The following is a 55,504-nucleotide window of genomic DNA, read 5'->3' as shown; positions in this document are numbered from 1 at the left end:
CTGCACAACATCACCGAGGGCATCGGCATCGCAGCACCTATCCTCAAGGTGAAGCCGCCGTTGTGGGTCTTCCCGGCGCTGGCGCTTCTGGCCGGCGGGCCGGCGGTGATCGGCATGTGGGTGGGCAGCCTTGCCTACGCGCCGCAGTGGTCGGCGCTGGCGCTGGCCATCGGCGCGGGAGCCATCCTGCAGGTGATCGTGGAAGTCAGTGCGCTGTTGATGCGCACGGGCAATCGCGGCACGGCGGCGCTGTTCTCGCCCGCAGTGCTGGCGGGGCTCGGCGTCGGCATCGCCTTCATGTACGGCACCGCGATGCTGGTGAAGCTTTAAGGGCGCGGCTCATCCTTGCCACGCCCGGCAAATGCCGTCTGGCCATTGTCAAAGAACTGACCTCTATTGAGAGGTCGGGAGGACGGGCGGCCGTTCGGTCGCTCGTTTAGTTTAGTAGTGCGGCCTTGCGGCCGCCCGTCCGGTGGCTTCCCTCAACCGATACACCGGCCATGCCGCAGCCCCAGCCTTGAAGGCCGACAACTGCGGGCAACACTGCGCCCGGTTCGAGGGCCGAACTTAGGGGTTCATCACCCAGCCGCCCACCGTGGACGACCAGCCCGGCACCGTCGCCCTCTCCTGATACCCGGTGCGCACCAGGTCTTCCGCAAGGGCGATGGGGGGCAGTATCGACCGGCGCAATGAGAGGTGGATGAAAAAGGCCCGAAATAACCGGCAAGCGGTTGAGATGGCGCATGTTTTGGCTGGATAGCGGCGAGAATCTATCCACGCATAACGAGGTTCCAATCGCGCCCGCGCCATGTCTCGCGAAAAACTGATTAAAAAATGCAACCGGATTGTCGGTTCCGTGGATTCCCGCGCGTCCTTCGAGGGCAAACCATGCGGCCGGGCCAGTCAACTCCCGTCCGACAGGATCGTTCCCGGGAGATAGCCATGAACCATTCATACCGTTGGGTGATCGTCGCAGCAGGGGGATTGCTGGGATGCGTTGCGATCGGCGCCATGTTTTCGCTGCCGGTATTCCTGCTGCCGATGTCGCGCGACACCGGCTGGTCGGTGACCGGCATTTCCAGCGCCATGACCATCGGCTTTCTTGCTTTGGCGGCGGCGAGCATGGTGTGGGGCAATCTGTCCGACCGGTTCGGCGCGCGCCCGGTGGTGCTGGCCGGATCGGTCATCCTCGCGGCGAGCCTGGCGATGGCCAGCCTCTCGGAATCGCTGATCGGGTTTCAACTGGTGTTCGGACTGTTGGTCGGCGGCGCGACGGCCGCCGTCTTCGCGCCGATGATGGCCTGCGTGACCGGCTGGTTCGACACGCAACGCAGCCTCGCCGTCTCGCTGGTTTCCGCCGGCATGGGTATGGCGCCGATGACCATGTCGCCGCTCGCCGCATGGCTGGTCACCGTCTACGACTGGCGCACATCGATGCTGATCATCGCCGGGATCGCCGCTGCCATCATGATCCCGACGGCCTTGCTGGTGCGCACGCCACCGCCGGTGGCCGAGGACGAGGCCGAAATTTCAGGCGAAACCGGGTCGCAATCGGCAATGACGATCGGCGAGGCGGTGCGGTCGCGCCCGTTCGTCGTCCTCTTGGTGGCGAACTTCTTCTGCTGCGCAACGCATTCCGGCCCGATCTTCCACACGGTGAGCTACGCCATAACCTGCGGCATTCCGATGATCGCGGCGGTGACCATCTACAGCGTGGAAGGGCTTGCCGGCATGGGCGGGCGCATCGCCTTCGGCGTCCTCGGCGACCGTTTCGGCGCCAAGCGGGTGCTGGTGAGCGGCCTGTTTCTGCAAGCCTTCGGCGTGCTTGCCTATGTCTTCGTCAGCCAGCTTGGTGGTTTCTACGCCGTGGCCGCCCTTGTCGGCTTCATTTATGCCGGCGTGATGCCGCTTTATGCCGTCATCGCGCGCGAAAATTTCCCGATGCGGATGATGGGCACCATCATCGGCGGCACGGCGATGGCGGGAAGCCTCGGCATGTCGACCGGTCCGCTGGTCGGCGGCCTGATCTACGACCGGTTCGACGGCTATGCCTGGCTCTATATCGGCTCGTGGGGCATAGGCATCGCGGCTTTCCTCATCGCCATGACGTTCCGCCCGTTCCCTAGGACGGAGAGGCGGGAAGCGTTGGCGTAGCACGTTCGCCGCCATGGGCGCGTCTTCTCCCGCAAGGGAGAAGGTTGGCCTGAGGACGATGTTCAGGCTGGATTGCAGGTCATGCCGTTGCGGCGGGCATTGTCGATGCAGTCCTGCCTGTTGGAATAGCCCTGGGTGGACGAACCGACGATCTTGCCGTTGGCGGCGGTGCGCCGCCAGCGCCAGCCGTCGGATGAGTAGATTTCCCACGTATCGCCATTGGTGCTCTTGCAACTTGCCATTGTAGTTCTCCTGTTGAGAACCAAGGCGTAGGGCGAGTCGGGCAGGGGACTCTACGAACTGGGTGCAACCGCTGGGTGGCGGATTGGGGTGGGGTGGTTGTGGGTGGCAACTAGGGAAGTTGCTTTTGCGCGGGGCGGGAATAGCATTCCGGCATGACCGGCTATGTCTATATGACCGCAAGCCAAATTCGCGGCACCATCTACATCGGAGTGACGAATGACCTCGCCAGGCGCATTCCCGAACACAAGGCGGGCGAGGGTTCACGTTTTACAGGCCGCTACGGGGTGCAGCGTCTCGTCTGGTACGAGGAGCATTTCGATATGCGCGATGCAATCCAGCGCGAGAAGTCGCTCAAGCGCTGGCAGCGGCAATGGAAGATTGAGTTGATCGAAAAGGCGAACCCTGAATGGCATGAGTTGATGCGCGGATTGGCGTGGTAGCTGCCGACGTTCCCAACGCTTCCAATGCTTCCAATGCTTCCAACGCGTCTTAGCCTTCCAGCCAATCCCGTTAACTCGTCATCCTCGGGCAAGCGAAGGCAACGCCGAGCGCGACCCGGGGATCCATGCCGTGACGAGGATCGTTCACACCAGCGTTGGCGGTTGTTGCGCGCGTTACCACCCGCGAGCCCTGCCGATAGGGTACGGCATGGATCCTAGGGTCTCCACCTCGCTGCGCTCGGCTCCGCCCTAGGATGACGAAGGAAGGGATGGCGGTTTTGGGGGCGGTCAGATTCTGCGTGAACTCGCTGCCGTCTGTGACACCACATTGCTTGCGTTCGGGGTGTCAGTTTGCAGCGGTTGGCACCTTCATTCAGCGAAAGTTCACCCGAGGGTTATTCAAGTCCCTGTTCTTCGAAAAGAACAACAATAGTTGAGATTGAAATTTCGTTGTAGTCTTTGTCGTCTCTTTATTTGAAATGGAATTCAAAACACGATTGAGCCACTGGCGATCCCTGTTAGTGGGGGAGCCGCCCTGGCGCATTCTCAGCCGCGTCAAATGTCGAAGTATTCTATCCGCATATCTCGGCGAAACGCCACAGCGAGCTTCTATTTGCTCGCGAGTTCTCGCGTTTCCAAACTTGGAAAACGGAAAAAGAAAGCAAAGCGCAAATGTTGTCGCTTGCCACTCCGCGCTGTTAGCCAGATTTGTATTTAAAATTCTGTCCGTATAGTTCCCAGACGCGCTATTGAGCCCAAGTGAAGCGGATTTGTAGTGAAGTAAAAGATGACCAACTTCGTGAAGAATTATCTCCTTGGAGAATAGAGAATTGTTTATTGCTCCTTCATATATGCTTTCAGATAGAACTAGTGCCAGTGGTTTATCAGAAATAAATGCTCTAACCGACCCCATGGCACTATCATCTTCAATATGCACGTGGAGTCCTGGAAAAATACGCGGTAAATCAAATTCGATATACCTAATTAAATCGAAGTTCTCATTACTTAGCGAGGCGTTACTCCGTGCCCATTCCGCTAGTAGATCAAGCTGCCTAGCTGAAGCTCCTCGTGTAATGAAGACGTTGTTCATTGTTGTGAACCATATCGAGGTTGAGTGACCCTAGTAAGTTTATAGGTAGAGTCCTGAGCGGCTAGCGCCATCTCGACATCAGCTTTATTTAATCCCAATAGTTCCATGACGAGAAGAACGTAGTGAGCGGGCGCAGGCTTCTCTCCCCGTTCAATTCGCGAGACATCAAGTGGGCTCGTGCCCACCAACTTTGCCATTTCAGGTAGCGTCATTGTCAAAGCACGCCGTTCCTCGGCACAAAGGCGACCAAAAGGACTTAGGCTGTAATTTTTGTTGGCATATTCCAATTGTTCTGCTCTCAGCTGCACCCGCTGGTCGCGCCACACGTATCGCACTTCTCGCAGGTGCCGTTGCGCACCATGGTGAAGTTCTGGCACTCCGAGCAGGAATTGCCGGTGTAGCCCTGTAGAAGTGACTTGGCGCGGCGGTCGGCGGCGACCTTCTTGGCGTCGGCCGCTTCCTGGGTGGCGGCGTCGGTGAACAGCGCCTCGGTTTCGACGGCTTCGCTTGCTTCCTCGCGGGCGCGCTCCTCATAGTCGCGCTTGAAGGCAACCGCTTCGTCGCTGGCGGTTTCGGCCTTCAGCGCCGTTGCCGTTGCTGTGGCGAGCGACAAGACATTGCCGGCAAAGGCGGTGGGCGCGGCGCGGGCAGGGCGGTCGCCCGTTCCGGAGCCTGAACCACCGGCAAAGCCCTTCGGCTCACTGGCTGCCGACACCAGCTTGACCGGCGAGACGCCGCGCGTCAGGCCCTTGGAGAAGGCGAATGCCTTGCCCTCGGTGATGCCCTTGCCGAGCGAGGTGTTGGAGAAGTCGGTATCGACATGGGCGAGATCGTTGCGGCCGAGATAGCTGATGGCGAGCTCGCGGAACACGTAGTCGATGATCGAGGTGGCGCTCTTGATGGCGTCGTTGCCCTGCACCATGCCGGCCGGCTCGAATTTTACAAACGTGAAGGCCTCGACATATTCCTCAAGCGGCACGCCGTATTGCAGGCCGAGCGAAATCGCGATGGCGAAGTTGTTCATCATGGCGCGGAAGGCCGCACCTTCCTTGTGCATGTCGATGAAGATTTCGCCGAGCCGCCCATCGTCGAACTCGCCGGTGCGCAGGTAGACCTTGTGGCCGCCGACGATGGCCTTCTGGGTGTAGCCCTTGCGGCGGTTCGGCAGCTTCTCGCGGTCGCGCACCACTTTTTCGATGATGCGCTCGATGATCTTCTCGGTTACCTGCACGGCCTTGGCGGCGGCAGGGGCCGCGATCAGCGCCTCGACGGCATCGTCCTCGTCCTCCTCGTCATCGGAGATGAGCGAGGCGTTGAGCGGCTGCGACAGCTTGGAGCCGTCGCGGTAAAGCGCGTTGGCCTTGAGCGCCAGCTTCCATGACAGCATGTAGGCGTTCTTGGCGTCCTCGACGGTCGCCTCGTTCGGCATGTTGATGGTCTTGGAGATGGCGCCCGAGATGAAGGGCTGCGCCGCCGCCATCATACGGATGTGGGATTCGACCGAGAGGTAGCGCTTGCCGATCTTGCCGCAGGGGTTGGCGCAGTCGAACACCGGATAATGTTCGGCCTTGAGGAAGGGTGCGCCTTCCAGCGTCATTGCACCGCAGACATGGATGTTGGCGGCCTCGATCTCCTTGCGGGTGAAGCCCAGCGCCGGCAGCATCTCGAAGGAGAAGTCGGAAAGCTGCTCGTCGGTGAAGCCGAAGGTCTCCTTCACCCAGTCGGCACCGAGCGTCCACTGGTTGAACACGAACTTGATGTCGAAGGCCGACTTCAGCGCGCCGTTGAGCGCCGCGATCTTCTCGTCGGTGAAGCCTTTTGTCTTGAGCGTTGAAGGGTTTACGCCCGGCGCTTGATTCAGGTTGCCATGGCCGACGGCATAGGCCTCGATCTCGGCGATCTGGCTTTCGGAGTAGCCCAGCGTGCGCAGCGCTTCCGGCACTGCGCGGTTGATGATCTTGAAGTAGCCGCCGCCGGCGAGCTTCTTGAACTTGACCAGCGCGAAATCGGGTTCGATGCCGGTGGTGTCGCAGTCCATGACCAGGCCGATGGTGCCGGTCGGAGCGATGACGGTGGCCTGCGCGTTGCGGTAGCCATGCTCCTCGCCAAGCTCGATGGCGCGGTCCCAGGCGGCGCGGGCGTGGGTGACGAGATCCTTCTGCCAGACGTGCTCGGCATTGATCGGCACCGGGTTGACGGAGAGCTTCTCGTAGCCGTCCTTGTCGCCATAGGCGGCGCGGCGATGGTTGCGCATGACGCGCAGCATGGAGACCGCATTGCGGTCGTAGTCAGGGAAGGCGCCGAGCTCTGAGGCCATTTCGGCCGAGGTGGCGTAGGAAACGCCGGTCATCAGCGCGGTGAGCACGCCGCATAGCTCGCGGCCTTCGTCGGAGTCGTAGGGGATGCCGGCGGTCATCAGCAGGCCGCCGATATTGGCGTAGCCGAGGCCGAGCGTGCGGTATTCGTAGGAAAGCTTGGCGATTTCCTTCGACGGGAACTGCGCCATCATGACCGAGATTTCGAGCACGATGGTCCACAGGCGCACCGTGTGCTCGTAGGCGGCGATGTCGATGGTGCCGTCCACGTTGCGGTAAGGCAGGAGGTTGATCGAGGCGAGGTTGCAGGCCGTGTCGTCGAGGAACATGTATTCCGAGCACGGGTTGGAGCCGCGGATCGGCCCGCCCGCCGGCGAGGTGTGCCAGTCGTTCATGGTGGTGTTGAAGTGCAGGCCCGGATCGGCGGAAGCCCATGCGGCGTAGCCGATCTTTTCCCACAGGTCGCGCGCCTTCATGGTCTTCATGACGCGGCCGTCCTTGCGGGCGGTCAGGCTCCAGTCGCCGTCCTGCTCGACGGCGCGCAGGAAGTCGTCCTTGAGCGAGACGGAATTGTTCGAGTTCTGGCCGGAAACGGTGAGGTAGGCTTCCGAATCCCAGTCGGTGTCGTAGGTCTTGAACTCGATCGAGGTGTAGCCCTGGCGTGCGAACTGGATGACGCGCTGGACGTAGTTCTCCGGCACGGCGTCCTTCTTGGCCGCCTTGATCTCGCGCTTCAGCGCCGTGTTGATCGACGGGTCGAAGCAATCGTCATCCTGACCTTCGCAGTTGACGCATGCCTTCATGATGGCGTCGAGGTGCTTGCGCACGATCTTGGAGCCGGTGACCAGCGCCGCCACCTTCTGCTCCTCCTTCACCTTCCAGTCGATGAAGCTCTCGATGTCGGGGTGGTCGGCGTCGACGATCACCATCTTGGCGGCGCGGCGCGTGGTGCCGCCCGACTTGATGGCGCCGGCGGCGCGGTCGCCGATCTTGAGGAAGGACATCAGGCCGGACGAGCGGCCGCCGCCGGAAAGCTTCTCGCCTTCGCCGCGCAGCATCGAGAAGTTGGAGCCGGTGCCGGAGCCGTACTTGAACAGGCGCGCCTCGCGCACCCACAGGTCCATGATGCCGCCTTCGTTGACGAGATCGTCCTGCACGCCCTGGATGAAGCAGGCATGCGGCTGCGGATGCTCATAGGCCGACTTCGACTTGGTCAGCTTGCCGGTGAAGGGATCGACGTAGAAATGGCCCTGGCCGGGGCCGTCGATGCCGTAGGCCCAGTGCAGGCCGGTGTTGAACCACTGCGGCGAGTTCGGCGCGACGCGCTGGGTGGCCAGCATATAGGCAAGCTCGTCGCGGAAGGTGCGGGCGTCTTCCTCCGACTTGAAGTAGCCGCCCTTCCAGCCCCAGTAGGTCCAGGTGCCGGCCAGACGGTCGAAGACCTGACGCGCATCGCGCTCGGAACCGAAGCGCTCGGCCTCGGGCAGCTCGGCAAGCTCGGCCTCGTCGGGCACGGAGCGCCACAGGAAGGAGGGGACGTCGTTCTCCTCGATCTTCTTCAGGCGCGCGGGAACGCCGGCCTTGCGGAAATACTTCTGCGCGAGGATATCGGCGGCAACCTGGCTGAACTGCGCGGGCACGTCTATGTCGTCGAGGCGGAACACCACCGAGCCGTCCGGATTCTTGATCTCGGAGAGCGCCTTGCGGAATTCGATCTCCGCGTAGGGAGATTGGCCCGCCTTGGTGAAGTGCCGTTCAATGCGCATCGCGTTCTGTCCCTTCGACTATATATAGCGCATTTCTCGCAGATTACCCCAATCTGCCCGAAAGCGCACGTCCGCCTGTTCCGGTCGCGCTCTGGCGCCCCCGGCTCTCCTTTTCGCGCCGTCTCCGGTTCAGGTCGCCAAATCCCTTTCAGAACTCGGTGCCTTGTTGCCCAGTGACGTCGCGGGTCCCTCAAAAACTGAAACTTGGTGCAAATCCCTCCGAGAGGGAAACTCACATTATCTAGTGTCGAACATACCTGCAAACACTAAATATAGTGTTAACAGACAATTTATGCGAGTCCGACAATTCTCCTTTTCGCCACCCCAAAACAGCCCCGAGCCCAATGCATCCGCCGGCCTCGTAAACGGGCGGCATGCGGGCAAAACGCACAAAATCCGGAAAAAAGACCGGGCTCGAAACTTTCCGGTCACGCCCGCAACAGGAGCGCATGGCCCATAAAAAGCGACTCGGTTTGCGTCGTCAAGAGTTCGTTTCTGTAACTTTTATGACCCCAACATCTTGTGTGTCACTTATGTGGATAACGGGGAGAATTTCCTCCGCCGCACCGCCGTTTGCACACCGGCAAACAAGCGGGCTGGTTTTCCGCTGCCGGTTGAATTCCAGCCAAACGCGCCCAATTGAATGAGCGATAAGGAAAATTCAGTTCACCCGTGATATCATCTGACTTATAGAGCGACCTACTGAACGGCAGCAGGCAGCCGGAGAGACTTCGATGAACAGCATTGCCCGTCAAAACGTGATTGAGCCGGTCGATCCGATCTGGCGTTCCATACGCGACGAGGCGATGGAAGCGGTCAATCGCGACCCGCTGCTGGCGGCCTTCCTCTATTCGGCCATTCTCAACCAGGAAAGCCTGGAAGACGCCGTGATCCACCGCTTGGCGGAACGGCTCGCGCACCAGGACATCGGCGCCGACCTCATCCGCCAGACATTCGATGCGATGCTGGATGACGATGCCCAGTGGTCTTCCGTCGTGCGCGTGGACATCCAGGCGTACTATGATCGCGACCCGGCCTGCGACCGCTTCCTGATGCCGGTGCTCTATTTCAAGGGTTTCCACGCCATCCAGACGCACCGCCTTGCGCACTGGCTGTGGAAGCGCGGCCGCAAGGATTTTGCGCTTTACCTGCAAAGCCGCTCGTCATCGGTATTCCAGACCGATATCAACCCGGCTGCCCGCATCGGCAAGGGCGTGTTCCTCGATCACGCGACCGGCCTCGTCGTCGGCGAAACCGCCGTCATCGAGGACGACGTGTCGATCCTGCACGGCGTGACGTTGGGCGGCACCGGCAAGGCCGGCGGCGACCGTCACCCCAAGATCCGCCGCGGCGTGCTGATCGGGGCAGGGGCCAAGATCCTCGGCAATATCGAAATCGGCCATTGCTCCAAGGTGGCTGCGGGTTCGGTCGTGTTGTCGCCCGTACCGCACAACAAGACGGTGGCCGGCGTGCCGGCCCGCATCGTCGGCGAGACCGGTTGCGACGAGCCGTCGCGCCAGATGGACCAGTTGCTGCCGTCGCAGGCCATGGACCACGTCGTAACCTTCGATATCTGAGAAATCCTGCGCGACCGGACGGTGCTCCGGTCCTGATCTTTGGCCGGATGGGCTATCGTCCATGCCGGCTTTTCCTTTACAGTGCGGCGACCGCCGTGCCAGAAGCGCGTTCCTGAAAACAGCCGTTCCCGGAGAGATACCTTGAAACCCGAAGAAATCCGCAAGCTCGACGCCTATTTCAAGCGCGTGTTCCAGAATCCGCGGCTTGAGGTGAAGGCCCGCCCGCGCAAGGACGATTCGGCGGAGGTCTATGTCGGCGACGAATTCCTCGGCATCGTTTTCAAGGACGAGGACGACGGCGACTACAATTTCTCGATGGCGATCCTCGACGTCGATCTCGCCTGAGCCGCAAAAGCTTACTGTTGCGCCGGCATTGCAGCCGGCGCTGCGGACGTCCTGACCATCGTGGCCGCTTCCGTGACCACAGCCGCGTCGAGCGCCTGCCAATCGTCCAGAAAGTCGCTGGAAAAGCGATAGGACAGGCTGAGGCTATCGCCGACGAGCACATCGCGCTCGCAAGGGGCGAGCGATTCTTCCGCCCTCGGACCACTAAGGCAGCGCGCGACGAAGGGATCGCGGCCGGGGCGCTCGGCAACGGCCAGAACTTCGCCCATGTACCCTGATTTTTCCGTGAAGTCGTAAAATGTGATGCCGGCAGGTCCAGGCTTGCCGGGGCGAACGATGAGGGCGCTGTAGATCGGCGCGAAGCGCCCGCTCATGTCGCGCGACATCATCTGGTCCTCGAAGGCCATGAACAGGATGTTGCTGCTGCCGTGGGCGTTGTTGAAGTCGTCCCTTGCCGTTTCGCCGTAACCGTCCATCTGCGGATAGCGCATGTAGAGATCGAGGCGCGAGGCCACGCCGTCGCGGCGGGCCTGTTCGAAACGGATCATGTTGGAAGGCGCGGCGATGACGTTATTGCCGATGACGACCTCGCGCATCGTCTTGTCGTCGGTATGGCCGCCCATCGCGATCTCATGGCCGAACCATTTGCCGGCCAGCGTAATGACAACGGAAAGCAGCGCCATCGCAGCGAAAGCGTAGAAGACTTTCAGCATCAGCGAGGAATCGACCACCCTGAATTCCGGCTGTGCAGCTTCTGCCTTGTTCATTGCGATCTGTCCCGTATCGGCACATGGCCTGCGGTGCGTTGCGGCACGGCTCTTGCATGATGCCTTTAAACCGCGACTGTGCGGTTTCATGGTAAATGGAGAGTAAAGATGACCGCTTTGCAGTTGGGCGCCTTTGCATTTCTCGTCGGGCTGACGCTGTGCGGCCTCGTCGGCTCGATCATGGAACTGGTGTCGGGTCGCAGGCTTGCCTTTGCGGCTCCCTATGTCACGCCTGCGCATGTCGTCCGCTCGCTGGCGATGACGGTGGCGGCCGGACCGTTCATGCTGGTCAACGATGCGCTGGACGCACATCGCGAGCAGCGCCTGTCCACCGCCGGCCTCGGTTCGTGCATGTGCACCGCCGTTATCTGGTTGATGGCGCTGGGCGTGGTGACGATCACCGTTGCATCGGTGGCGGCCTCCCTTCTAAGTTTGCCGGTGAATTTGCCGCGCTGAACATTTCTGGGAGACCAAATGCCGATTTACGCCATCGACGGAGTGGAGCCGCGCTTCGAGGACAGGGACAGCAACTGGGTGGCTCCCGATGCCAGTTTGATCGGCAACATCACCATCGGGCGCAACGTCGGCATCTGGTTCGGAACCGTCGTGCGCGGCGACAATGAAGAAATCAGCATCGGCGAAGACAGCAATGTGCAGGAACATACCATCATGCACACCGATCCCGGTTTTCCGCTGACGATCGGCAAGGGCTGCACGATAGGCCACAGGGCAATGCTGCATGGCTGCACGATTGGCGACAACAGCCTGATCGGCATGGGCGCGATCGTGCTGAACGGGGCAAGGATCGGCAGGAATTCGCTTGTCGGCGCGGGCGCGCTGGTGACCGAGGGCAAGGAATTTCCCGACAATTCGCTGATTGTCGGCTCGCCTGCCAAGGCCGTGCGGGCGCTGGATGATGCGGCAGTTGAGCGGCTGCGGAAATCGGCCGCCCACTATGTCGCCAATGGCAAGCGCTTCAGGGCCGGGTTGAAACCCGCCTGAAACGGCTCGCGCTTTTCGTATCGATAAAATAGGTGGAGCCGGCCCGGGGACTGGGCCGGCTCCGTAAACCCGGTCGTTGGGGACGGGGAGGGTGGGGACTCGACCGGGTTTTCTGGTTGCGCCGCGCTAGCGGACGCTGGCGACCGCGTCGGCGCGGCCGTCGTTGATGGTGACCCACGCACCGGAGTTCCGGTCGGACTGGCGCTTGAGATAGGTGTATTCGGTCTCGTCCCAGGTCAGCACCCTCGGCTCCAGATTGTCGAGGATGAAGTCGCCCATGCTGGTGTGGGCGGTGAGCACGGCATGTCCGTCGCCATTGGGCTGGCGCACCACGGTGACGAGGAGGTTGCCGGCGGGCACGCCTGCCTGCATCAGTTGGCGGCGCTTCTCGAGCACATAGTCTTCGCAATCGCCTTCACCATTGGCGGGGAAGGACCAGACCTCTTCGCGGCCCCACATTTCCATGTCGGTGCGCGGCGCTACGGAGGTGTTGACGGAATTATTGACGGAGACGATCTTGTCCCAGAGCGCGCGGGTGAGTTCGACGGGCGCCTGTTTCGGCGTCGCCTGCCTGCATTCCTGCGGGAAGCCCTGGCAGAATTCGTAGTGGCCGACAGGCTGCGTGGTGCGCCCGCCGGTGTGCATGAACGAAGCGCCGGCAAAAGCTGTTCCCCAACAGCCGAACTGCAGCGCTACTGCCGCAGCCAACGGCACGCCCCACTTCTTGTTCATTGTTATGTCTCCCCGTTTGAGGAGACAATGCCACTTCCGGATTTATTTGACGCAAAAGGCCGAAGTAGATATTAAGTAAAACGTACCGAGACTTAATATAAAAATCTAAGAAAAACAGAATAAAGCGTTAAGCAAGTTTCGGTCGAATTTTACCTGTCGAACCTGAAGGCTGAAGGGTGCCGCGCACCGGCGTTTGCGTGCATCCGCAAGCGAATGGAATCAGAGCGGCTCGATGAACCGCTCTTTCCAAATTTGCAGACTGTCTGGGGAAATCTCAGGAACGCGGCGAGTTGAATTCCGCGTCGAGCGTCTCGGGCCGCTGGATCACGGCGAACTCGATCGCCACGCCGTCCTCGAAATGACGCACCACCTGGCCGCGCATCGTTCCGAGCGTGACCTGGATGCCGATGGCCGGCTTGACGTCGATTTCGATTGCAGCGCCTGACAGCGACAGGTCGATGATGCGGCACTGGTACTGGCGCCCGTCCATGAGTTGCAGGACGCTCATCGGATTGCGCGGGGAGACACGCTCGTGGCGGCGGTCTTCCGGCAGGTCGAGTTCGTGCTTGTTGGCAAGCCAGGTAAGCTGGGCGGCGAGCTTGTCGCGCTTGCGTTCCGACGCAATCACCGTCATGGCGAAGCCGTCCTGCAAGGTGCGCGTGACGACGCCCTCGACGCGGCCGATGTGGTCGATATAGGCGATGATCTTTTCGCCGGGTTCGCCGATGCGTTCGGCGCGCAGCGCCACGTTGCCGGGCGACATCTCGACGACCTGGCACGGATGCTCGGACCGATCTTCCAGCATGAAGCGCCCGTAGATCTTCACACGGACACGTTGAAAGTTACGCCTTTCAACCCTGGACGGCGCGTAGTCGACCGCCGTTGACCTCATGACTGCCTACACCCCGTTGGCCGTTCCGCGTTTGGCGCGCGGATTTCATACGGAACTCTAGGCAGGGAAGGTTAACAAACGGGAAAGTGCCGGAGCGATTTTTTAAGGATCGGCCCTATTCCTCGCGCCCGCCATCCAGCACGACGAGATGGCGGATGCGGCGCGCGCGGCCATATTCGGTCAGCGTCTCGGCCGAATCCAGTTCGGTGGGCGCAAGTTCGGGGACACTGATGGCAGGGCGGTTGCCAAGGAAGAGGTTTTCCTTGTCCGGGTCGATGATGCGCACCGAATCGATCTGCACGTCGATGATGGGATCGACGCCCAGCCAGAACGGCTTCTCGGCCGGCGAGATGACGCCGAGGCAGCGCAGGTTTTCCGCGCCGCCGTCAAGCGGCAGCGCCAAGAGTTCGAACTCGACCGAGCGCCTGTTGCGGCTGAGGCCGGAATAGGTGATCAGCACCACCGATTGCTGGCGGAACACGCCGTCGATCAGCCTTGAAACGAGGCGCTGGTCCTTGCTGCGCCAGAGCGAGGGGAACGAGAAGCCTTTGAGCTCGCGGCCATAGGTTGCGCACAGCCTTGTGCCGGCGAGGCGGAACACGGCTTCGCCGCGCGTATCCTTTTCGAGGATGAAAGTGTCGGCCAGAAGCGTCTTGATGTCCGCCGGCTCCACTTCGGTGCGTCGCGGAGCGGGACGTCCATCGCGCAGCCGGTTCCAATAGTGGAACAGTCCGATCGATCCGTTCAGGTTCATTTTCGTTCCGCTCCGCGCAATCTGTCGCCTGATGTCCCATCGGTGAACAGAAGGTCGCCTTCCCGATGGACTACATGCTGCGCGCAGCACGATGCGTGCCAGTCCGGATCTGGCTTGTTCACGCCTCGGGGCCGTTAAGGTTAAAAAACGGTTTACATTGCCGGCCAAGTTCGAATGTGAAACATTGAAATCACTCCAGAAAGTCGGCTGGCCGCGAAAACGGCGACGGGCTTTCAGTCAAAAGTTCAGGGGAGCTGTGGGGGCTCGGCAAGCCGTTCAAGGGCAACCTTGGACGGCTTTTTTCTGATTCGCGGTCCGTTGATTCGGCTGGCGTGATTCGGTTTGTGTAACGGCGGGCAGTGCATTACATGGCCGATTATGGACCCGACCCGAATGAACGAGCCGGAAGGCGTGGCAAGCACCGACGAGACGAGGCCGCGGCCCGCGCCGCCGCGCGAGCCGCTGTTCAATCTGCCCGCCGCCGTTGTGGGCGTGATGGCGCTTTGCGTCGGCATCCATCTCGTAAGGACATATTTCCTTACGCCGGATCAGGACTATGACGTTCTGGTTCGCGCCGCCTTCGTTCCGATCCGCTATTCGGGCCAGTATGAGATCGACGTCTGGGCCTTCACCAGCCCGTTCACCTACGCGCTTCTGCATGGCGGGTTCGCCCACTTGATCATCAACATGGTGTGGCTGGCGGCCTTCGGCTCGCCGCTGGAAAACCGCATCGGCGCCACGCGCTTCATTGTCTTCTTCGCGGTGACGGGCCTGGCGGCTGCGGGACTGTTCTACGTCATCCACCCCGACGGGCAGTCGCCGCTGGTGGGTGCTTCCGGCTCGATCTCGGGCATGATGGGGGCTGCGGCGCGCTTTGCCTTCCGGATAGACCGCTCGGCGGGCAAAGCGGCGTTTGCCGGTAGGCCGCTGCCGATGCGCGATGTGTTGCGCTCACGCGGCACCATGACCTTCCTTGCCGTGTGGATGGTCGTCAATCTTGCAACGGGACTGATCGGGCTCGCGCCGGGCGATGAGAGCCAGATCGCCTGGGAGGCCCATATCGGCGGCTTTGCAGCCGGTTTCTTCGGGCTGAGGCTGTTCGAAAAGCGCGCGCAACAGGCCGGTTAGAACTATGTTGCGGCCCCGCGACCGAAGATAGTTCGAGATTGTCGCGGCCCTTGGCCAGGCCCGTTCGCCTGACACTTGAAATGCGAACACGCACAGCGCACCATGCTCCTGCAATCGTGACGTCGGCTGCGGCTCAGCCGGCCAAACGCAGAGGAGGACGCAATGACTGTAAAGGCAATTCTCGACAAAAAGGGCCACGACGTTTTCACGCTCGGCCCGAATGAGAAGCTTTCGGAAGCCATTCGTCTTCTGGCCGAGCATAGGGTCGGTGCACTCGTCATCACCAATGGCGACAACAAGATTGTCGGCATCCTCTCGGAGCGCGATATCGTGCGGGTATTCGCCAAGGAAGGCGCTGGCGCACTCGACCTTGCGGTGCGAACGGCGATGACGCCGAAGGTCAAGATCTGCAACGAGAACCACACGGTCAACGAGCTCATGGAAATCATGACGGCAGGCCGCTTCCGCCATCTGCCGGTGGAAAAGGACGGCCTGCTTTACGGCATCATCTCCATCGGCGACGTGGTCAAGCGCCGCATCGAGGATGTCGAACGCGAGGCGGAAGAGATCAGGGCCTACATCGCCACGGCATAGTGCCGGCTGGGTCGCTTTGGGTGCGCCGGGCGTTCGGCTAACGATGCTCGCCGCGCCCGACTCGTGCCAGCCAGATGACCGGCAACAGCGCGATCAGGATGATCATCAGCGCCGAGATCGAGGCCTCCTCGTAGGTGCCGCGCGCGGCCTCGCCATAGAGGTGAGTGGCGAGCGTTTCGACGTTGAGAGGGCGCAACAGCAAGGTCGCCGGCAGTTCCTTGATGCAATCGACGAAAACGAGCAGGCCGGATGCCGCAAGAGCGGTTTTCGACAAAGGCAGGTGAACGCGCCGCAGCGTTCCCGAGGCCGTTTCGCCAAGCATGCGTGAAACGTCGTCGAGCGATTGCGGGATACGGCTGAGGCCTGCGGCCATTGCGCCTGCCGATATGGCGAGAAACCGGGTCGAATAGGCGTAGAGCAGGGCAGCGCCCGAGCCAAGGAACAGAAGGCCGGTCGAAAAGCCGAACCACGACGAGGCCAGCTGGTCGGCGGTGCGGTCGAAGGCGCCAAGCGCGATCAGAAGGCCGATGGCGACGACGGTTCCGGGCGCGGCGTAGCCTATCGTGGCGAGCCGGTAAAACCATGCCGAGGGTGCGCCGGGATGAAGCCTTGCCGCGTAGGCGGCGGCCGATCCGAGCAAAAGCGTGATGATGGTGGCCGCTGCCGAGAAGATCACGGTGTTGGAAATGTTGGCGAGGAAGCGCACCGGCAGGCCGGCATAGCCAAGGCGCGTATAGGCTTCGACGGCCAGATGTGTTGCTGGTGCAATGAAGCCGACGAAAACGGGAAGCAGGCAAAGGGCAAGAAGCAGAAGGCCCTTGGGCACGGACACGCGCTGGCGTTCGATGCTGCCGCCGGCGCGCTGGGCGTTGGCAGCGAAGCGCTGCTTGCGCCGGGCATATTGTTCTGCCGCGACGATTGCCACCACGACGGCCAAAAGCGCCAGCGCAAGTTGCGACGCGCCGGGCAGGTCCGAGCGGGTGACCCATGTGGTGTAGATGGAAACCGTAAGGGTGCGTACGCCGAGAAATTCCGATGCGCCGATGTCATTCAGCGTTTCCATCAGGGCCAGGCTGACGCCGACGACGATTGCCGGACGGGCGAGCGGCAGGGCGACGCGCCTAAACACGCCGTTTCGCGAGACGCCGAGCGTGCGCGAGACTTCGATCAGGCTGGCCGGCTGGGTCAGGAACATCGCACGGGTGGCGATATAGACGTAGGGGTAAAGCACGAAGCCGAGCAGCAGGATGCAGCCGGTCATGGAGCGGATGTCCGGCAGGCGGAATTCGCGCGGGCTGGAATAGCCGAGCAGCCAGCGCACCGCGCCCTGCACCGGACCGATCGGGTGCAGTATGTCGAGATAGGCGTAGGCGACGATATAGGTCGGCACCGCAAGCGGCAGGAGAAGCGCCCATTCCATGGTGCGCCGGCCGGGAAATTCGTAGGCCGTCACCAGCCACGCTGCCCCTGTGCCCATGCTGGCGACGAGGATGCCGACGCCGGCAAGGAGAATGGCGGTGTCGAGGAAGGCCTTGGGAAGGACGCTGGCCGCAAGATGCGACCACAAACCCTGGGAGCCTTGCACGGCTTCGAACAACAGGGCGAGAAACGGGAGGCAGACCAGCGCAGCCGTCAAGGCGGCAAGCTTCAGCCAGCGGCTTCCTGCCGCCCGCTTCCTGCCTGTCGTCTGGGTTGAAAGCGCCAAGGTCATCGCGAAAAGGGAGCGCCTTGCAGCGCCCCCTTCTTCATTCTGGTCAGTTGTCGAAGCCGACTTTGTCGACCAGTTCGCTGGCCGCCTTGCGGTGGCTGACGATCTCGGCAAGCGGCTTGGAATCGATCTTGAGTTCGCCGAATTCGGCAATGATCGGGTCAGCCGCAACGCCGGCACGGACCGGATACTCGTAGTTGGCTTCCGCGTAGATTTTCTGCGCGTCTTCCGAAACGAGATATTCGAGCAACTGCACGGCTTCGGCCTTGTTCGGGGCGTTCTTGGCAAGGGCCGCGCCCGAAATGTTCACGTGGGTGCCGTCGTCCTTGAAGGTGGGCAGCACGACCTTGATGGCGTCGCCCCACTGCTTCTGCTCGTCGCCGCCTTTGCCCGAGCGCATCAGGCCGACATAGTAGGAATTGGCGATGGCGATGTCGCAGACGCCACCGAGGATATCCTTGGCGCCTTCACGGTCGCCGCCGGCTGCCTTGCGGGCGAGGTTGTCCTTGACGCCGCTGAGCCACTTCTCGGTTTCCTCTGCGCCGTAGTGGGCGAGGTGGTCGGCGAATAGGGCGGTGTTGTAGGGATGCTGGCCCGAGCGGATGCAGATCTTGCCCTTCCACTTGGGATCGGAAAGATCCTCATAGTTGAAGGCAGTCAGATCGACGTCCTTTGCGGCGTAGAGAACGCGGGCGCGCATGGAAAGTGCGACCCAGTGCCCGTTGGCGTCGCGAAGCTGTTCCGGCACGGCACCCTTCAGCGCGTCGGATTCAATCGGCTGGGTGACGCCTTTCTCGACCAGGTCGACGAGATTGCCGGCATCGACAGTCATGAGGATGTCGGCCGGCGAGCTTTCGCCTTCCGAGGCGACGCGCTCGGCGAGCCCGTCCTTGAGGAATACGGTGTTCACGGTGATGCCGGTGGAAGCCTTGAAGGAATCCAGCAGCGGCTGGATCAGGCCCGGTTCACGCGTGGTGTAAATGCTGACTTCGGCAGCCGATGCCATGGAGGCAACCGACACAAACGAAACTGCGGTGAACAACGTCTTGGTTAGCATGGCGTTGCGCATCATCTCTCTCCTGTTTGAGCACCCGGATGCAGCAACATTTATGAGTGTTGAGGTCAAGTTTTTAAATAGGTTGCCGGTGGCGATCACAAAAAGTTTATATCGCCAGACGAGCGTTCAGGCCGCGAATGCCAGAACCCGGCTGGGATCGATGACAACGCTGATGTGGTCACCTTCGGTTGGCTGCGTCGTGCGCATGATGAGCGCGCCGTCGTTTCCCGGCACTGCCAGTTCGATCTGTTCGATCTCGCCGCGAAAGCTGCGGCGCAGGATACTGCCGGCGATTGCCGTCCTGTCGCGCGACGGGGAAATGGCTTGTGGTCGGATGAAGGCGACGGCCGAACTGCCGTCGGCAAGGTCTAGCCGGCAGGGGAAGCGGCCAAGCGCGGTTTCGAGATGTCCGCTGCGGTAGGTGGCGGGCACCTTGTTGAAGGAACAGAAGAACTCTGCCGCATAGCGGTCCACCGGCCTGTCATGCAGCTCACGTCCGGTTCCTGCCTGCACGATCAACCCGCTTTTCATCAGCACGACGCGGTCGCCGCTTGAAAGCGCCTCTTCGGGATCATGGGTGACGATGACGGCGGTGGTGCCGGTCTTGCGCAAAAGGTCGATCGTGTCCTGCCGGATACGGTCGCGCAGGTCTCGGTCGAGGTTTGAAAACGGCTCGTCCATGAGCAGCACGGCGGGCTTGGGCGCCAGTGCGCGGGCAAGCGCGACGCGCTGCTGCTCGCCGCCCGAAAGCATATGCGGATAACGCTTGCCGAGGGCGGAAAGACCGGTGAGGGCGAGCATGTCGGCGACACGCTTTTGAGCCTCCGGCCGTGGCAGGCGGCCCAAGCCGAACAGGATGTTTTCCTCGACGCTCAAATGCGGGAACAAGGCGTAGTCCTGGAAGACGAAGCCGATCTGTCGCTCCTCGGGTTCGACGAAGGTATTCGGCCCGGCAAGTTCGACACCGTCCAGCCGGATCGAGCCACGCTCGGCCCTGTCCAGCCCTGCGATCAGCCTGAGCAGGGAGGATTTGCCGCAGCCCGAGTGCCCTACCAGGCAGATGATTTCTTGCGGTTCGATGGCAAGGTCGAGTGGCCCAAGCGTGAATTCCTCGCTGAAGCGACGGAAAGCGCCTGCGATCTGCAGCATGGGATCGGCGGGCAGGGGTCTGTCCAATGTCGGTCTCCGCACTCGTTCGGTAAGGCCGGGCAGGCCTGGAATGGCAGTTTGCGCTTGTCTCGGCATGTGCTTTGCACTAGCCAAGATTGAAAATCACATCTTTCGTGAAACTCACATTCTTATGTGAATTCCATATCGTCTATAGGCTCTCATGACCATCATCGATACCCGCACGCCTGACGCCAAGCGCCTGATCCCCGGTGCGACCGGAGACTGGGAGGTCGTCATCGGCATGGAAGTGCATGCGCAAGTGACCTCCGAGGCGAAGCTTTTCTCGGGCGCTTCGACATCGTTCGGCGCGGCACCCAATGCCAATGTGTCACTGGTTGATGCGGCGATGCCGGGCATGCTGCCGGTGATCAACGAGGAGTGCGTGCGCCAGGCGATCCGCACCGGCCTTGGCCTGAAGGCGCAGATCAACCACAAGTCGGTTTTCGACCGGAAGAACTACTTTTATCCGGACTTGCCGCAGGGCTACCAGATTTCGCAGTTCAAGCAGCCGATCGTCGGCGAAGGTACCGTGGTTGTCTCGGTTGGGCCGGACAAGAAGGGTGAATTCGAGGATATCGAGGTGGGCGTCGAGCGCCTGCATCTGGAACAGGACGCCGGCAAGTCGATGCACGACCAGCATCCGACCATGTCCTATGTCGACCTGAACCGCTCCGGCGTGGCGCTGATGGAGATCGTGTCGAAGCCGGACATGCGCTCCTCCGACGAGGCCAAGGCGTACCTGACCAAGCTCAGGACCATCGTGCGCTATCTCGGCACTTGCGACGGCAATATGGACGAAGGCTCGATGCGCGCCGACGTCAACGTCTCGGTGCGTAAGCCGGGCGGCGAGTTCGGCACGCGCTGCGAGATCAAGAACGTCAACTCGATCCGCTTCGTGGGACAGGCCATCGAATATGAGGCGCGCCGCCAGATCGCCATTCTGGAAGACGGCGGCAAGATCGACCAGGAAACACGCCTGTTCGACGCGGTGAAGGGCGAGACGCGTTCGATGCGCTCCAAGGAAGAGGCGCACGACTACCGCTATTTCCCCGATCCGGACCTTCTGCCGCTCGAGTTCGACCAGGCCTATGTCGACGACCTCGCCAAGTATCTGCCCGAGCTGCCGGACGACAAGAAGACGCGGCTGGTCGAGAAACTGGGCCTGTCGGCCTATGATGCCTCGATCCTCGTCTCGGAAAAGGCGATTGCCGACTATTTCGAGAAGGTGACTGCCGGTCGCGACGGCAAATCCGCCGCGAACTGGGTCATCAACGACTTGCTGGGCGCGTTGAACAAATCCGGCAAAGACATTGAAGAGACTCCGGTTTCGCCCGACCAGCTTGGCGGCATACTGGACCTCATCAAGGAAGGCATCATTTCCGGCAAGATCGCGAAGGATCTGTTCGAAATCGTCTGGAACGAAGGCGGCGACCCGCGCGCGCTGGTCGAAAGCCGTGGCATGAAGCAGGTCACCGACACCGGCGCCATCGAAAAGGCCGTGGACGAGGTGATCGCCGCCAATCCGGACAAGGTGGAGCAGGCCAAGGCCAAGCCGACCATGGCCGGCTGGTTTGTCGGTCAGGTGATGAAGGCGACCGGCGGCAAGGCCAACCCGCAGGCGGTCAACGATCTGGTGAAGGCCAAGCTCGGCATCGAATGATGTTCGTTCGCACGGCAAGCGAGCGCGACCTGGAAGCGGTGAGAGCGCTTCTGGTCGAGACCTGGCACGCCACCTACGATCCGCTCTATGGAGCAGAAGGCGTTACCGCGATTTCCGAGCGCTGGCATTCTGTCGTGTGGCTGAAGCAGTTGATGCGGCGGCCGCGCTCGGAGTTCATCGTTGCCGATACGGGCTCCGAACTGGCCGGCATGGCTTATGCGGCGATCAAGGAAAGCGACAGCGGGCTGGTCGAGGTGGAGGAGCTTGACGTGCGCCCCTCCATGCAGGGCAAGGGCGTCGGGCGCATGCTGCTTGCCGAACTGGAGGAATCCTTCTGGGATTGCCGGCTGATGCGGCTGGAAGTCGAGGAAAAGAACAGCCGCGCGCTGGATTTTTACCGGGCAGGCGGCTTTGTGGAGCTCCAGCGGCGTCCGGCGACGAGATGGGTCAATGCGACCATCGTGACGCTGGAAAAGCCGCTCGGCTAAGCCTCGGCCGGTATCTCGACATTGTCGATCAGGCGCGTCTTGCCGAGCCATGCGGCGGCGAGGAGACGGCCTTCGCGGCCCGGCTGCCATTCTTTCAAGGTAAGAGCATCCCGCGCCGCAACATAGTCGACGCCCTCGAAACCCGCCTGCTGCAGGGTGCGCCGCGCGCGCACCGTTTCGCCATCGGCGTCGCCATTCTTCGCGATGGCTGCTGCTGTTCCACGCAGGATCTTGTTCAATTGCCGCGCAACGGCGAGGCCGGCCTCATCGAGATAGGCGTTGCGCGACGACATGGCGAGGCCATGCGCATCGCGTACCGTGGGCGCGCCGATGATTTCGACGGGAATGTCGAGGTCGCGGCACAATTGGCGCACGACGCAAAGTTGCTGGTAGTCCTTTTCGCCGAAAACGGCCAGATCCGGTGCGGCTTGCAGGAACAGCTTGGTGACGACGGTGGCGACGCCGTCGAAGAAATGCGGGCGAAAATCGGTTTCAAGGCCGGCGGAGGGGCCGCCGACGGAGACCTTGCTGGCGAAGCCTGCGGGGTACATTTCGGCGGCGGGGGGCGTGAAGGCGAGATGCACGCCGACGTCGGCAAGGCAGGCGAGGTCCTTGGCAAGCTGGCGCGGATATTTGTCGAGGTCTTCGGTCGGCGCGAACTGGGTCGGGTTGACGAAGATCGAAACGACGCAACGGTCCGCCTTTTCCAGCGCCAGCTTCATCAGCGACATATGGCCGTCGTGCAGCGCGCCCATCGTCGGCACCATGCCGACGCTCAGTCCCTCGCGTTTCCAGGCCCGCACCGTGGCGCGAAGATCGGTGACGGTCTCGGCGATAGCGGGCTGCGGCATCGTCAGGATTTGTCCTTCGGCTTGAAGACGTGTTCGGCGGTCGGGAATGTCCGCGCCTTGACCTCGGCGGCGTAGCTCATCGCGGCACGGGAAACCTCGGTGCGCAGCTCGGCATATTCCTTCACGAACTTGGGCACGCGGTCTACGGTAAGCCCGATGGCGTCGTCGATCACCAGCACTTGCCCATCGCACCGCGCGCTCGCGCCGATGCCGATGGTGGGGATCGTGAGACGTCTGGTGATTTCGGCGGCGACCGGCTCCATGGTTCCCTCGATGACCACGGAAAACGCGCCGGCCTTTTCGACCGCATCGGCATCCGCAAGCAGGCGCTTGATGCTTTCGTCGGTGCCGCCCTTGATCTTGTAGCCCCCGTCCTTGACCACGGATTGTGGCTGCAGGCCGATATGGGCCATGACTGGGATTCCATCGGCTACGATGGCCGCGATCTGGCCGGCAACATCGGTGCCGCCTTCCAGCTTCACCGCGTGGCAGCCGGTCTCCTCGAAGATGCGCCGAGCCGAGGCGAGCGCCTTGGCAACCGAAGCCTCGTAGCTGCCCGCCGGCATGTCGACGACGACGCAGGCATTGCGTGCGCCGCGCATGACCGCCTGGCCGTGCAGGATCATCATATCGATGGTTGCGCCGAGCGTGGTCTGGTGGCCGTGCAGGACCATGGCGACGCTGTCGCCGACAAGCAAAAGGTCGACATGCGGATCGAGCAGGCTGGCGATGGGGTAGGTGTAGGCGGTGAGGCATACGATAGGGTCGCCACCCTTGCGCCGCCGGATGGCGTCGGTCGATGCTCGTGCGTCGGCGGACATGGCAGATGCCAACTATGCCTCCCAGCCGGCGTTAGCCGGACAGCCTCAATGCTGGCGGAGCATTAGAAACTTCAAAAGTGATTGGCAAGGCGCATCCTGTCACGGCCATGGCAGCAAAATGCTTGCCAAGGTCTGGTCCTGCAGCCATAAGCAGCACAGCAGGCAGTTGCCCCGCGAGGACTTGAATGAAGACGTTCCTTCTGCAGCTTTTCACCTGGTGGAACAGCCAGACCCTCAACACGCGCTTCCACACCTGGCGGCATGGCAAGCGGGTGGGCGAGGACGAGTTCGGCAACGTCTACTATGAAGGCGGCACCACTTCGGAAGGCTTCACGCGCCGCTGGGTGATCTACAAGAATTACTCCGAAGCTTCGTCCATCCCGCCGGGCTGGCATGGCTGGATCCATCATCGCTCGGATGTGCCGCCGACCAAGGAAAACTACAAGCCGCGCGAATGGCAAAAGCCGCACGAGCCGAATCTTACCGGCAGCGCCGCCGCCTATCGTCCGAAGGGCTCCATCCTGGGTGTGCAGCATCGCCCGCAAGTGACGGGCGATTACGATGCCTGGACGCCCGGTTCCTGACAAACGTCATTTCATCACGGCATTTCTTGCCACATTTGGCATTTAGCTGGTTGCCTGACTTTCAACGGCGACTAGCTTTGGCGATGGCGAATCATCGCGGGCGCAACCTTCGGTATTTCTCATGAGGATTTTCAGCCCACTCTCGACTGGCGCAGCCGCCGCTGCAGTTCTTGCCATGTCGGCAGGCGCTGCAGTTGCGCAGGAGCCCCCTGCGGCTCCGCAGGAAAAGCCCGCCGTCGAGCGGGTGAAGAACCCCGTGGCCGAGTTTGCCGGGCTGGACAAGATCACCGGCCGCATCATCAGTTTCGACGTCTACATCAATGAGACGGTGCAGTTCGGCGCGCTGCAGGTGACGCCGCGCGTCTGCTACTCGCGCCCGGAAGCCGAAGCGCCGAAAACCGATTCGTTCGTCGAGGTGGACGAGATCACGCTCGACCGCAAGATCCGGCGCATCTTCACCGGCTGGATGTTCGCCGAAAGCCCCGGCCTCAACGCCGTCGAGCACGCCGTCTATGACGTGTGGCTGAAAGGCTGCAAGCAGAAGTCGGACGTGCCGGCCCCGGACACCGCCAAGACGAACTGAGGCCTTCCGGTATAGGTTCCGTGCCTTCGGCTGAAGGTGATTGTGTCAGCGTACTTCTAATCGCGCCTTGAGCTGAGCGGCTTGTGTTTCGCTCACCTTTAACAAGGTTTCACAACACATTCCGGCGCATTCACTATTTCGCCACAACCGGTTTACATCGCATTGATATAATTGGGCTTCTCATCTGCGGAGGGGCGGTTCAATGGCAATTGCGCAAATGAACTGGGGCCGGATGAAATATCCTGCCGACGATCCGCGATTGACGGAATTTCTGAACAGCCTTCAAGAGGTCTATCGCCTCGCAGAGATCCACCGGGGTTTTCTGTGGCGGATCCCTGACGAGACAATCGCTTCGCAGCTCAAGGCGTCTGGCTTTGACAATCGCATTTCGGCGACCGTTTCTCTTTGGAGGAGTTTGGACGACCTCCAGGACTATACGTTCCAGTCGCTTCATGGCGTTTACCTGAAGCGGACATCGGAATGGTTCGAACCCGTCGAGGGTCCGCAATTGGTCGTCTGGGACGTTGATGAAAATGCCCGGCCCAGCTTCTTCGAAGCGTGGGAGCGGCTTCAGAATCTCAAACAAAATGGACCGTCAGAGCGCGGGTACGGCTGGAAAAGGTAGTGATAGCCGAGCTGCGGCTTTCAAAGACCGCCTGAATTCCGTCCATATGCCTCGGCGGCCGTTGATGGTTCTGAGCGCCTTAAAATCATATCCTTGGCGGCTATCAGCGCTCCGGCGATGATGAGCGCGCAGGCAAGCGCGACCGACCAATGGTAGGCACCGTAGCCAGCCAGCAAAAGCACGATGACCGAGAATAGCGGAGCCGCGTAGGAGAGTGCACCCAGCACCATGATGTCGCCGTGCTTGCAGCCCCAGTCCCAAGCGTAGAATCCAGCTCCAAGCGGGATTGTTCCCAATACGACGATTGCCGCCCACTGGATAGAAGTTTGCGGCATGACCGTGGTTTCGAGGCAAAGGTGAAGGATGCAGGCGACGACGGCGGTAATCAGACAGTAGCCTGCGACCACGTCGGTCGGGACTGCACCAAAGCGGCGGGACAGGACCGAATAGCCGGACCAGATGAAAGCGCAGAACAGCGCGATCGGGTGTCCCGGCTTGATGCCATCCGCAAGCCCAACATTGCCGCCCTTGGTAATGACGATGACGGCGCCGGCAAGTCCGAGCGCCACGCCAACAATATGGTGGAGGCGTAGCCGTTCGCCGGGCAGGAAGGCAGCAAAAACGACGATCAAAAGGGGCCAGAGATAGGCGATCAGGCTGGCTTCCACGGGCGGCGCGGACTGGATCGCAAAGAAATAGGCGCAATGGTAGATGCACAAGCCCGCCACGCCGAGCGCCCAGACCTGCCAGGGTTGCCGCAGCGTCCTGATTGCCTGCGGCCGGAAAAGCCAGCTCGCGGCACCAGTCAGTCCGCCGAGGGAAAAGGTCATCGCCGCCAGTTGGAAAGGCGGGATCGGTCCGGCCGCCGTCGACAACAAGGCAAGAAAAGACCAGGTCAGGATCGCGGCAAAGCCGATCAAGGTGGAGAAGGATTTCGTCATCGGACCTGCGGCATTGAACGTGCCGATGCCTTTGCCATGCGACCCAAGGCGGCGCTTTCTGCCTGGGACTACCTTTTGTTGCAGGAGCGACATCAACCCGGAGGCAAGGCTATGCCGCAAGATCAAGCCCGGTTGGCGCTTCAGATCAGCAACAGCCCCTTCATCGATGCATGGCCCTTCTTGCCGATGATGATGTGGTCGTGCACGGCGATGCCGAGGCGCTTGCCGCTTTCGACGATCTCCTTGGTCATGTCTATGTCGGCGCGGGATGGCGTCGGGTCACCCGACGGGTGGTTGTGGACCAGAATGATGGCCGTGGCGGACAGTTCCAGCGCCCGCCTGATGACTTCGCGCGGATAGACCGGCGTATGATCGACCGTGCCGGTCTGCTGGACCTCGTCGGCGATGATGGCGTTCTTCTTGTCCAGGAACAGGATGCGGAACTGTTCGCGCTCCTCGAACGCCATTGCCGTCTTGCAGTAGGCGAGCACCTGCGTCCATGAGGACAGGACCTCGCGGCCCTTCAAATCGCTGAGCACCATGCGCTGCGCGGCGGCTGCAATGATCTTCAGGTCGAGCGCCACCGCAGGACCGATGCCCTTGACCTCCTGCAGAAGGTTGACCGGTGCGCCAAGCACCTCGGCAAGCGTGCCGAAGCGGGCAAGCAGCGCCTTGGCGATCGGCTTGGTGTCCGAGCGCGGGATCAGCCGGAACAGCAACAGTTCGAGCAGTTCGTAATCGGGCAGGGCACTATGGCCGGCACTGACGAAACGCTCGCGCAACCTGTCGCGGTGGCCAAGATAGTGCGGCTTTTCCTCAACCGCCTTCGCTTTGCCAAGCGGCATTGCTGGCTGTTCCGCGAGGAAGCCGCGCGCATCGTCGTGATTGTCGTCCATACGCCCCCGCATAGAACAATGCATGGCGGAATCGCCGCCCGACCAAGGATACTATGCCGGCAGGCCGGGGCGATCGAGACCTTTGGGGGACAGCGTGAAGATTTCGCATCCGGTCTCGGTAACACCGATTGTGTGTTCATACTGCGCCGACAGCGAGCGGTCGCGCGTCACGGCCGTCCAGCCGTCAGACAGCACTTTCACATGGGCGCGCCCGAGATTGATCATCGGCTCGACCGTGAAGATCATGCCGGCGCGCATTTCCACGCCCTCGCTGGAATTGCCGTAGTGGAGGATGTTCGGCGCGTCGTGGAAAAGCTGGCCGACGCCGTGGCCGCAGAAGTCGCGCACGACGGAGCAGCGTTCACCTTCGGCAAAGCTCTGGATGGCGGCGCCAATGGCGCCGGTGCGCACGCCGGGCTTGATCACGGCTATGCCGCGCATCAGGCATTCATGCGTGACTTCCAACAGGCGCTCGGCGGCGCGCTTGATCTGGCCGACCGGGTACATGCGGCTGGAATCGCCGTGCCAGCCGTCAAGAATGTAGGTGACGTCGATGTTGACGACATCGCCATCGCGCAGCGGCTTGTCGTCGGGAATGCCGTGGCAGACGACATGGTTGATCGAAGTGCACGACGACTTGGTGTAGCCGCGATAATTAAGCGTGGCCGGAATGGCGCCGTGATCCATGCCGAATTCGAACACGAAGCGGTCGATGGCATTGGTGGTGACGCCTGGATGGACCCTCTCCACAAGTTCGTCGAGGCAGCGCGCGGTAAGGTCGCAGGCCTTGCGCATCCCGGCGAAGCCTTCCGCACCATAGAGGCGGATCTGGCCGGTGTTTCTTAACGGTGCGGTTTCGGCGTCGAGATAGGTAATCATGGGCTTCGGGCGAAAGGGTGGGCGGCAATTGCCTCATCATGTGACACCGATTGCGCCCTTCTTCAACCTTTCGTGTAGGTAGAATTCGCCAAAAGCGCAGCTTTCACCGCCGGGTGGTTTGGTCCAAACCGCATTGGTGACACAATTGCGCGGCACAGCAGGTGAACGCGCAACATCGATCTTCGGCCAACATCTAGGGCCTTTCGCGCATAAAATTCGAAGAGGCATGGAATGCATAAGCTGCAATTCGCGGTGCCGGTTCGTATTTCGCCATCCGTGGGTGAACCCGTGGAGGAAATCTACAGTGTCGAGCAGGCGCTGGATTTCCTGCAAGGCTGGCCGGTGGGACGGCAGGGACCGATTTACCAGTTGGCGTTCGACGCCTGCTTTGGAGCCAGCGTGGATATCGCTTCGACAGAAGAAGCCTGCAAGGCATTCACAGCTTTTTGCAGGGTCAGCGGCCTGCTGGCCAAGGACATGATGCTGCCGGAAACAGGCACCCAAGGCATCGCAACGCGCCTGAACTAGGCATCGTTCGGGGCCGTGAACACGGCCTCGGCGGTTTGTGTTAAAATCGATAAAAATTTAATAAAAACAATATCTTATTTAAGATTTATCCTCCTGTTTATATTAATTTTCCGGCGATCAGAATCACCAAGTTTCGCTTCCAACCAGTGTTGGAAAGCAGCGAACGGTGCGCGAGAAGCGATTCAGTCTCATGTTGGAGCCTACGGACCTCTGGGCCGTATGGGATTCCCTCGAGGAGACGCCGGCGGTGTTCGGCGATCGGGTGCTCGCGGGCATGAACGAGGCCGAGGCGCTGTCGGCCTGTGACGTGCTGAACGGCATCCACGAGCATCGCCGCTGGCCCCGCACCAGCGGCTATGTACCCGAAGCGTTCAGAAGGCCGCCGCCACCCCCGCCGCCGCCGGTTCGGCGGCCACCGCCGGAGAGGGTGCGTCTCGAAGTTGCGCTGGAGCCGGAAGTGATCGCCAAGTTCATGGCGATCGGCCCTGGCTGGCAGGCGCGCATGAACGACGTGTTGAAAGAGGCGAAGATATAGGCTGTCCTACTTTACTTGAGGTAAATTAAGTTGCTTTCCATTATCGTTTGGCTACTCTTGCCGCAGGCGTTCGTGCCTCAGCATGACAACGGGAGAGCCTTATCATGTCACGCAAGACTATCCTCAAGTTCGGCAAGGTGGAGAATGCCGATCCCAATGACCTGCCCGGCTGGAAGGTTATCGAGGGAAAGCCGACGATGAAGACAGCCGTCCAGCACACCACTGCGGACGGCAAGGTGCTTTCGGGAACCTGGCAGGCTACGCCCGGCACCTATCACGCCACCTATACGGATTATGAATTCGTGCACATGATCTCGGGCCGCATCATCATCACGCCCGACGGCGGCGAGGCGGTCGAAGTGGGGCCGGGCGACGCTTTCGTGGTGGAAGCCGATTTCAAGGGCACCTGGAAAATCATCGAGCCGGTGACGAAACACTTCGTCGTCGCGCTGGGCTGAAGCCCATCTGCCTGATGCAGGGAGCCATGGGGCCGGCGTCGTTGTGGCCCCGTGGCGCTTGCAGGTCTGTTGAACTTTAGCTTCATAAGCGTCGGCGCGTTTGCAATTTCCGCGCCGTCAGGATATGGCTAAATCATTCGAAACAGTGGCGTTTCCAAGTTGAGCTGTGCAGCAGGTGTGCGCAGCTTGTGAAAGGCTACGCCGACTTGGAACCGCATGATGGATGGCGTGTTTTCTCATGGTCGGTAATTCCTGGCGCATCGGTGCTCTGTTTTCTCGCAGCGGCGTAACGGCTGCGGCGGAAATCGCCGAGGCCAATGGAACACTGCTTGCGACCGAGGAAATCAACGCATCCGGTGGCGTTCTGGGCCGGCCGCTGGAGCCCGTTTTCCACGATCCCGGCTGTTCGGCGGAGCAGTATCGCGATCTGGCCGTGCGCCTGCTCACCAAGGAAAACATCAAGACGATCTTCGGCTGCTACATGTCCACGGCCCGCAAATCGGTTCTGCCCGAGATCGAAGCCTATCGGGGCCTTCTGTTTTACCCGACCTTCTACGAAGGCTTCGAGTATTCCAAGCGCTGCTTCTACACGGGCTCGTCCTCGAACCAGAACGCCGTGCAGCTCGCTCGCTACCTGATCGAGAACTTCGGCACCAGGATCCTTCTGGTCGGCTCCAACTACGTCTTTCCATACGAATACAATCGCGTCGTGACCGATCTGGTGGTGCGGGCAAACAGCAGCATCGTCGCCGAGCTTTATGTGCCGGTCGATCCGGTGCGCAAGGACTTCGACCGTGTCATCAAGCAGATACGAAACCTGAAGCCGGATGTTGTCGTCTCGACCGTCGTCGGGACCGGCGCGATCATGCTCTACGAGGCCTACAAGGAAGCGGGCTTCGATTCGAGCGTCGTGCCGATCGCCAGCCTGACGACGACCGAAGCAGAAGTGGCGCAGATGTCGCCGGAAGTCGTCGCGGGGCATCTGACTTCGGCGTCGTTTTTCGAGACGCTCGACACGCCTCAGGCGAAAAAGTTCGTCTCCGCCTTCAAGAAACGCTTTGGCGCCGATGCGCCGGTGACCGCAAGCGCCGAGGCTGCCTATTTCCAGGTGCATTTGTACGCCAAGGCGTTGGCTTTGGCGGGTACGGACGACCCGGACGCCATCGCCGCGCGTTTGCCCGGCCTTGAGTTCGATGCGCCGCAAGGTCCGGTCCGGATCGATCCCGACAACCATCACACCGAACTGTGGTCGAGCATCGGGCGCATCAACGATGCGGGGAAATTCGACATAGTGTGGCGGTCGGAGACGCGGATCAAACCGGACCCGTATTTCGTGACGACATCGCTGAATGATTGGAAAGTATCGCATCACCGGCCAAGACTACAAGCTTAGCGGGCTCAGACGTTGCCAACGAAGATACTTGAAGATCTGAAGGGCCTGCATGTGCAGGTCATCCACCCGCCCGACAAGGAGGGGGTGGCGCTCGTCGAGCATCTTCGCCGTATCGGCTGCAACTGCGAGACGACATGGCCGCTTCCCGCGACCATCAGCCCTGCCGCCGCGGTGGTGCTGATTTCGATCGAACGCGAAAATCGCGAAAAGATACTGCGGCTGTTCCGCAGCAGCCAGCCCACCGATCCGGCCCTTCTCGCGGTGGTGACCTTTGAAGACCCCAGCACCTTGCAGCTGGTGCTTGAGTGCGGGGCGCTGGCGGTGATCGAGCGGCCCATCCGACCGTTCGGATTGTTGACCAATTTGACCATTGCCCGTTCGCTGTGGCTGGAGCGACGGGATTCCAGCAAGCGGATCCGCAAGCTCGAACGCAAGCTTGCCGGCAACAACCGCACCCTCAAGGCGAAGAACATTCTGATGGAAACGCAAGGCCTTAGCGAGCAGGAAGCCTATGAGAGCATCCGCAAGCAGGCGATGGCCAAGCGCATATCAATGGACGAGCTGGCGGCCGCGATAATTAATGCGCATGAGCTCTTGACGTTCAAGGATTTGCGTGAATAGATGAAACAGAATTGATGTACAGTGAAATTGTACATCTCGCTGGTGCTGGACAATGATGTCGGCACCAACAGGCTGGGTAGCCCGCAAGTCCCTGTGAAGGGATCGGCGGGTTTTTTGCTTTTTGGCGGCGGCGACAGAGGCGTTACTGCCGCAATGTTGGGCCGGGCCCGTTTGGCGCTGAAGATCTGTTGAGGCGCGTGTAGGGCCAGGCTTCGTTACTGAAATTCATGTCGGCTCGGCCGGCTGATGCTTGCTTGTTGTCCAGGCAAGTAATGGATTTTCTGTGCTTTATTTGAAGGGAGAATTGTCGAAATAGAAGAACAGCTCATTCCGAGTGCAAAAAAATCAAACAGGGAACTATGCACTTTATTTTCGGTATAAGCGCTATGTGGAGGAAAAATGACTAAGCAAACTCGTCGTACTTTCTTGAAAGTATCCACCCTTGCTGCCGCGGGACTGGCAACGCCATCCATTTTGCGGCTTGGAGACAGGGCTTGGGCCGCCGACGAAATTCCGGTCGGCATCATGTATTCTCTCACCGGCACCACGGCCATCGTCGAGAAATCGATGAACCAGTGCGCCCAGATGGCGATTGACGAAATCAACGCCAAGGGCGGCGTTCTTGGCAAGAAGCTGCGCCCGATTATCGAGGACCCGGCTTCCGAGCCGCGCATCTACGGCGAAAAGGCCCGCAAGCTCACCATCGAAGACCAGGTGCCTGTGATTTTCGGCTGCTACACCACGGCGAGCCGCAAGGCCGTGCTGCCGGTTGTCGAAAAGCGCAACGGCCTGCTCGTCTGGCCTACCTGGTACGAAGGCGAAGAGTGCTCGAAGAACGTGCTCTATGCAGGTTCCGCGGTGCCGAACCAGCAGCTCGAGAACTCCATTCCGTGGCTGCAGAAGACGCTCGGCAAGAACAAGCTGTTCATCGTCGGCTCGGACTACGCGTTCCCGCGCGGTATGGGCAAGACCACGAAGACCATTTGCCAGGGTATAGGCATGGAAGTTGTCGGCGACGAATATCTGCCGCTTGGCCACACCGAATGGGCCTCGATGGTGTCGAAAATCGGCTCCAGCGGCGCCGATGTGATCTTCTCCAACGTCGTCGGCGATTCCATCGTGGCGTTCTATCGCGAGCTTCGTAACCAGGGTTACGACTTCGAGAAGCTGCCTCTATGCGCATCGACCACCACCGAGGTCGAGATCAAGGCGATGGGCCCGGAATATGCGCTCGGAAGCTATGTTTCGTTGCCATATTTCCAGACGGTCGACACCCCGCAGAACAAGACCTTCGTCGAGGCGTTCAAGGCCTATGCAGGTGCGGATTCCGTGACCCACGCCGCCATGGAGGCTGTATACGTTGGCGTCAACATGTGGGCGATGGCTGCGGAAAAAGCTGGCGACGTATCGCCAGAAGCTGTTGTTGCAAATGCTGGTGGCCTGTCGTTCGACGCACCGCAGGGCAAGGTCACCATCGATCCGCAAAACCTGCACAGCTTCCTGACACCTCGTATCGGCAAGACCAGGGCCGACGGCCTGCTGGACATCGTCGACCAGTACGCAGAGCCACTGCAGCCGCTGCCGTATTCAAGCGTCGGCGAGACGGCGGACAAGCGCATCTGCACCACTTCGGGCGCAACTCTCTAGCGCTTTCATCGACAAGCGTCGGCCGGTGCAGCGAGTGCGCCGGCCGCAATTTCGCAACAGTCGGGCAGAAGCATGGAAACGTTTGTAATCGGCCTGAGCATAGGCTCCATCCTGTTCATGGTGGCCCTCGGTCTGGCCATCATCTACGGGACAATGAAGGTCATCAATCTTGCCCATGGCGAGATGGTGATGATCGGCGCGTACACCACGGTTCTCGCAACCAAGCATCTCGGCTTCAATCTCTACCTTTGCATACCGCTCGCTTTCCTGGTGACGGCTGCATTCGGCTATGTGATTGAACGCACGGTCGTGCAGCGTCTCTACGGGCGGCTTCTCGACACGCTGCTTGCCACCTGGGGCATTGCGCTGATCCTTCAGCAGCTCATTCGAATCCACTTCGGGCTTGCCCTGTTCGGCATTCACATAGATGGGCTCGGTTCGGACCTGCAGAATGTTCCGGTGCCTTCCGAGTTGCAGCAGGCTTTCCACTTCCTTGGCGCCAACATCCCGGTCTATCGAGCCTTCATCTTTGTGATGGCCTTGGTGCTGGGCGCCGTAAGCTGGTGGCTGATCTTCAAGACCCGGTTCGGAAGCCAGTTGCGGGCGGTGTCGGTTGCCAGAAACACGGCCGCCGCCTGTGGCATCAACGACAAGCGTGTCAACACGCTGGCGTTTGCCTACGGTTCGGGATTGGCCGGCATCGCAGGTGTCTTGGTGTCGGGCTTCAAGACCGTTTCGCCTGACATGGGCACGCCTTATGTCGTCGACGCCTTCCTGGTTGTCGTCGCGGGCGGCGTTGGCCATCTCATGGGAACGCTCTTGTCGGCGGGCATCCTTGGCGAAGTGCAGAGCTTCGTCGCAACCTGGCTCAACGACGTTTACGGGCGCACAGTGCTCTTCACCGTCGTCATCCTGATCCTTCTGTTCAAGCCGCAAGGCCTCTTCGTGACCAAAAGCCGCTGACCTTGGCCAGCGGCCGGTCAACCACGAGAATGGTGGAAGAACGTATGACTTACAGATCAGCCTCTCTGGTAGCGTATGTGGCCTTCTTTGTGCTGCTTATGGTGCTGCCTTTTTTCCTCAACAGCTTCTGGACCAACCGGATGGCCACCTATCTGGTCTACTCCATCTGCGCGCTCGGCATTGCCATGTCATGGGGCTATGCCGGCATCCTCAGCCTGGGGCAGGGGCTGTTCTTCGGCATGGGCGCATACATGCTGGCCATGTCATTGACGCTGGCCGATCCGGGCAACAATCCGGTGCCTGAACTCATGCTGCTCAACATGGAGCCCGACGCGGTCCGCGACCTTTGCTGCGTGACCACCGGCTCGTTCCTCTGGATACCGTTTCGATGGGTCACGGTCGGCATTCTTGCAGGCATTGTCGTTCCCTGCATTCTGGCGGCGCTCATTGGCTATGTCATGTTCAAGCGGCGCACCACCGGCGTCTATGTCTCGATCATCACGCTGGCCTTTGCGCTCATCGGCCAGTTGCTCATCATCAACAACCAGCCTTTGACCGGCGGCTTCAATGGTCTCGCCAGCCTGGCGGCGCTTGAAATCGCCGGCTTCGAGTTCGATCCGTACGGTCCGAGTGTCTACTATCTGGTGATGTTCACCTTGCTCGTCGTCATGCTCCTGGCGCGCTACCTTTTGTCCGGGCGGGTTGGCCAGGTGCTGAAGGCCATTCGCGAGGATGAGGCGCGAGCCCGCTACCTTGGCTATGACGTTGAGAACTACAAGCTCTTCATCTTCTGCGTTTCGGCAGGCGTGGCAGGTCTCGCAGGCATGCTGTTTACGGTGACATCCGAGTTCGCAGCACCCTCGCTGATGGCCACGTCCTTCAGCATCTCGATGGTGATCTGGGCTGCAACCGGCGGGCGGGCATCGCTGCTCGGGGCATGTATCGGCGCGCTCATCGTCAACTTCATCGGCTCGCTGGCCAGCGAAAGCGCAACCTTCCAGCCGGTCTGGCCGATCATCCTCGGCGCGCTTTTCGTGTTCGTCGTGCTGGTCATGCCGAATGGCATCGCTGGCCTGTTCAAGGACTTCTTCGATCGTCGTTCGGCCTCCGCAAACGATGGCCACGCCGTCCCCGCAACTGCTGAGGGAAGCTAATGCTGATGACTGCAATTGATGGCAAACAGGCGTTCGAGCCAGTGGCATCGCCGATCCTTCGGACCCGTAACCTGACGGTGCGCTTCGATGAGTTCCCGGCCGTTCGCGACGTCAATCTCGACATTGCCGATGGTGAACTGCGCGTCGTGATCGGTGCCAACGGTGCTGGGAAGTCGACGCTGCTCGACCTTCTTTGCGGCAAGACCTTGCCGTCGGAAGGCGAAATCTGGCTGCGCGACAAGAATATTGCCGGCATCGGCGAAGCGGCGATCGCCCGTAGCGGCATCGGCCGCAAGTTCCAGACGCCGACCGTTTTCAAGGACATGACCGTTCTCGAAAACCTTCAGGTGGCAAGCAATCGGCGCGTTCGCGTGTTCGAAAACCTGTTCGAACGCATCGCCGGCAAGGCCAACGAACGCGAGGCGGCGGTTGCGGAACGGACCGGATTGCAGGACTCGCTGAACCGGCGGGCTTCGGAGCTTTCACACGGCCAGTTGCAATGGCTGGAGCTTGCCATGGTGCTGAGCCAGGAGCCGAAGATCATTTTGCTGGACGAACCGGCCGCCGGCATGACGGCTGCCGAAACCGACAAGACGGCCGGTCTGCTGCTCGATCTGGCCGGCGATCATACAGTGCTGGTGATCGAGCACGACATGGCGTTCGTGCGCCAGATCTGCCGGACCATCACCGTGATGCACCAGGGCTCGGTGCTGGCCGAAGGAACGGCGGAAGAAATCGAGCACAACCCCGCAGTCATCGAAGCATATCTCGGATCGGCGACGCTCAGCCATGCTTAAATTCTCGAACCTCAACGTGTTCTACGGAACGAGCCACATCATCCACGGCCTCGACATGGAGGTTCGCAAGGGCGAGACCTTCTGTCTTCTCGGGCGAAACGGGGTGGGCAAGACCACGCTGTTGCGCAGCCTGCTCGGCATCGACGTGCGCACCACGGGCAGCATCAAGTTCGAGGGCGACGAGATCAGCCGCGACCTGACGTATGAGCGGGCCAGGAAAGGCATCGGCTACGTGCCGCAAGGGCGCGAAATCGTGCCTGGTCTCAGCGTACTCGACAATATCCTGCTCGGCTGCAACGCGAGGAGGGACGGCAAGGCCTCCGTGCCGGATCTGGTTTGGACGCTGTTTCCCTTCCTCAAGGAGCATCTCAGCCGGCGCGGCACGAACCTTTCCGGCGGCCAGCAGCAGCAACTGGCGATCGCACGCGCACTGGCGACCGACCCAAGCATCCTCGTTCTCGATGAACCGACCGAAGGCATCCAGCCCAATATCGTCGAGGACATCGAGAAGGCGATCATCTCGCTCAACCGTGACCACGGACTGACCATCATCCTTGTCGAACAGAAAATCCGCTTCGCAAGAACGGCTGCGCATCGCTTTGCCATACTTGAAAAGGGCCGCATCGCCGCCGCCGGCGACACGGCCGACCTCAGCAACGACCTGATCCGCAAGCACATGAGCCTTTGACGATGAGTGCTTCGACGCTTTTACAGAAAGGACGGCACGATGCTTCGAGTTGAAAGTGTGTTGGGTAGCCGCGCCGACGCGGCCTTGCATCATGCCATTCACCACCTCGAGCATCATGGCTCGGTCGAGTTCGTCGGCATCGCGCCCGTCGATCTTGACCGCCGCAGGTTGCTGGCGCGCACGGATGGCGGCGAGGAAGTGGCGATTGCGCTGCCGCGCGATCAGAAGCTCTACGACGGAGCGGTGCTTCTCCTCGACGATCATCGCGCGGTGATCGTGCGGGCAGGGGTTCAGCGCTGGCTGCGCGTGAAACCGGCTACATCGAGCGATGCACTCGAATTGGGCTACCACGCCGGCAACCTGCACTGGCGTGTGCGCTTCGATGGCACCGACCTCTTGATTGCGCTGGACGGACCTGCGGCCACCTACGCGGCCCGCATCGAGCCGATGATAAGCGCGAAGAGGGTGACGTTGTCGGAGGAGGATGAATGAGCATCGGCCTCGACAGCACGCTACTTGTCGCCTTACAGCATGCCGACAGCCAGTTTCCCTCGGGCGGCTTTGCCTTCTCGCAGGGGCTGGAAGCCTCGTCGCAACTGTCCGCCCGGCTGGGGCCGTGCAACTTTGACGATTTTCTGGAAACGCAGCTTCGCCACCGCTGGGCGGCCGCCGACCGGGTAGCGCTGGCGCGTGCACACCGGCTTGCCGGCGACCTGGCGAAACTGGCGGAACTCGATTTCGAGGTCGAGGCATCTACCTTCGTGGAAGGTCTGCGCGCCGGGTCCCGTCGCAACGGCGTCGCCCTTTTGACGACCCACAGCCGGATCGGCACGACGGGCGCTGGTGCCTATCGTGCCTTGATCGCCGAAGGCAAGGCGCTCGGCCACCTTGCCGTGGTGCAAGGGCTGTTGTGGCGGCAATTGGGGCTTGACGAACCTACGGCAGTTGCAATGGGCGGCTACCAGGCAGCGGCATCGCTGGCGACGGCTGCCGTTCGCCTCGGGCTCGTCGGAGCAATACAGTCGCAAGCGCTGCTGGGAAAAGCACTGACCATCATTGCCGAGGTTTCCCCGGCACCGATCGCCGATGACGAACCAATCCGTTCCTTCACCCCACTGGCCGAAATCGCGGTTGCCCTGCATGGCGCGAGCGGCCAACGCCTGTTTTCGAATTGAGCATGTAGACGAGGACGTGGACCCATGCTTCTGACACCGACCGAGCTTGAAAGACTGACGATCTTCACGGCCGCTGAACTGGCCCGCAAACGCCAAGGGAGGGGGTTGAAACTCAACTATCCCGAAGCGGTCGCCATCATCTCGGATGCCATTCTCGAAGGCGCGCGCGATGGGCGCTCGGTTGCCGAGATGATGTCCTTCGGCTCGCAGATCCTCACGCAGAGCGACGTCATGCCGGGCGTGGCCGCGATGCTTCCTGTCCTCCAGATCGAGGCGACGTTCCCGGACGGCACCAAGCTGGTCACTGTCCACGAGCCGCTGCGGCCGGCGCCGGGCGCCGAGGTCGATACGCTCGAACCTGGCCGCATCATCGCCGCCGAAGGCGAGATCGAGCTCAATGCCGGACGGCCGAAAGTGACGATCAGGGTGGTCAACACGGGCGACCGTCCGGTGCAGATCGGGTCGCACTACCATTTCTTCGAAGCCAACAAGGCGCTGGAATTCGACCGCGAGGCCGCCTTTGGCATGCGGCTCGACATTCCGGCCGGTACGGCTGTGCGCCTGGAGCCCGGCCAGGAGAAGGAAGTCACGCTGACCACATTCGGTGGTCGCCAGGTGATGGGCGGTCTGAACGGACTGACCGGTGGTTCGGCCAAGGATGCGAAAGTTAAGAAGGCTGCGCTGGAGCGCGCCAAGGCCGCCGGCTTCCGCGGCGCGTAACCGAGAGAGGGGAGATCGATCATGGCGATATTGTCACGTCGCGACTACGCCGCAATGTACGGCCCCACGACCGGGGACGGGGTGCGGCTGGGCGACACGGAACTCGTTGCGGTTATCGAGAAGGACTACGCCGTTTACGGCGATGAATGCCTGCACGGCGGCGGCAAGACGCTGCGCGACGGCGCGGGCCTCGCTGCCGGCATCACCAGCGCCGAAGGGGCGCTCGACTTCCTGCTGTGCAACGTCACCGTCATCGATGCCGTTGTCGGTATCGTAAAGGGTGACCTGGGCATCAAGGACGGCAAGATCGTCGGCATCGGCAAGGCCGGCAATCCCGACGTCATGGATGGCGTCGATCCGCGCCTGATCGTGTCGGCCGCAACGACGGTGCGCGACTGCGAGGGTCTGATCGCCACAGCCGGCGCGCTCGACGTCCACGTCCATTTCGACAGCGCGCAACTGTGCGAGCATGCCATCTCCTCCGGCATCACCACGATGCTGGGCGGTTCGCTCGGACCGATCACGGTTGGCATCGACTGCGGCGGGCCGTTCAACGTCGGCAAGATGTTGCAGTCGGCCGAACAGTGGCCGATCAATTTCGGCTTCCTCGGGCGCGGCAATTCCCACAAGCCCGCCTCGCTGGTCGAGCAACTGGAAACGGGCTGCCTCGGCCTCAAGCTTCATGAGGACTGGGGCACCATGCCGGCCTCGATCGACACCTGCCTGACGGTGGCCGACAGGATGGATTTCCCCGTCCAGATCCACACCGATACGCTGAACGAATCCGGCTTCCTTGAGGATACGCTGGCCGCCATCAAGGGCCGCACCATCCATATGTACCACACCGAAGGTGCCGGCGGCGGCCACGCGCCGGACATCATCCGGGTTGCCGGCGTGCCGTGGTGCCTGCCGTCTTCGACCAATCCGACCAACCCCTATACGGTCAACACCTTCGACGAACACCTCGACATGACGATGGTGTGCCACCATCTCAATCCGGCAATCCCGGAGGACGTGGCATTCGCCGAGAGCCGCATCCGCGCCCAGACCATCGCCGCCGAAGACATCCTGCACGACATCGGCGCGATCTCGATGCTGGGCTCCGACAGTCAGGGTATGGGGCGCATCAACGAGGTGGTCTGCCGCACCTGGCAGCTCGCCGACAAGATGAAGAAGCAGCGCGGCCGCCTGCCCGAAGAGTCGACCAAGTTCGGCGACAATGAGCGCATCAAGCGCTATATCGCCAAATACACCATCAACGCCGCGCGCACCTTCGGCATTGCCGGCCACATCGGTTCGCTCGAGGACGGCAAGATGGCCGATATCGTCATCTGGCGTCCGGCCTTCTTCGGCATCAAGCCGGAACTGGTCATCAAGGGCGGTTTCATTGCCTGGGGCGCGATGGGCGACAGCGCAGCCTCGCTGATGACCTGCGAACCGTTGCAACTGCGCCCGCAATGGGGCGCATTCGGCCGCGCCAAGCAGGCGCTGTCGGCCTGCTTCGTCAACCCCGCTGCGATATCGCGCGGCATCGGCGAAGAACTCGACCTGAAGAAGATGCTGCTGCCGTCACGTGGCTCGCGCGGCCTGTCGAAGGACGACATGCTGCACAACAACATCTGCCCGGATATCCGCGTCGATCCGCAGACCTTCGACGTGTTCGTGGATGGCAAGCTCGCCACCTGCGAACCCGCTACCGAACTGCCGCTGGCGCAGCGCTACATGCTGAGGTGATGCCATGAACATGCAACCGGATGTTTCTGTTTCCTCTTCATCACGCGTCGGCGCCGCGCGCGTCGGCATCGGCGGCCCGGTCGGCTCGGGCAAGACCGCCTTGATCGAGCGCCTGATCCCCGCCTTCGCCAAGCGCGGCGTTTCGCTGGCCATCGTCACCAACGACCTTGTCACCGCGGAGGATGCCGAGCGCATTCGCCGCTCCGGCCTGATAGATCCGGCGCGCGTCTCGGCGGTCGAGGCGGGCGCCTGTCCCCATACCGTCATTCGCGAAGACCCGACCCTCAATATCGCTGCCGCCGACGAGCTTGAAGCGCGGTTTCCCGATGTCGAGCTGATCCTGATCGAAAGCGGCGGCGACAATCTCGCATCGACCTTTTCGCTGGATCTCGTCGACTGGTGGATGTTCGTCATCGATGTCGCCGGGGGCGACGACATTCCGCGCAAGAACGGGCCGGGCGTGCTGAAGTGCGATCTTTTGGTGGTCAACAAGACCGATCTCGCCCCGCATGTCGGCGTCGATCTCGAGCAGATGGAGCGTGATGCCGCAAAGGCGCGGGCAGGGCGGCCCATGGTGCTGACCAATTGCCGTGCCGGCCAGGGCATCGACGCCATTGTCGATCAGATACTTGCAAGCGTGCTGTTCAGATGACCAGTCATTGGCCGCAATTGCACACGACCTCGACGCTGCACCCGGCGGTTTCGGGCGGCAGGGCTGGCCGTTTCGAACTTTCGCTGCAACGTCATGGCGACCAAACACGCATCGGGCGTCAGTTCATCTCGTATCCGTTTCACCTGACGCGGCCGTTTGCCTTCGATCTGGCAATTCCGTCGCTGACGACCATCTATCAGCAATCGTCGTCGGGCGGTCTCTACCGGGCCGAGCAGCTGTCGAGCCGCTTCGACCTCGGAGCAGACAGTGCTGCGCATGTGACGACCCAGGCCGCCACTGTCGTCCACCATTGCCATGACGAACCGGCCCGCCTCTCGACCGATATCCGGCTGGAGGAAGGCGCATTCCTGGCGCTGACGCCCGACCCGCTCGTGCTGTTTCCCGGAGCCTCCTGCGCCTCGTCGATCAAGGCGGACCTCGCGCCAGGTTCGGTACTGCTTCTGGCCGATGCCTTTGCCTGCCACGACCCCGTCGGGCAGCAGCGGCTGTTCGACAGGCTCGACAGCGACGTCTTGCTCCGCGACCAATCGGGCAAGCTTCTTGTCCGCGACAGCTTCGCAATCACGGGTGCCGCGCTGGCCACATCGGCTTCGCCGATCGGCTCGTGGCGCGTTGTATCCAACTACATGCTTGCCGGGGATTCTCAGCGCCTCCCGCGCCGCGAGGCATTGGACGAGCTTTGCGGCATGGCAAGCCTTGTCGCCGGCGTCACTGAGCTTCCCAACAAGGCGGGGTGGGGCATCCGTTGCCTATCTGCCGATGCCGTTGCTGCGCGCAGCTTCGCCGAACGCCTGTTTTCCCTTTCGGTCGAGGCGGCATTCGGCGTGCTGCCCGCACCGCGCCGAAAATAGGAAGCCGCAGCCATGTTTATCGACATCAACTCGATTGCAAGGAGACCGAAAATGAAGAGAACCTCGCTTACTGCATTTGCTGCCGCAGCAATACTTGCCGCAAGCTCGACAATTGCCAGCGCCCATGTCGGCGTCGGCGACACAGGCGGCTTTGCCCACGGCTTCATGCATCCGATCGGGGGCATCGACCATATCCTCGCCATGGTCATGGTTGGCCTGTTCGCCGCACAACTGGGCGGCCGTGCCATGTGGCTGGTGCCGGCGGCATTCGTCGGCGTCATGGCTATTGGCGGCGTGGTGGGCTTTTCCGGCCTTCCGTTGCCCTTTGTCGAACTCGGCATCGGCTTGTCGATCGTCGTGCTTGGCGCTGCGGTGGCGTTTGGCCTGAAGCCGGTCGTTGCGGCAGCCACGGGATTGGTCGGGTTTTTTGCCGTGTTCCACGGCTTCGCTCACGGCGCGGAGATGCCGGATAGCGTTGCCGGTCTCGCCTATGGCGCGGGCTTCGTCGTCGCGACCGCCCTGCTTCATGCCGCCGGTTTGGGGATCGGATTGCTCGCGGCCAGCAGTGCCGGTCCGCGTGGTGAAACGATGGTCAGGGCAGCCGGCGCGCTTACAGCGGTTGCCGGCGTGGCCGTCGTCACAGGGGTTATCTGACCCGTCTTGGGGCTGCGTGGCCTTTCCAAAGGCAGCGCAGCCCTCCCGCGCACCATCCCTGCGGTAAAGATTGCCGTCAATGATGCCGGGCAGTATTCAGCCGTCAGCCAACCGCACGCCGGGCCGAAGTCAGGCACGTCACAGCGGAAGGGCGGCAGGCAACAATCAATGGGGATTGGAGGCCGGTCCAAACACTACCCAGCAAGCCCACCTTGCGCCACTCAGGAGACGTGAAAGATGGGAAATGTCGACGTTGACCTAATAAGACGAGCCCGGCAGCCGCGCGAAAGCGAGCGGGTTGAATTTTGCTCGACTGAAGAAGATGCCGCGCTTGCGGAAATTTCTGAAGGCGATCTGGCGTCCATTCCCGATCCGCGTTTCAGCCGCGAAGCGCTTCTACAAACCGCCATAGGACGCGCGGTGCGCGATTGGCGCAGGCGCCATGATCTCAATGGACTCGATCTGGCCAAGGCAGCCGGCATTTCGCTTGGCATGCTGTCACGTATCGAAAACGGGACCGTCTCTCCGTCGCTCAGTACCTTGCAGGCAATCGGGTCGGCCCTCGGCGTGCCCGTCAGCGACCTGATTGGCGGATATAACGAGCACAGCAGGGCGGTTTTTGTATCTTCTCATTATGCAGGCTTGAGGAACAAGGTCTCCACCTCGCTTGTTCGCGAAGTTTCCACATCGCTGCCGCTGGCGCTCGACGCCGTTATCGTCAAGCTCGATTCCGAGGAAGACAAGCAGCCAAAGTTCGAAGAGCGGGGGACGTTCTTCGTCCATTGCCTCAGTGGTGAGGTTACCTATGCTCACGCAAAGAAAAAGTACCCGATGGCGCAAGGCGACAGCCTGACGTTCGAAGCATCCGGCCCGCACGGTGTCGCGATGGGTACCCGGTTTCCGGCCAAGCTGCTGATCGTACGCAATCATGTGGCAGCGAAGCCCGTCAAGGACGGAGCAATGGCCAATGCTCGGCAGGCTGTTGCGAACGCAGCCGAAAGCCTGCGGGCTTCTTCGCGGCAGCGGCCCTGATCGAACCGACCGGCGTTTACGCCCGCCTGCTGCTGATTTGCCATGACGGACGAACCGGATTTGTTCGGCGCCCGATTTGCCCGCCAGCCCAGGAACCATAGGGCAAGGCAGGTGGATGGCACGTTTTCATCGCCGGGAAATAGCGAAATTGCTTTGGTGTCAATGTATTCGTTGACACTAAGATAACTGCACATACGATGCAGATGTAGAGGTGCAATAAGTTCAAATAACTCAAGAATGCNCGAAATTGCTTTGGTGTCAATGTATTCGTTGACACTAAGATAACTGCACATACGATGCAGATGTAGAGGTGCAATAAGTTCAAATAACTCAAGAATGCACCTCCCGAGCATTCGGAAGCTCGCGCGCCCGGAGGGGGCTCGCACAATGGAGGAATTCTCATGAACTCGAAGTTCGGGGCGATCCCGCTTGTCTCGCGCAGACTGCTTCTTTCGGCRGCCGGCGCGCTCTTGACCGCAACCATGCTGGCCGCGCCAACACCGGTGCTGGCCGAAGCCCGTGACAGCGTCACCATCGGCGTGCGCGAGGACATTCCGGGCCTCGACCCGACAATCCGCCAGGGCACCATCATCAGCCTCGTTACGCTCGGGAGTCGGGCAGGGGACTCTACGAACTGGGTGCAACCGCTGGGTGGCGGATTGGGGTGGGGTGGTTGTGGGTAGCAATGCGGCCATGCTGGAGAAGTTTGGATCGCTTTCCTGNCGCAACCATGCTGGCCGCGCCAACACCGGTGCTGGCCGAAGCCCGTGACAGCGTCACCATCGGCGTGCGCGAGGACATTCCGGGCCTCGACCCGACAATCCGCCAGGGTGCCATTATTGGTCTGGTGACGCTTGGCAACATCTTCGAGGGACTGACGCGCTTCAACGAGGACGGGTCGCTGTCGCCGGGGCTGGCGAAGAGCTGGGAGATATCTCCGGACGGCAAGACCTACACCTTCAAGCTGGTCGAAGGCGTGAAGTTCTCCGACGGAAGCGGCTTCGATGCCGCCGATGTSAAATGGACCTTCGAGCGCAATGGCGGCGCCGACAGCACGAACCCTGAGAAGGCCTATTTCGCCCTGATGGARAAGATCGAGACGCCGGATGCGAACACGGTGGTGCTGCATCTGTCGGAGCCGAATTCGCTGCTGTTGCAGAAGCTCGCCTGGGGTGTGTCGGCCATCGTCGCGCAGGAGACGGCGGCGGAAAATGCCGCCAATCCGGTCGGCACCGGGCCGTTCAAGCTCAAGACCTGGGATCGCGGCGCTGCCGTCACCTTGACGCGCAATGATCTTTATCGCGAGCCTGCGCGGGTGAAGCTCAACACCGTCGTGTTCAAGCTGGTGGAAGATCCGTCGGCGCAGGTTGCTGCGGTGCAGGCAGGCGACGTCGATTTCTTCCCGCTGTTTTCCTCGCCCGAAAGCCTCGAGCAGTTCAAGTCCAACCCCGATCTGGTCGTGATGGAAGGGGCGTCCGAGGCGGAAGTTCTGCTCGGCATCAACAACCGCCGCAAGCCGCTAGACAACGTGCTGGTTCGGCGGGCGCTGGCCAAGGCAATCGACCGCCAGGCAGTAGTTGACGGTGCCGAATACGGCTACGGCAAGCCGATCGGTTCGCATTTCTCGACCAACCATCCGGCCTACATTGATACGACTGACGTAAATGCGTTCGACCCGGAAGGGGCCAAGGCCCTGCTTGCCGAAGCAGGCTATCCGGAAGGTTTCGAGATTACCATCAAGGTTCCGCCACAGGGGCCGTTCGTGCGCAGCGCCGAGATCGTTGCCGCCTATTTCGAGCAGGTCGGCGTCAAGCTGAACATTGAGAAGCTGCAATGGCCGCAATGGCTGGAGCAGGTGTTCCGCAACCATAGCTTCGACCTGTCGATCGTGGACCACGATGCGCCGATGGACTTCGACGTCCACGCCAACAAGGATTACTTCTACGGCTACGATAGCCAGAACTACAGGGACGCCCTGACGGCGGTAAAGGCTGCGACGACGCTGGACGCTGAAACGCAGAGCCTTCAAGCGATCCAGAAGCTGTTCGCGGAGGAAATCCCGGTTATTCCGCTCTACCAGACGCGCAACATATCCGTCGCACGCAAGGGACTGGCTGGACTGTGGAAGAACATGCCGGTTTTCATGGCCAACATGACCGACGTGCACTGGGAAAATTGAGCCGCAATGCCTTCAAGGTGACGACATAGGGCGGTATCCGCCAGAAACGGGCAAGCAGGGCGCCATCGGTGGCCCTGCTGCCTGAACTTTAAGCAGAGGAAAGTCGGGAATGAACAGAGAAGCGAAGGCGCTCGATACGTCGATGGCCGATCAGGACCTTTATGGCTACGGCCCCAATCCGCCGCATGCCAAATGGCCCAATGGGGCGCGTGTCGCGGTGTCGCTGGTTCTCAACATCGAGGAGGGGTCCGAATTCGCCATTTCCAAGGGCGACACGCGAAACGAGCGCGTCTACGACATGACGCAGGAACCGCTCGACATTCCCGATCCCGCCATGGAGTCCCACTTCGCCTACGGCGCCCGAGCCGGTTACTGGCGGGTCCTGCGCGTGCTCGACAAGTACGGCGTAACCTGCACGCTCAATCTGTGCGGACAGGCGCTGGAAAAGACCCCCTGGGTCGGAGAGGACGGCCTCAAGCGCGGGTTCGAGATCGGCTGCCACGGCTATCGCTGGGACACGCCCGCCGGCAAGAACGAGGACGAGGAACGGAGCTGGATCCAGCAGTCGGTGGAAAGCATCCGCCGCGTGACCGGCGTGCGGCCTGTTGGCTGGCATTCGCGCGCTCCCTACACACTGGCAACGCGCCGGCTGCTCATTGAGGAAGGCGGCTTCATCTATGACAGCGACCTCTACGACGACGACCTGCCGCGCATCCTGACGGTCGGCGACCGTCGCCATGTTGTCGTGCCATACAGCCTCGACACCAACGACATGCGCTGCCAGCGCCCGGAATCGCCGTTCGTTCGTGCCAAGGATTTCTCGGACTACGTCAATGACGGGTTCGACTGGCTGTGGGAAGAGGGCGAGACCTCGCCCAAGATGATGACAATCGGCCTGCACACCCGCATCATCGGTCGGCCGGCGCGCATAAACGGGCTGGAAGCCGTGCTGCGCCACATGACAGACAAGGGCAAGGTATGGTTCGCGACGCGCGAGCAGATTGCGCGCCACTGGCTTCAACTGTCGAAGGGCTGATGCCCCATCGACGGAAAGACCGCACAAGCACCTGAAGAGAGAATGCCCAACATGCGCCTGCTGGTTGTCCAGTCCAATACCTCGGAATTCATGACTGACCTCATAGCCGAGGAAGCTCGGCGCGCCGCTTCGCCGGACACGGAAATCAAGGCCGTGACGGTTGGTTTCGGCGCGCGCGGCATCGAGTGCCGGACAGAGGTTGCCATCGCCGCGCACGCAACAGTGGTGGCCTTCGCCGAAAATGCGGAAGGCATAGACGCCGGATTGATCTCCTGCTTCTCCGATCCGGGCCTTGCAGCGGCAAGGGAACTGATGCCGTTTCCTGTCGTCGGCATCGCCGAGACGTCGATGCTCACCGCCTGCATGCTGGGCGGCCGGTTTTCAATCGTCACGCTTGGCGCTCGCATGGCCCAGCCGCTGCGCGAACTTGCCATGCAGTACGGTCTCGGTTCGCGGCTCGCCAGCGTGCGCACCATCGAGCGCCGCGTCGTTGACGCGGGCTCGGACCCCGGCAGCCTCGCCGATGAGGTAACGGCCCTTTCCAATGCCGCCATCGAGCAGGACGGCGCGGAAGTGATCATCCTTGGCGGCGGCGCGGTTGCGGGGCTCAGCCGTCAACTGGTCGATCGCATCAATGCGCCGCTGCTTGACGGGGTGACCTGTGCGGTGCGCATGGCCGAAGCCCTGCATGGCATAGGCGCTTCGAAAGCGAGGGCAGGCAGCTACAGGGCGCCGGCTGCGAAGGAAATGGTTGGGGTGAGCCCCGTCCTGGCAGGCTTGTTCGGCAGCAAGCGATAAAACGATCGTCTATTCTCGATAGGACCCGCGGCCGATAAACTCGACCAGCTCGGGATCGAGGCCCTTCGGCCTCTCGATCGGTTGCGCGACGAAACTGCCGGTGCTGGGCTTCGGAAACGCCAGCCGGGCAAGCGTGATGGCGTGCAGCACAGCGCACGAAATGCCATCGATCAGCGGCACCGGAATTTGCGCCTGGAGCTTGTGCGCGACGCCGGCCATTGTTCCGCCAGTGACGATGACGGAATCAGCGCCATGATCCGATGCCAGAGATTTCGCCGCTGCAACCGTCAGTTCGGCGATACGGGCCGGATCGGCAAAATCGGCAACGGTCATGTCGATGACCTTGAGTGCTGCCATGCGGTTGGTGAGACCGTGGGAGGCAACCACTTCGCGGAAGACCGGTTCCGCGCGCCGGTCGAAGACGATCATTCCGAACTTGCCGCCCATCATGCAGGCGGTCAGGAGCGCGGCCTCGGTCATGCCGACCACCGGGATCGGTGATATCTCGCGCAATGCGCCAAGCCCGGTATCGGTCGAAACCGCGATGACGACGGCGTCGCAACCTTGGTGATGCTTTGCCAGGGCAACCATCATCGCGTGTGCTGCCAGGACGTTGTCGGCGCGGGTCAGTATCAATCCGGCCCCGAAATCGGCGGTGACCGGGACGATCTCGACGTCGGGTCCGGCGATCCGCCTTGCCTCGGTCGCGCCTTTCTCGGTGGTTGCCGGCGAGGTATTTCCGTTGATCAGCAAAATGCGCATTCAGTTTCACCCATGCCGGTGGCCGGAAGCCCGGTTTGTTTCAGACGGCGACAGCCGTTTGCATTGAGGCCCGTTCGCTTCTCGTTTCTTCGAAGAAATGGCAGGCAACCGAATGGCCGCCATCGACGACGCGCAGGGTGGGCTGCTGGGTGCGGCAGCGTTCCTTGGCGAAGCTGCAGCGCCCGGCAAAGGTGCAACCGGTCTGCGCAGCGGTCTGGGTCTTGAGAGCCGTTGGCGCCTGGCGCGCAGCTCGCCGGTTTTTCACGCCGACATGAGGAACGGCATCGACCAGTGACTGCGTATAAGGGTGCAGGGGATTGTTGAACAATTGCGACGTCGGCCCCTGTTCCACGATGCGCCCCAGATAGATCACCGCGGCATCCTGACAGGCATAGTCGACAACGGCGAGATTGTGACTGATGAACACGAAGGTGATGCCGAATTGATCCTCGAGGTCGCGCAGCAAGTTGAGCACCTGGGCCTGCACCGAAACGTCCAGCGCCGACACGGGTTCGTCGGCGACGATCAGCGAAGGGCGCGTGATCAAGGCGCGCGCTATGGCCACGCGCTGGCGCTGGCCACCGGAAAACTCGTGCGGATACTTTTCCATATCTGTGGGCCGCAGGCCGACCGAAGTCAGGGCCTCCGCAACCTTTTCCTTGCGTTCCTGCTTGCCGATGGCGTCGCCCACGGCATAGAGCGGCTCGGCCACGATGCGCTCGACATGATGGCGCGGATTGAGTGAGCCGAAAGGGTCCTGGAACACCATCTGGAAATCGGATCTCATCTCCCTCAGCTCGGCCGGCGAAATCGCGGTGATGTCCTTTCCCTTGACCTTCACGGTACCCGACGAAGGCTTGTCCAGTCCCATGATGATGCGGGCGAGCGTGGACTTGCCGCAACCGGATTCACCGACGATGCCGAAGCTGCGCTGTGGTTCGACCGTCAGGTTGATGCCGTTCAGCGCATAGACCGTGCTTGCGGGGCGAAACAGGGATTCGCGCGGCAGCTGGAAGCGCCGCTCCAGATTGCTGATTTCGATGATGGGCTGGGTCATTGAGCCGTCTCCATGACGCGCCCGGCCTTTATGCAGGCGGCAACATGCGCGTCGTCAACCGATACGAAGGGTGGCGGAGCCTGCAGGCATTCGGCGCAGACCAGATCGCATCGTCCGGCAAAGATGCAGGATTTCATCTCGCTGCCGATCTCCGGCATGGTGCCGGGTATCGTCTTCAGCCGTTCGCTTCGCGACATGCCGAACCGCGGAATCGCCTCAAGAAGCCGGCTGGTATAAGGGTGCGCCGGCTGGGAAAAAATCTTGTCGGCCTGGCCTCGCTCCACGACATTGCCGCCATACATAACCAGCATTTCATCGACCATCTCGCCGATCACGCCGAGATCATGGGAGATGATGATGAGCGCCATGCGGGTCTCGCTGACGAGTTCACGCAACAGATCGAGGATCTGGCGCTGAACCGTCACATCGAGCGCTGTGGTCGGCTCGTCGGCGACAAGCACTTTCGGCGAACAGGAGAGCGCGATAGCGATCATGACGCGCTGGCGCTGCCCGCCCGAAAGCTGGTGCGGATAGACGTCCAGCCTTCGTGCGGCGTCTGGAATTCCGACGCGGTCGAGCAGCCGGATGGCTTCCTGCCGGGCTGCGGCGCGCGTCATGCCCTTGTGCAGGGTCAACGGCTCGGCAACCTGCCGTCCTATCGTCTGGACGGGGTTGAGCGATGTCATGGGCTCCTGGAAGATCATGGCGACCTTGTTGCCCCGAACCGAGCACATCTCCTGCTCGCTAAGTGAAAGCAGTTCCTGGCCGGCCAGGTTGATCGAGCCGCTGGCACGAATGGCGCCGGGCAAGAGACCCATCACAGCCAGCGCCGTCATGGATTTGCCGGACCCGGATTCGCCCACGACACCCAGCGAACGGCCGGCATCCAGTTCGAAACTCACATCCTTGACGATGGATATGTCGCGCGTCGCGCCGGCGAGGGTGATGTTGAGGTTTTTGACCTGAAGCATTGTGGCTCTCCCCTGCCGTCTATCGTGCACGTGCAAGTTTCGGGTCGAGAACGTCGCGTAACCCGTCGCCGATCAGATTCAGGCCCAGCACCGAAAGAGCGATGGCAAGGCCGGGGAAGATCGCCAGATGCGGCGCGAGGCCGACGAAGGTCTGGGCGTTGTTCAGCATCTTGCCCCAGCTCGGTTCGGGCGGTTGCGTGCCGAGGCCGAGGAAGGAAAGGGCGGCTTCGGCGAGAATGGCGACGGCAAACAGGATCGTGGCCTGGACGATCAGGGCTCCGCTGATGTTCGGTAGCACATGCTCGATGGTGATGCGCAGCCGGCCTTTGCCGCAGGTTTGCGCGGCCATGACATATTCCCGCGCCCATGCGGCATTGGCGGCGCCGCGCGTGATGCGGGCGAAAATCGGAATGTTGAAAATGCCGATCGCCAGGATCGAGTTGACCGTGCCGGGGCCAAGGATCGCCGTCAGCAGCACAGCGGTGATGATGATCGGAAAGGCGATGGAAAAGTCGCTCATGCGCATGATGAGTTCTTCCACCCAGCCGCGGTAGGTGGAGGCGAGCGCGCCCAGCGCCACGCCGACGAGCAAGCCGACGCTGACGGCGAGGAAGCCGACAATGATGGAAATCTGCGACCCGCTCATCAGCATGGAAAGCACGTCGCGCCCGAGGTGGTCGGTGCCGAGCCAGTGCTTGGCGGACGGGCCTTTCAACTTGTTGGCGATGTCGATGGCCGTCGGTGACCAGGGTGTCCAGAACAGGCTGAGGACGGCGACCGACAGCAACAGTAGCGTGAGCACGCCGCCGATCATGAGGCTGCGGTGCATGCGGGCGTTTTTGAGAAACGTGCTCATCGTCAGTGCCCCTGATGCTTGAGACGCGGGTCGATGACCGCATAGAGAAGGTCGACCACCAGATTTATGAAGACCACCAGCGCCACCAGCAGCATGATGAGGTTTTTCACCACCATCAGGTCGAGTTGGGTGAGCGACTGGAAAACGAGACGGCCAAGGCCGGGAATGTTGAACACCTGCTCGATGACGATGGTGCCGACGAGCAGGCTGGAGAGTTCCAGTCCGCATATCGTGATGATCGGTATCATCGCGTTGCGCAGCACGTGCTTGACCAGCGTCGATTTGCGGCTGAGCCCCTTGGCGCGCGCCGTCCTGACAAAATCCTCGCGCAGGACATCGAGCACGGCAGAGCGCGAGATGCGGGCAAAGATGGCGGCCTCGACGATTGCCAGCGAGAACGCCGGCAGGATCAACGCCTTGATCGCCGGCCAGAATCCGGCGCTCCAGCCGGGGAAGCCGCCTGCCGGGAACCATCCGAGATAGATCGAAAAGACGAGAACCAGCAGGATTGCGAACCAGAAATTCGGTATGGCGATGCCGAGCTGGCCGAAGATCATGACGCCATAGTCGCGCGGGGTCTTGTGGTTGGCGGCTGCATAGAGGCCGACCGGCACGCCGATTGCCACGCTGATCAACGCGGCAAGCAGCGCCAGCGGTAGCGTCACCCCCAATCGGGTCATGATCAGCTCGCTGACGGGCATGACATAGGTGAAACTCTCGCCCATGTCGCCGACTACCAGCCCGCCGATCCAGGTGAAGTAGCGCTCGACCATTGGACGATCGACGCCGAGCTTCTTCTGCAGGGCTTCCAGTGCATCAGGAGGCGCGTCGATGCCCAGCATGATCTGGGCCGGGTCGCCCGGAAGCAGTTCGAGTGCGGCAAAGATGACCACCGAGGCGATGGCCAGCGTTGCCACAAAGGTCGCAATTCGGCGTAGCAGGAATGCGATCATCTCCGTTACCTCTCAGGTGCCCGTTGACCGGCGCGCCGCGGATTGCGGGCGCAGGTCGTTATAGCGGTATGGATCGTCGGCCGCGTTGCACTGGTAGTGGCTGTAGAATTGCTTCACGTGGCCGAATACCTGGCGCGCCACGTCCTTGAATTCGAGTTCGCCGGCAGTGAGGGGCTGGCGCGCATTTTCCGCCAGTTCCTTGAGGATTTCCGTCCGGTCGAGCCGGCTGGACTGGCCGTTGCGCCAGATCGCTTCGCCCGCGACGACAACCGTGTCGACGGAACGGGTGGCGGCGCGCTTGACCATGGCATCGACCAACGGCACTTCGCCATCGAGGTAAGGGTAGGCGATGCTGTCCCAGTCCAGCAGCACGCAGTCCGCCGCCTTGCCGGGTTCAAGCGTGCCGATCCGGTCGCCGAAAGGCGTGGTTCCTGCACCGTGTTCGGTCGCCATGCGAAGGACTTCGCCACAGCTTGGCGGAACATCGTCCATGCCCGGCGTGCGGTGGATGTTCAGCACCATCCGCATTTCCTGCAGCATATCGCGGTCGTCGTTGATGCCGGCTTCGTCGATGCCGACGCAAACCGGAATGCCGTGCCGGGCGAAGCGGTTGACGGGAGCGATGCCGCTGCGGATTCGTAGGTTCGAACTGACATTGTTGCATATCCGGCAGCCTGTCCCGGCAACGCGCTCGATATCGGATTCGCTCAACCACACGGCATGTCCGAGCGTGAGGCGCGGTCCGAGCAGGCCGAGCGCCTCTATATGCTCGACTGCGGATCTGCCCGTTCGCTTGAGCGCATACTCGCGTTGGTACTTGGTCTCGAGCAAATGCAGGTGCATCGGAACGTCGTAGGCATCGGAGACCTCCTTGGTTCTCACCAGCGCTTCGTCGCTCATCCAATGCAGGTTCGCCGGGGAAAGCTGGATCTTCAGCCTGTCATCCGATGCATATTTCTCGTGCAGCGCCTTGAAGAGCGTGAAATTGTCTTCCAGCGAAATGGCGTTGCCTGCCGTGAACTGGACCAGCTTTTCGCCCAGCTGCTTTGGCAGGCTGGCGGCAAAATGGGCATCGTCCTGATGGAGAAGCCGGTTCTGATCCATGATTACATAGGAATAGGATGCGCGCATGCCGATGTCGCGATAGGCGCGCAGGACTTCGTTTGCGACATTGTAGATGTTCTCGACCGGGCCGGGGACGCCGTACTGGATATGCTGGACGGTGGTGATGCCCGAGCCGATCATCTCGAAGGCCGAGTAAAGCGTATCGAGATAGGGATCGATGGTGCGCTTGGCCATCAGTTTGGCGATCCACAGTTCCAGCGCGACGTCTGGCGCACCGTGCTGGGTCGGTGTGACACCCATATGATGGTGCCCGTTGACGAAGCCCGGCACGACGACGTGACGGTCGGAGCCGATGGTTTCGTCAGGCCGGTGACGGGCCAGCAGGTCGGCCTTCTTGCCGATTTCGACGATCTTGCCGTCGCGCTGGAAAATGGCGCCGTCCGCCACAATAACCGGCTCGTCGCGTCCCTCTACGCGACAGACGACGTATTTCCCTGAGATCAGGCTCGATGTCATAAGCTGCGGCACTCCATGCACGGTCTGAAAAAGAGGCGACCGCAGGATAAGCCTTCCTGCGGTCGCCGCCGATGATCTTAGTCTGCCCAGTAAACTTCAGTCATGTCAGCCTTGAAGGTGGGCATGCTCTTCCACAGGCCAGTGAGGCCTTTGCGCGCGATGGAGATATTGCGCGCCTGATAAAGGAAGAGGGCCGGAACGTCCTTGGCAAGGAAGTCCTGCATCTTTTGGAAGGCAGCCGTCTGCTGCTCTTCGGTAGCCGCCGCCTTGATCTCCTGCCAGATCGCCTGGAATTCCGGGCTGTCGTAGCCGAAGAAGAAGTTGGGATTTGCATAGACGTCGAAGTCCATCGGCGACACGTGGTCGACGATCGAAATATCGTAGCTATGGTTCTGGAACACTTGCTCCAGCCATTGCGGCCACTGGACCTTCTCGATCTTCAGCTTGACGCCGACCTGCTCGAAATAGGCGGCAACGATCTCGGCGCTGCGCACGAAGGGCCCCTGCGGCGGAACCTTGATCGTGGTCTCGAAACCTTCCGGATAGCCTGCTTCGGCAAGCAAGGCTTTCGCAGCCTCCGGGTCGTAGGCATTCACCGCTGTCATATCGACATAGGCGGGATGGTTGGTCGAGAAATGCGCGCCGATCGGCTTGCCGTAGCCGTATTCGGCACCGTCAACTACTGCCTGGCGGTCGATTGCCTTGGCCAGCGCCCGCCGAACCAGCACGTTGTCGAATGGCTTGCGGCGGCTGTTCAACCCCATGATGACCTCGAATTCCGAAGCGCCATCCATCACGACCAGATCGGGGTTGGACTTGAACTGCTCGAGGCTTTCGGGCGAGGAAAACAGCGGGAAGAAATCGACGTCGCCTGCCTGCACCGCAGCNATCCATCACGACCAGATCGGGGTTGGACTTGAACTGCTCGAGGCTTTCGGGCGAGGAAAACAGCGGGAAGAAATCGACGTCGCCTGCCTGCACCGCAGCAACCTGCGCCGACGGATCTTCCACCAGCTTGAACACGACCGTGTTGAGCTTCACCCGCGCAGGCTCGCGATAAAGATCATTGCGCGTCAAGGTGACGGCAGCGCCGCGATCCCAGGCCTTGAGCTTGAACGGCCCGGTGCCGACGGGATTGGCAGCGTTCTCCGCCGCCGTCTCCTGCGCGACGATGGCCGACACACCCCAGGCGAGCTTCTGCAAGAGCAGCGAATTCGGCTCCGACAGATGCAGCACCACCGTGTTCGCATCCGGCGTCTCGATCTTCTCCATCAGGGCGAAATAGGCCTTCTCAGGGTTCGTGCTGTCGGCGCCGCCATTGCGCTCGAAGGTCCATTTCACATCGGCGGCGTCGAAGCCGCTTCCGTCGGAGAACTTCACGCCTTCGACCAGCTTGAAGGTGTAGGTCTTGCCGTCCGGAGATATCTCCCAGCTCTTCGCCAGTCCCGGCGACAGCGATCCGTCCTCGTTGAAGCGCGTCAGTCCCTCGAAAACGTTGCCGAGCGTAACGAGGCTGATGATGGTGCCCTGGCGGATTGTCGGGTCGAGGCCCGGAATGTCCTCGCGCACGCCGATGGTGACGCTGTCACGGGCTTCGGCCAGCACCGGTGTTGGCGCGGCCAGCAT

General features: G+C 61.4%; 59 protein-coding genes (1 of these 59 only partly in view). 36 read left to right on the top strand and 23 right to left on the bottom strand.

What is annotated here, in order from left to right:
• Together ASD50_RS03015 and ASD50_RS03010 are read left to right on the top strand one after the other, a co-directional pair.
• Positions 1-330 carry the end of a metal transporter gene (locus ASD50_RS03015; protein ID WP_082549472.1) on the top strand. The gene continues 864 nt to the left of window position 1, outside the view, so the window shows 330 of its 1,194 coding nt (coding positions 865-1,194); the start codon falls outside the window, past its left edge; it ends in the stop codon at positions 328-330.
• Between the two features lie 612 nt (positions 331-942).
• A complete protein-coding gene (locus ASD50_RS03010) occupies positions 943-2,154 on the top strand; it encodes an MFS transporter (RefSeq protein WP_056235917.1) in 1,212 nt (403 codons plus the stop codon).
• A gap of 62 nt (positions 2,155-2,216) precedes the next feature.
• On the opposite strand, the gene ASD50_RS03005 is transcribed toward ASD50_RS03010, so the two are convergent.
• The gene (locus ASD50_RS03005) at positions 2,217-2,396 is read right to left on the bottom strand and encodes a YegP family protein (protein ID WP_056235914.1); all 180 of its coding nucleotides are present in this window, start codon (positions 2,394-2,396) and stop codon (positions 2,217-2,219) included.
• A gap of 153 nt (positions 2,397-2,549) precedes the next feature.
• On the opposite strand from ASD50_RS03005, the gene ASD50_RS03000 reads away from it, so the two are divergent.
• Entirely contained in the window at positions 2,550-2,837 is a 288-nt protein-coding gene (locus ASD50_RS03000) for a GIY-YIG nuclease family protein (protein ID WP_056235911.1), read from the top strand.
• Between the two features lie 373 nt (positions 2,838-3,210).
• On the opposite strand, the gene ASD50_RS22885 is transcribed toward ASD50_RS03000, so the two are convergent.
• Positions 3,211-3,927 carry an ImmA/IrrE family metallo-endopeptidase gene (locus ASD50_RS22885; protein ID WP_156464915.1) on the bottom strand — a complete coding sequence of 239 codons (717 nt, stop codon included), beginning with the start codon at positions 3,925-3,927 and terminating at the stop codon, positions 3,211-3,213.
• A 298-nt stretch (positions 3,928-4,225) separates the two neighbouring features.
• Positions 4,226-8,008, bottom strand: a complete 3,783-nt coding sequence (locus tag ASD50_RS02995; protein ID WP_056235907.1) for a vitamin B12-dependent ribonucleotide reductase — start codon at positions 8,006-8,008, stop codon at positions 4,226-4,228.
• Positions 8,009-8,742: 734 nt separating this feature from the next.
• On the opposite strand from ASD50_RS02995, the gene cysE reads away from it, so the two are divergent.
• Both cysE and ASD50_RS02985 read left to right on the top strand, forming a co-directional pair.
• The gene (gene cysE, locus ASD50_RS02990; RefSeq protein WP_056235902.1) at positions 8,743-9,585 is read left to right on the top strand and encodes a serine O-acetyltransferase; all 843 of its coding nucleotides are present in this window, start codon (positions 8,743-8,745) and stop codon (positions 9,583-9,585) included.
• 141 nt (positions 9,586-9,726) lie between these two features.
• Positions 9,727-9,930 carry a DUF3126 family protein gene (locus tag ASD50_RS02985; RefSeq protein ID WP_056235898.1) on the top strand — a complete coding sequence of 68 codons (204 nt, stop codon included), beginning with the start codon at positions 9,727-9,729 and terminating at the stop codon, positions 9,928-9,930.
• Between the two features lie 11 nt (positions 9,931-9,941).
• Here ASD50_RS02985 and ASD50_RS02980 read toward each other — a convergent pair whose 3' ends face one another.
• A complete protein-coding gene (locus ASD50_RS02980; protein WP_056235895.1) occupies positions 9,942-10,697 on the bottom strand; it encodes a hypothetical protein in 756 nt (251 codons plus the stop codon).
• A 108-nt stretch (positions 10,698-10,805) separates the two neighbouring features.
• On the opposite strand from ASD50_RS02980, the gene ASD50_RS02975 reads away from it, so the two are divergent.
• Positions 10,806-11,153 (top strand): DUF6949 family protein, encoded by a 348-nt coding sequence (locus tag ASD50_RS02975; protein ID WP_056235890.1) that lies wholly within the window; start codon positions 10,806-10,808, stop codon positions 11,151-11,153.
• Positions 11,154-11,171: 18 nt separating this feature from the next.
• The gene (locus ASD50_RS02970) at positions 11,172-11,699 is read left to right on the top strand and encodes a gamma carbonic anhydrase family protein (RefSeq protein WP_056235889.1); all 528 of its coding nucleotides are present in this window, start codon (positions 11,172-11,174) and stop codon (positions 11,697-11,699) included.
• Positions 11,700-11,825: 126 nt separating this feature from the next.
• On the opposite strand, the gene ASD50_RS02965 is transcribed toward ASD50_RS02970, so the two are convergent.
• From ASD50_RS02965 to ASD50_RS02955, 3 genes are all read right to left on the bottom strand, one after another.
• Entirely contained in the window at positions 11,826-12,431 is a 606-nt protein-coding gene (locus tag ASD50_RS02965; RefSeq protein WP_056235886.1) for a transglutaminase-like cysteine peptidase, read from the bottom strand.
• A gap of 274 nt (positions 12,432-12,705) precedes the next feature.
• A complete protein-coding gene (locus ASD50_RS02960; RefSeq protein WP_056235880.1) occupies positions 12,706-13,323 on the bottom strand; it encodes a PilZ domain-containing protein in 618 nt (205 codons plus the stop codon).
• Positions 13,324-13,438: 115 nt separating this feature from the next.
• A complete protein-coding gene (locus ASD50_RS02955) occupies positions 13,439-14,077 on the bottom strand; it encodes a PAS domain-containing protein (RefSeq protein WP_056235877.1) in 639 nt (212 codons plus the stop codon).
• Positions 14,078-14,470: 393 nt separating this feature from the next.
• Between ASD50_RS02955 and ASD50_RS02950 the strand changes: the two genes are divergently transcribed.
• Positions 14,471-15,205 (top strand): rhomboid family intramembrane serine protease, encoded by a 735-nt coding sequence (locus tag ASD50_RS02950; protein ID WP_056236147.1) that lies wholly within the window; start codon positions 14,471-14,473, stop codon positions 15,203-15,205.
• Positions 15,206-15,367: 162 nt separating this feature from the next.
• The gene (locus tag ASD50_RS02945) at positions 15,368-15,799 is read left to right on the top strand and encodes a CBS domain-containing protein (protein WP_056235873.1); all 432 of its coding nucleotides are present in this window, start codon (positions 15,368-15,370) and stop codon (positions 15,797-15,799) included.
• Between the two features lie 37 nt (positions 15,800-15,836).
• Here ASD50_RS02945 and ASD50_RS02940 read toward each other — a convergent pair whose 3' ends face one another.
• The 3 genes from ASD50_RS02940 to ASD50_RS02930 all read right to left on the bottom strand — a co-directional run bounded on the left by ASD50_RS02940 (position 15,837) and on the right by ASD50_RS02930 (position 19,728).
• Positions 15,837-17,510, bottom strand: coding sequence for an ABC transporter permease (locus ASD50_RS02940; RefSeq protein WP_056235870.1), 1,674 nt, complete (start codon positions 17,508-17,510; stop codon positions 15,837-15,839).
• A gap of 43 nt (positions 17,511-17,553) precedes the next feature.
• Positions 17,554-18,564 (bottom strand): extracellular solute-binding protein, encoded by a 1,011-nt coding sequence (locus tag ASD50_RS02935; protein WP_156464919.1) that lies wholly within the window; start codon positions 18,562-18,564, stop codon positions 17,554-17,556.
• A 126-nt stretch (positions 18,565-18,690) separates the two neighbouring features.
• Positions 18,691-19,728 carry an ABC transporter ATP-binding protein gene (locus ASD50_RS02930; RefSeq protein WP_413813870.1) on the bottom strand — a complete coding sequence of 346 codons (1,038 nt, stop codon included), beginning with the start codon at positions 19,726-19,728 and terminating at the stop codon, positions 18,691-18,693.
• A 166-nt stretch (positions 19,729-19,894) separates the two neighbouring features.
• Here ASD50_RS02930 and gatB point away from each other — a divergent pair, with 166 nt between their 5' ends.
• Together gatB and ASD50_RS02920 are read left to right on the top strand one after the other, a co-directional pair.
• Positions 19,895-21,394 (top strand): Asp-tRNA(Asn)/Glu-tRNA(Gln) amidotransferase subunit GatB, encoded by a 1,500-nt coding sequence (gene gatB / locus ASD50_RS02925; protein ID WP_056235861.1) that lies wholly within the window; start codon positions 19,895-19,897, stop codon positions 21,392-21,394.
• Positions 21,391-21,882, top strand: coding sequence for a GNAT family N-acetyltransferase (locus ASD50_RS02920; protein WP_056235858.1), 492 nt, complete (start codon positions 21,391-21,393; stop codon positions 21,880-21,882). The genes gatB and ASD50_RS02920 overlap by 4 nt, the downstream gene beginning before the upstream one ends.
• On the opposite strand, the gene panC is transcribed toward ASD50_RS02920, so the two are convergent.
• Together panC and panB are read right to left on the bottom strand one after the other, a co-directional pair.
• Entirely contained in the window at positions 21,879-22,733 is an 855-nt protein-coding gene (gene panC, locus ASD50_RS02915; RefSeq protein WP_056235855.1) for a pantoate--beta-alanine ligase, read from the bottom strand. The two genes, ASD50_RS02920 and panC, sit on opposite strands and share 4 nt — an antisense overlap.
• Positions 22,734-22,735: 2 nt before the next feature.
• On the bottom strand, positions 22,736-23,554 hold the full coding sequence (panB, locus tag ASD50_RS02910) for a 3-methyl-2-oxobutanoate hydroxymethyltransferase (RefSeq protein WP_056235852.1): 819 nt from the start codon (positions 23,552-23,554) through the stop codon (positions 22,736-22,738).
• 185 nt (positions 23,555-23,739) lie between these two features.
• On the opposite strand from panB, the gene ASD50_RS02905 reads away from it, so the two are divergent.
• The 3 genes from ASD50_RS02905 to ASD50_RS02895 all read left to right on the top strand — a co-directional run bounded on the left by ASD50_RS02905 (position 23,740) and on the right by ASD50_RS02895 (position 25,346).
• On the top strand, positions 23,740-24,138 hold the full coding sequence (locus ASD50_RS02905) for an NADH:ubiquinone oxidoreductase subunit NDUFA12 (protein ID WP_056235847.1): 399 nt from the start codon (positions 23,740-23,742) through the stop codon (positions 24,136-24,138).
• Between the two features lie 121 nt (positions 24,139-24,259).
• On the top strand, positions 24,260-24,721 hold the full coding sequence (locus tag ASD50_RS02900) for a DUF2155 domain-containing protein (protein ID WP_056235844.1): 462 nt from the start codon (positions 24,260-24,262) through the stop codon (positions 24,719-24,721).
• Between the two features lie 202 nt (positions 24,722-24,923).
• Positions 24,924-25,346 (top strand): DUF3291 domain-containing protein, encoded by a 423-nt coding sequence (locus tag ASD50_RS02895; RefSeq protein ID WP_056235841.1) that lies wholly within the window; start codon positions 24,924-24,926, stop codon positions 25,344-25,346.
• A gap of 20 nt (positions 25,347-25,366) precedes the next feature.
• Here ASD50_RS02895 and ASD50_RS02890 read toward each other — a convergent pair whose 3' ends face one another.
• The 3 genes from ASD50_RS02890 to map all read right to left on the bottom strand — a co-directional run bounded on the left by ASD50_RS02890 (position 25,367) and on the right by map (position 28,062).
• Entirely contained in the window at positions 25,367-26,287 is a 921-nt protein-coding gene (locus ASD50_RS02890; protein ID WP_056236144.1) for a DMT family transporter, read from the bottom strand.
• A gap of 140 nt (positions 26,288-26,427) precedes the next feature.
• Complete coding sequence (radC, locus tag ASD50_RS02885; protein WP_056235837.1) at positions 26,428-27,183, bottom strand: RadC family protein; 756 nt, start codon at positions 27,181-27,183, stop codon at positions 26,428-26,430.
• Between the two features lie 51 nt (positions 27,184-27,234).
• Positions 27,235-28,062, bottom strand: coding sequence for a type I methionyl aminopeptidase (gene map, locus ASD50_RS02880; RefSeq protein WP_056235833.1), 828 nt, complete (start codon positions 28,060-28,062; stop codon positions 27,235-27,237).
• 231 nt (positions 28,063-28,293) lie between these two features.
• On the opposite strand from map, the gene ASD50_RS02875 reads away from it, so the two are divergent.
• The 22 genes from ASD50_RS02875 (at position 28,294) to ASD50_RS02770 (ending at position 47,698) form a co-directional block, all read left to right on the top strand.
• The gene (locus ASD50_RS02875; RefSeq protein WP_056235830.1) at positions 28,294-28,590 is read left to right on the top strand and encodes a DUF982 domain-containing protein; all 297 of its coding nucleotides are present in this window, start codon (positions 28,294-28,296) and stop codon (positions 28,588-28,590) included.
• Positions 28,591-28,756: 166 nt separating this feature from the next.
• On the top strand, positions 28,757-29,125 hold the full coding sequence (locus ASD50_RS02870; RefSeq protein ID WP_156464913.1) for a BrnA antitoxin family protein: 369 nt from the start codon (positions 28,757-28,759) through the stop codon (positions 29,123-29,125).
• Positions 29,126-29,229: 104 nt separating this feature from the next.
• Positions 29,230-29,583 carry a cupin domain-containing protein gene (locus tag ASD50_RS02865; protein ID WP_056235823.1) on the top strand — a complete coding sequence of 118 codons (354 nt, stop codon included), beginning with the start codon at positions 29,230-29,232 and terminating at the stop codon, positions 29,581-29,583.
• A 223-nt stretch (positions 29,584-29,806) separates the two neighbouring features.
• Entirely contained in the window at positions 29,807-30,976 is a 1,170-nt protein-coding gene (locus tag ASD50_RS02860; RefSeq protein ID WP_156464912.1) for a transporter substrate-binding domain-containing protein, read from the top strand.
• 12 nt (positions 30,977-30,988) lie between these two features.
• Complete coding sequence (locus tag ASD50_RS02855; protein ID WP_056235816.1) at positions 30,989-31,597, top strand: ANTAR domain-containing response regulator; 609 nt, start codon at positions 30,989-30,991, stop codon at positions 31,595-31,597.
• Between the two features lie 399 nt (positions 31,598-31,996).
• On the top strand, positions 31,997-33,244 hold the full coding sequence (locus ASD50_RS02850; protein WP_056235812.1) for a transporter substrate-binding domain-containing protein: 1,248 nt from the start codon (positions 31,997-31,999) through the stop codon (positions 33,242-33,244).
• Between the two features lie 72 nt (positions 33,245-33,316).
• Complete coding sequence (gene urtB / locus ASD50_RS02845; RefSeq protein WP_056235809.1) at positions 33,317-34,207, top strand: urea ABC transporter permease subunit UrtB; 891 nt, start codon at positions 33,317-33,319, stop codon at positions 34,205-34,207.
• A 44-nt stretch (positions 34,208-34,251) separates the two neighbouring features.
• Positions 34,252-35,361: an urea ABC transporter permease subunit UrtC gene (gene urtC / locus ASD50_RS02840; protein WP_056236140.1), complete on the top strand. Its 1,110-nt coding sequence runs from the start codon at positions 34,252-34,254 to the stop codon at positions 35,359-35,361.
• A 41-nt stretch (positions 35,362-35,402) separates the two neighbouring features.
• Complete coding sequence (urtD, locus tag ASD50_RS02835; RefSeq protein WP_056236137.1) at positions 35,403-36,158, top strand: urea ABC transporter ATP-binding protein UrtD; 756 nt, start codon at positions 35,403-35,405, stop codon at positions 36,156-36,158.
• The gene (urtE, locus tag ASD50_RS02830; protein WP_056235806.1) at positions 36,151-36,846 is read left to right on the top strand and encodes an urea ABC transporter ATP-binding subunit UrtE; all 696 of its coding nucleotides are present in this window, start codon (positions 36,151-36,153) and stop codon (positions 36,844-36,846) included. The genes urtD and urtE overlap by 8 nt, the downstream gene beginning before the upstream one ends.
• Positions 36,847-36,885: 39 nt before the next feature.
• Entirely contained in the window at positions 36,886-37,338 is a 453-nt protein-coding gene (gene ureE, locus ASD50_RS02825) for an urease accessory protein UreE (RefSeq protein WP_056235802.1), read from the top strand.
• Positions 37,335-38,021, top strand: coding sequence for an urease accessory protein UreF (locus ASD50_RS02820; protein WP_056235797.1), 687 nt, complete (start codon positions 37,335-37,337; stop codon positions 38,019-38,021). Before ureE ends, ASD50_RS02820 begins: the two co-directional genes overlap by 4 nt.
• Before the next feature lie 24 nt (positions 38,022-38,045).
• Positions 38,046-38,741, top strand: coding sequence for an urease subunit gamma (locus ASD50_RS02815; protein ID WP_056235794.1), 696 nt, complete (start codon positions 38,046-38,048; stop codon positions 38,739-38,741).
• Between the two features lie 21 nt (positions 38,742-38,762).
• Positions 38,763-40,475, top strand: coding sequence for an urease subunit alpha (gene ureC / locus ASD50_RS02810; protein ID WP_056235790.1), 1,713 nt, complete (start codon positions 38,763-38,765; stop codon positions 40,473-40,475).
• A gap of 4 nt (positions 40,476-40,479) precedes the next feature.
• The gene (gene ureG / locus ASD50_RS02805; protein ID WP_082549466.1) at positions 40,480-41,127 is read left to right on the top strand and encodes an urease accessory protein UreG; all 648 of its coding nucleotides are present in this window, start codon (positions 40,480-40,482) and stop codon (positions 41,125-41,127) included.
• Positions 41,124-41,999, top strand: coding sequence for an urease accessory protein UreD (locus tag ASD50_RS02800; protein ID WP_056235787.1), 876 nt, complete (start codon positions 41,124-41,126; stop codon positions 41,997-41,999). The genes ureG and ASD50_RS02800 overlap by 4 nt, the downstream gene beginning before the upstream one ends.
• Before the next feature lie 51 nt (positions 42,000-42,050).
• Entirely contained in the window at positions 42,051-42,653 is a 603-nt protein-coding gene (locus tag ASD50_RS02795) for a HupE/UreJ family protein (RefSeq protein WP_056235783.1), read from the top strand.
• A 237-nt stretch (positions 42,654-42,890) separates the two neighbouring features.
• Positions 42,891-43,685: a helix-turn-helix domain-containing protein gene (locus ASD50_RS02790; protein WP_056235779.1), complete on the top strand. Its 795-nt coding sequence runs from the start codon at positions 42,891-42,893 to the stop codon at positions 43,683-43,685.
• A 401-nt stretch (positions 43,686-44,086) separates the two neighbouring features.
• A complete protein-coding gene (locus ASD50_RS02785) occupies positions 44,087-44,368 on the top strand; it encodes a hypothetical protein (RefSeq protein WP_056235775.1) in 282 nt (93 codons plus the stop codon).
• Positions 44,369-44,415: 47 nt separating this feature from the next.
• Positions 44,416-45,864, top strand: coding sequence for an ABC transporter substrate-binding protein (locus ASD50_RS24195; RefSeq protein WP_056235772.1), 1,449 nt, complete (start codon positions 44,416-44,418; stop codon positions 45,862-45,864).
• Positions 45,865-45,973: 109 nt separating this feature from the next.
• Positions 45,974-46,900 (top strand): polysaccharide deacetylase family protein, encoded by a 927-nt coding sequence (locus tag ASD50_RS02775; protein ID WP_244484406.1) that lies wholly within the window; start codon positions 45,974-45,976, stop codon positions 46,898-46,900.
• A gap of 42 nt (positions 46,901-46,942) precedes the next feature.
• Positions 46,943-47,698 carry an aspartate/glutamate racemase family protein gene (locus tag ASD50_RS02770; protein ID WP_056235769.1) on the top strand — a complete coding sequence of 252 codons (756 nt, stop codon included), beginning with the start codon at positions 46,943-46,945 and terminating at the stop codon, positions 47,696-47,698.
• A 9-nt stretch (positions 47,699-47,707) separates the two neighbouring features.
• Here ASD50_RS02770 and ASD50_RS02765 read toward each other — a convergent pair whose 3' ends face one another.
• From ASD50_RS02765 to ASD50_RS02730, 8 genes are all read right to left on the bottom strand, one after another.
• The gene (locus ASD50_RS02765) at positions 47,708-48,460 is read right to left on the bottom strand and encodes an aspartate/glutamate racemase family protein (RefSeq protein WP_056235767.1); all 753 of its coding nucleotides are present in this window, start codon (positions 48,458-48,460) and stop codon (positions 47,708-47,710) included.
• 40 nt (positions 48,461-48,500) lie between these two features.
• Positions 48,501-49,517 carry an ABC transporter ATP-binding protein gene (locus ASD50_RS02760; RefSeq protein ID WP_056235762.1) on the bottom strand — a complete coding sequence of 339 codons (1,017 nt, stop codon included), beginning with the start codon at positions 49,515-49,517 and terminating at the stop codon, positions 48,501-48,503.
• Complete coding sequence (locus tag ASD50_RS02755) at positions 49,514-50,488, bottom strand: ABC transporter ATP-binding protein (RefSeq protein WP_056235758.1); 975 nt, start codon at positions 50,486-50,488, stop codon at positions 49,514-49,516. Before ASD50_RS02755 ends, ASD50_RS02760 begins: the two co-directional genes overlap by 4 nt.
• 19 nt (positions 50,489-50,507) lie before the next feature.
• On the bottom strand, positions 50,508-51,344 hold the full coding sequence (locus ASD50_RS02750; RefSeq protein WP_056235753.1) for an ABC transporter permease: 837 nt from the start codon (positions 51,342-51,344) through the stop codon (positions 50,508-50,510).
• A gap of 2 nt (positions 51,345-51,346) precedes the next feature.
• Positions 51,347-52,297 carry an ABC transporter permease gene (locus ASD50_RS02745; protein ID WP_056235749.1) on the bottom strand — a complete coding sequence of 317 codons (951 nt, stop codon included), beginning with the start codon at positions 52,295-52,297 and terminating at the stop codon, positions 51,347-51,349.
• A gap of 12 nt (positions 52,298-52,309) precedes the next feature.
• Entirely contained in the window at positions 52,310-53,878 is a 1,569-nt protein-coding gene (locus ASD50_RS02740) for an amidohydrolase family protein (RefSeq protein ID WP_056235746.1), read from the bottom strand.
• Positions 53,879-53,955: 77 nt separating this feature from the next.
• Entirely contained in the window at positions 53,956-54,759 is an 804-nt protein-coding gene (locus tag ASD50_RS24190; RefSeq protein ID WP_413813869.1) for an ABC transporter substrate-binding protein, read from the bottom strand.
• A 7-nt stretch (positions 54,760-54,766) separates the two neighbouring features.
• Positions 54,767-55,504 (bottom strand): ABC transporter substrate-binding protein (locus tag ASD50_RS02730; protein WP_244484405.1); only part of this gene is annotated, 738 nt, incomplete at both ends.

The sequence above is a fragment of the Mesorhizobium sp. Root552 genome (genome assembly GCF_001427285.1).
In the GTDB taxonomy this organism is placed as follows: Bacteria; Pseudomonadota; Alphaproteobacteria; order Rhizobiales; family Rhizobiaceae; genus Mesorhizobium.
This window is presented reverse-complemented; position numbering and strand designations above follow the sequence as displayed.

Bases quoted from the DNA above. Each gene is read 5' to 3' on its own strand.
- ASD50_RS03010 (WP_056235917.1), top strand. From the start codon at position 943: ATGAACCATTCATACCGTTGGGTGATCGTCGCAGCAGGGGGATTGCTG.
- ASD50_RS03005 (WP_056235914.1), bottom strand. From the start codon at position 2,396: ATGGCAAGTTGCAAGAGCACCAATGGCGATACGTGGGAAATCTACTCA.
- ASD50_RS03000 (WP_056235911.1), top strand. From the start codon at position 2,550: ATGACCGGCTATGTCTATATGACCGCAAGCCAAATTCGCGGCACCATC.
- ASD50_RS22885 (WP_156464915.1), bottom strand. From the start codon at position 3,927: ATGAACAACGTCTTCATTACACGAGGAGCTTCAGCTAGGCAGCTTGAT.
- ASD50_RS02995 (WP_056235907.1), bottom strand. From the start codon at position 8,008: ATGCGCATTGAACGGCACTTCACCAAGGCGGGCCAATCTCCCTACGCG.
- cysE (WP_056235902.1), top strand. From the start codon at position 8,743: ATGAACAGCATTGCCCGTCAAAACGTGATTGAGCCGGTCGATCCGATC.
- ASD50_RS02980 (WP_056235895.1), bottom strand. From the start codon at position 10,697: ATGAACAAGGCAGAAGCTGCACAGCCGGAATTCAGGGTGGTCGATTCC.
- ASD50_RS02975 (WP_056235890.1), top strand. From the start codon at position 10,806: ATGACCGCTTTGCAGTTGGGCGCCTTTGCATTTCTCGTCGGGCTGACG.
- ASD50_RS02970 (WP_056235889.1), top strand. From the start codon at position 11,172: ATGCCGATTTACGCCATCGACGGAGTGGAGCCGCGCTTCGAGGACAGG.
- ASD50_RS02965 (WP_056235886.1), bottom strand. From the start codon at position 12,431: ATGAACAAGAAGTGGGGCGTGCCGTTGGCTGCGGCAGTAGCGCTGCAG.
- ASD50_RS02960 (WP_056235880.1), bottom strand. From the start codon at position 13,323: ATGAGGTCAACGGCGGTCGACTACGCGCCGTCCAGGGTTGAAAGGCGT.
- ASD50_RS02955 (WP_056235877.1), bottom strand. From the start codon at position 14,077: ATGAACCTGAACGGATCGATCGGACTGTTCCACTATTGGAACCGGCTG.
- ASD50_RS02950 (WP_056236147.1), top strand. From the start codon at position 14,471: ATGAACGAGCCGGAAGGCGTGGCAAGCACCGACGAGACGAGGCCGCGG.
- ASD50_RS02945 (WP_056235873.1), top strand. From the start codon at position 15,368: ATGACTGTAAAGGCAATTCTCGACAAAAAGGGCCACGACGTTTTCACG.
- ASD50_RS02940 (WP_056235870.1), bottom strand. From the start codon at position 17,510: ATGACCTTGGCGCTTTCAACCCAGACGACAGGCAGGAAGCGGGCGGCA.
- ASD50_RS02935 (WP_156464919.1), bottom strand. From the start codon at position 18,564: ATGCTAACCAAGACGTTGTTCACCGCAGTTTCGTTTGTGTCGGTTGCC.
- gatB (WP_056235861.1), top strand. From the start codon at position 19,895: ATGACCATCATCGATACCCGCACGCCTGACGCCAAGCGCCTGATCCCC.
- ASD50_RS02920 (WP_056235858.1), top strand. From the start codon at position 21,391: ATGATGTTCGTTCGCACGGCAAGCGAGCGCGACCTGGAAGCGGTGAGA.
- panC (WP_056235855.1), bottom strand. From the start codon at position 22,733: ATGCCGCAGCCCGCTATCGCCGAGACCGTCACCGATCTTCGCGCCACG.
- panB (WP_056235852.1), bottom strand. From the start codon at position 23,554: ATGTCCGCCGACGCACGAGCATCGACCGACGCCATCCGGCGGCGCAAG.
- ASD50_RS02905 (WP_056235847.1), top strand. From the start codon at position 23,740: ATGAAGACGTTCCTTCTGCAGCTTTTCACCTGGTGGAACAGCCAGACC.
- ASD50_RS02900 (WP_056235844.1), top strand. From the start codon at position 24,260: ATGAGGATTTTCAGCCCACTCTCGACTGGCGCAGCCGCCGCTGCAGTT.
- ASD50_RS02895 (WP_056235841.1), top strand. From the start codon at position 24,924: ATGGCAATTGCGCAAATGAACTGGGGCCGGATGAAATATCCTGCCGAC.
- ASD50_RS02890 (WP_056236144.1), bottom strand. From the start codon at position 26,287: ATGACGAAATCCTTCTCCACCTTGATCGGCTTTGCCGCGATCCTGACC.
- radC (WP_056235837.1), bottom strand. From the start codon at position 27,183: ATGGACGACAATCACGACGATGCGCGCGGCTTCCTCGCGGAACAGCCA.
- map (WP_056235833.1), bottom strand. From the start codon at position 28,062: ATGATTACCTATCTCGACGCCGAAACCGCACCGTTAAGAAACACCGGC.
- ASD50_RS02875 (WP_056235830.1), top strand. From the start codon at position 28,294: ATGCATAAGCTGCAATTCGCGGTGCCGGTTCGTATTTCGCCATCCGTG.
- ASD50_RS02865 (WP_056235823.1), top strand. From the start codon at position 29,230: ATGTCACGCAAGACTATCCTCAAGTTCGGCAAGGTGGAGAATGCCGAT.
- ASD50_RS02860 (WP_156464912.1), top strand. From the start codon at position 29,807: ATGGCGTGTTTTCTCATGGTCGGTAATTCCTGGCGCATCGGTGCTCTG.
- ASD50_RS02850 (WP_056235812.1), top strand. From the start codon at position 31,997: ATGACTAAGCAAACTCGTCGTACTTTCTTGAAAGTATCCACCCTTGCT.
- urtB (WP_056235809.1), top strand. From the start codon at position 33,317: ATGGAAACGTTTGTAATCGGCCTGAGCATAGGCTCCATCCTGTTCATG.
- urtC (WP_056236140.1), top strand. From the start codon at position 34,252: ATGACTTACAGATCAGCCTCTCTGGTAGCGTATGTGGCCTTCTTTGTG.
- urtE (WP_056235806.1), top strand. From the start codon at position 36,151: ATGCTTAAATTCTCGAACCTCAACGTGTTCTACGGAACGAGCCACATC.
- ureE (WP_056235802.1), top strand. From the start codon at position 36,886: ATGCTTCGAGTTGAAAGTGTGTTGGGTAGCCGCGCCGACGCGGCCTTG.
- ASD50_RS02820 (WP_056235797.1), top strand. From the start codon at position 37,335: ATGAGCATCGGCCTCGACAGCACGCTACTTGTCGCCTTACAGCATGCC.
- ASD50_RS02815 (WP_056235794.1), top strand. From the start codon at position 38,046: ATGCTTCTGACACCGACCGAGCTTGAAAGACTGACGATCTTCACGGCC.
- ureC (WP_056235790.1), top strand. From the start codon at position 38,763: ATGGCGATATTGTCACGTCGCGACTACGCCGCAATGTACGGCCCCACG.
- ureG (WP_082549466.1), top strand. From the start codon at position 40,480: ATGAACATGCAACCGGATGTTTCTGTTTCCTCTTCATCACGCGTCGGC.
- ASD50_RS02800 (WP_056235787.1), top strand. From the start codon at position 41,124: ATGACCAGTCATTGGCCGCAATTGCACACGACCTCGACGCTGCACCCG.
- ASD50_RS02795 (WP_056235783.1), top strand. From the start codon at position 42,051: ATGAAGAGAACCTCGCTTACTGCATTTGCTGCCGCAGCAATACTTGCC.
- ASD50_RS02790 (WP_056235779.1), top strand. From the start codon at position 42,891: ATGGGAAATGTCGACGTTGACCTAATAAGACGAGCCCGGCAGCCGCGC.
- ASD50_RS02775 (WP_244484406.1), top strand. From the start codon at position 45,974: ATGAACAGAGAAGCGAAGGCGCTCGATACGTCGATGGCCGATCAGGAC.
- ASD50_RS02770 (WP_056235769.1), top strand. From the start codon at position 46,943: ATGCCCAACATGCGCCTGCTGGTTGTCCAGTCCAATACCTCGGAATTC.
- ASD50_RS02765 (WP_056235767.1), bottom strand. From the start codon at position 48,460: ATGCGCATTTTGCTGATCAACGGAAATACCTCGCCGGCAACCACCGAG.
- ASD50_RS02760 (WP_056235762.1), bottom strand. From the start codon at position 49,517: ATGACCCAGCCCATCATCGAAATCAGCAATCTGGAGCGGCGCTTCCAG.
- ASD50_RS02755 (WP_056235758.1), bottom strand. From the start codon at position 50,488: ATGCTTCAGGTCAAAAACCTCAACATCACCCTCGCCGGCGCGACGCGC.
- ASD50_RS02750 (WP_056235753.1), bottom strand. From the start codon at position 51,344: ATGAGCACGTTTCTCAAAAACGCCCGCATGCACCGCAGCCTCATGATC.
- ASD50_RS02745 (WP_056235749.1), bottom strand. From the start codon at position 52,297: ATGATCGCATTCCTGCTACGCCGAATTGCGACCTTTGTGGCAACGCTG.
- ASD50_RS02740 (WP_056235746.1), bottom strand. From the start codon at position 53,878: ATGACATCGAGCCTGATCTCAGGGAAATACGTCGTCTGTCGCGTAGAG.